Below are 44,539 nucleotides of genomic sequence, written 5' to 3'. Positions count from 1 at the left end.
AATTAGATCGCAAGATGCCGTATTCGCTTACAATTAGATCGCAAGATGCCGTATTCGCTTACAATTAGATCGCAAGATGCCGTATTCGCTTACAATTAGATCGCAAGATGCCGTATTCGCTTACAATTGGATCGCAAGATGCCGTATTCGCTTACAATTGGATCGCGAGATGCAACGTCTCTTCCATTTGCAGGATCACTTCAACGCGTTCCTCTTCTGCCTGTAAATGCAGCAGCAATAAGTCCCCTGCCTGCACAGCGTAGACTGTGCCCTGCACCAAACAGTTGCCGGGTTTGGTAAAATAGAAGCCTTCAAATGCTTCCCGCCTGGTCGGCTCAATTTCCAGGCGCTTCCGCCGCGGCAGCAATTCCATTTGACCCTGACATTTTTTCAGCATCAGATTAAAGTCGCGCGCTTTGCCGATACAGGTTGTCTGCCAGCTGCCGGAGAAACTGTCAATCTGCAGCGGCTGCAGGGTGACACTGTGATGCCCCTCATGCCGCAGGGTCAAACTGCCCTGCAGAGGCGTTATCCACCGGTCAATTCCGGGCAGTTCTGTAAAGCTGGATGTTTCCGTTTCCACAGTGGCAGAACTGATGCGGAAGAGAAAATCACGCTCGGGGTAGCTGCCTTTTGGCGGCCAGAGAAACAGCTGTGTCGTGCTGCCGCCGCTCCAGGGCAAGGTCGTATAATCCTTTGCTGTTTGATGGAATACTTGCATGGATCTGCCTCTTTTCCTGCTGAATGTGTTTTCTAGTATAGCACAAGACGGCAGGCAGCGCTATCCCAATCGCTGATTTCAAGGTTTCGGTTGAACTATAGTTTATTTTACCGTTCAGACGAGTCAAAGCAGCAGGTTTGCCGCCTTGTAAATTTAAGTCACATCACAATCCTTTTAAACAACCTTTTTTTCTATCTTTGGCTGTGCAAAGAAGGGTTCTTTCCCAATCAGGTAGAATTAGTTATAAAACAGTTTGAAGGGAGCGAATTTTATGAATTATCGCAATTTAGGAAAAACCGGCTTACGGGTCAGCGAAGTTGGTTTGGGCTGCGAATATTTCGTCAAAGCTTCACCGGAAGAAGCCAGGCAGATGATCGATTATGCCATCAGCCAGGGGATCAATCTCATCGATGTGTTTATGCCCGATCCGGATGTCCGCAGTAAAATCGGTGATGCGCTCCAAGGGCAGCGGGATAAAATGTATGTGCAGGGTCATGTTGGCGCCGTAGTGGAAAACGGACAATACAAACGCAGCCGCGATCCGGAGCAATGTCAACTCTACATCGCAGATTTTCTGCAGCGCTTGCATACCGATTACATCGACATTGCCATGCTGCATTATGTCGACGAAATGTCCGATTGGCAGACGGTACTGGAGCACGGCATTCTCGATTATATGTGCGAACAAAAAGAAAAAGGTGTCTTTCATTTTCTCGGCGTCAGTTCGCATAATGCCGAAGTGGCGCAGGAAATTGTCAGGACCGGCAAAATCGATGTGGTGTTGTTCAGTATCAGTCCGATTTTCGATCTGGTCATGCCCAATGTGGATACTTTCTTTGAGATGAAAGACGAGGATAAATTCCCCACCACCGTAACCATCGACGAAGAACGCGTTAAATTCTACAATCTCTGCGCCGAGCGGAAGGTTGGTATTACCGCCATGAAAGCGCTGGCAGCCGGTTGTCTCCTGGATCCGGCCGATTCCCCGTTTGGCAAAGCCCTCACGGTAGCGCAGTGTGTGCAGTATGCCCTGGACCGTCCCGCGGTCAGCAGCGTATTGGTTGGCTGTAAAAATCTGGAGGAAGTAAAAGTCGCCGCCGCTTTTGCCCAAAACAGCGCAGCGGAGAAAGACTATCACGCTGTTTTAGCCGCAATTAATACAGGCGGCAGCAAAACCTGTATGTATTGCAATCATTGCCTGCCCTGCCCGATGCATATCAATATTGCCGAAATAACCAGATTGCTCGACTCCGCTAAAAATCACGGCATGACCGAAGCCCTGAAGCAGGCTTATGAAAATCTGGAGGTCAAACCGTCGGAATGCCTGGCCTGCGGCGACTGCGTGAAACGCTGTCCTTTCGGTTTGAATGTGACGCTGAATATGGAGACGGCCGCCAAATTGTTTGAGGAATGCTGCTAGAAGCAGGAAAAAAGAATCGGAGTCTCAGGCAATGCCGCAAATCCGGCGCGCGTTGCTTAAGACTCCCTTCCTTTTCTTATTAAGATTGCTACCCTCTGTTCTTTGCTGTTTTATACACAGCCGGCTTTGCTCCTTTTTGTCAGTCGCTGAAAATATACGCTTGCAGCGCCTGATCTATAAAAAGATTAAACTAAAAAACTGCCTGGTTTTCCTATTGTTCAGCTTTCTTCATTGGGAAACAAGCTGATATTGAACGATTCATCAGGATATTTTTCGGCAAACTGCCCGGTTTATCAACTGCCTGTGATAACCGGGCAGCTGATTTTGGCGCTTCTGCCGGTAGTCGAAGCCTTTTTATCCACCATTCATGGTGTATAACTTGTGGATAAGCTGAAAAGGATGGGGGAAACTCTATGGATAACCCGTTTTGCTCAGCGAAAATAAATTTTTTCGGCACGGTTGCGCCCGAAATAGCCGCTGGCAATTACCATTTGCTTTTCCACCGAAAACTACAAAATAAATATATCTGTGGCGAACGTTTTATGCTATAATTCTATTTGAAATTCGCATTCAGACGGATGCGAAAATTTTTTTCTAAGAGGTTTATGATGCAAGCAAAATCGAATTGGTCCAATACGTGACGATAAGAAGGAGAACTGCAGGATGAAAGATGAGAAAGTACTGATTAGTTTGCGCAATCTGGTAATGGAATACAATGGGGAACGCGTCCTGGATGATTTCAGCCTGGATATTCATGATAAAGAAGTGGTAACCTTGCTGGGACCTTCCGGCTGCGGCAAAACAACCACCTTACGGATTATCGGCGGATTTATCCGGCCAAAACAGGGAGACGTTCTGTTCGAAGGCAAAAAAATGAATGATTTGCCTTCCCATTTAAGGCCGGTCAACACTGTATTTCAGCGATATGCCCTTTTTCCCCATTTGAATGTTTATGAAAATGTTGCTTTTGGTCTTCGCGTTAAAAAATTGGCGGAAAAAGAAATCCAGTCTCGCGTCAATGAAATGTTTGAATTGGTCAACCTGCAGGGCTTCGAGCACCGCAACATCAACCAATTATCCGGCGGGCAGCAGCAGCGTGTTGCCATTGCCCGTGCTTTGGTCAATTACCCCCGGGTTTTATTGCTGGACGAACCTTTGGGTGCGCTCGATCTGAAGTTACGCAAGGATATGCAGAAAGAATTAAAACGCATCCAGGAAAACCTGGAAATCACCTTCATCTATGTCACCCACGATCAGGAGGAAGCCTTAACGCTTTCCGACCGCATTGTGGTAATGAAAGACGGTAAAATTCAGCAGATTGATACGCCGGTCAATATTTATAATGAACCCGTCAATGCCTTTGTGGCAGATTTTATCGGGGAAAGCAATATCGTGGACGGAATTATGCATGAGGATCTGCTGGTGGAATTTGCCGGTGTCAAATTCCCTTGCGTGGATCGCGGCTGGGATCGGATGGAACCGGTTGATGTGGTGATTCGTCCCGAAGATATGGTGATTGTCGCTCCGGAAGAGGGACAATTGAGCGGAATTGTGGAAAGCGTGATTTTTAAAGGTGTCCATTACGAAACCATGCTCAGCGCCCATGGCTTGCACTGGATGATCCATACCACGAAATTCGCCGAACCTGGCAAGCACATCGGTATCCAGATTGCCCCCGAAAACATCCAAATCATGGCAAAAATGGAGGGCAACTGAAATGTTTAAGTCCAAAACGGCCGCCGCTCCTTATCTGGTTTGGATGGTCATCTTTATTGTTGTACCGCTGTTTTTGATCGGTTATTTTGCCTTTACCAATGCGGAAGGTCAATGGACCCTTGAGAACATCTCGCAGGTTGGCAAATATATGCCGGTGCTGATGCGCTCCATCATTCTGGCTGCCATTGCCACGGCAATTTGTCTGCTGATCGCTTATCCTCTGGCCTATATCATGTCACGCCAGGTGGGCAACAACCAGCGCCTTCTGCTTTTGCTCGTGATGCTGCCCATGTGGATGAATTTTTTACTGCGCACCTATGCCTGGATGACTATCTTAGAGAAAACCGGTCTGATCAACCGTTTCCTGGGCCTATTCGGCATCGCGCCGCTGAATCTGATCAATACGCCCGGCGCCGTGGTGCTCGGCATGGTCTACAATTATCTGCCTTTTATGATCCTGCCGCTCTATACCATTATGATCAAGATCAGCGATTCTTTAATTGAAGCCTCGCGCGATCTGGGCGCCGGCTTCTTCGATATTTTCCGCCGCGTCGTCCTGCCTTTGAGCATCCCCGGCATCACCGCCGGTATCACTATGGTTTTTGTGCCGGCCATCTCCACCTTTATTATTTCCCGGATGTTGGGCGGCGGCGCCAATCTGCTGATCGGCGATCTGATTGATCTGCAGTTTTACGGCAACACCTATAATCCCAATCTGGGGTCCGCCATTTCGCTTGTTCTGATGGTGATTATCCTGCTCTGCATGAGCCTCCTCAACTCTTTTGATAATGAAGAAATGGAGGATGTGCTGTTATGAGAAACTTGAAATGGCTGAAAAGTTCTTATGTGGCAATGGTGATGGTCTTTCTCTATGCTCCCATTGCCGTGCTGATCACCTACTCCTTCAACGCCAATAAAAGCCGCGGCGCCTGGACCGGGTTTACCCTTGACTGGTATGGCAAGCTTTTTCAAAATGACGCCATCATCAGCGCGTTTGGCAATACGTTGCTGGTTGCCGCCATCTCTTCCGTTGTCGCCACGCTGGTCGGCACGGCGGCCGCCATCGGCATCAATTCGCTGAATTCCAAAGCAAAACAGCTCGTTCGCACAATCACCTATCTGCCCATCATCAACCCCGATATCATCACCGGTGTCTCCCTGATGCTGCTTTTTGTTTTTGCCAGAGAAAAGATGAATATTCCCATCAACGCCGGTTATCTGACCTTGATTTTGGCTCATATCACTTTCAATATTCCTTATGTTATTTTCAATGTCATGCCAAAGCTGCGTCAGCTGGATCAATTTACTTACGAAGCTGCGCTGGACTTAGGCTGCACGCCCTGGCAGGCTTTCCGCAAGGTGATCATTCCGGAGATTTCCCCCGCCATTTTCGCCGGTTTCCTGATGGCGCTGACCATGTCCATGGACGACTTTGTGATCAGCTATTTCACAACCGGTCCCGCCTCCCAGACTTTACCCATCCGCATCTACGCCATGACCCGCCGGCGGATCAGCCCGGAAATCAACGCGCTTTCCACAATCGTTTTTGTGGTGGTGCTGACAGTGCTGCTGATTTCTTATGTTTCGGAAGGTCAGAAGGAAAGAAAACTGCTGCGGCAGGAACGCGAAACCCGTCAAGCCCTCCATATCAGGAAAGAGGAGGAAGTGTAACAGATGAAAAAGAATATTCGTTTGCTTGCGCTCTTACTGAGCTGCGCTTTGTTGGCTGCTCCGTTTACCGGCCCGGTCCGCGCGGAAGAGCCAGCAGAAACAGCGGCGGAAACGGCGGCAGAGACCGCTGCGGCAGAACCCTTTGATTTTACCATCGATTACGCTTCCCTCGATATGGACTATTACGGTCAACTGGCGGATACCAACACCACCGTCAATGTCTTCAACTGGGGTGAATACATGGCGACCAATGATTCGGATTATGTGGATATCAACAAGGAATTTGCCGAACTGACCGGTATTCGGGTCATCTACGATAATTTTTCCACCAATGAAGAACTGTATGCCAAATTAAAAAGCGGCAGCGTCAGTTACGATGTGATCATTCCATCCGATTATATGGTTTCCCGCATGATCAAAGAAGAGATGCTGCTGCCCTTGGATTACAATCAGATTCCCAATGCGTCTTACATCATGGAAGAATTCCGCAATATGGCCTTTGACCCCAACGGCACCTACAGCGTCCCCTACAGTCGCGGCACGACCGGGATAATCTACAATACCGGCATCATTCCCGATGCCCCCACCAGTTGGAACGCGCTCTGGGACGCCAATTACATGGGGGAAATCCTGATGTTCGGCAGCCCCAGAGATGCCTTTGGTCTCACGCTGAAGAAACTGGGCTATTCGATGAACAGTGAAAATGCCAATGAGCTGCAGGAAGCGGTACGGGAACTGAAAATTCAGAAACCGCTGGTGCAGGCTTATGTCATGGATGAAATTTACGACAAAATGATCGCCGGTGAGGCGGTCATGGCACCCTATTATGCCGGCGACTTTTTTCAAATGCAGAAATCAAATCCGGACCTGGCCTTTTCGTTCCCCGAAGAAGGAGTCAACATGTTTGTTGACAGCACTTGTATTCCTGTGGTGGCCAACAATAAACTGGCCGCCGAAATGTATATCAATTTTCTCAACGAACCCAGTGTGGCCGCCATAAACATGGATTACATCGGCTATTCCACCGCCAATACCGGCGCTTTCGCCCTGCTGGGTCAAGAAATCACCGGGGATCCCATCCGCTATCCCTCCAGGGAAATTCTCGCCAAAGCCGAATCTTATGTCAATCTCAGCGACGAGGCAAACTCTCTGATGGATACGTTATGGGTTGAAGTACTGACCAGCGATGAAACCTACAATGCCTGGATCATGCCGATCTTTCTGATCGCCTGTCTTGCGGCGGCTTTGGGGATTAACCTATACCGTCATCGCAAACAAAAACAGTCGCAGCAGCCGGTCACGGTCAGCAAAATTAGCTACTAGGAGGGGATTTTCATGTTACCTGCATTGGTCATCCAAACCAGCAAATTGCTCGCCGATTTACCGCTGCATTACGCTGTCTGCGGTGGTTATGCCATCGATTTGTTTTTAAACAGAAAATCGAGGCTGCATTACGACCTGGATATTTCTGTTTGGCAAAAAGACCGCAACACCCTGATTCGCTTTATGCAGGCCAAAGGCTGGACGCTGTATGAAGCCTGCGGTGAGAATTTGGTCCACCGGATCGACGATCCGGAGGATCAAAAACTGCTGAAACGCAACCTTTTCTGCATCTATCCGGGCAATCGCACTTTCAAACTGCAGCCCGGCAAAGAAGCCGGATTTTTTAGCTGTGAAATGGAACAGAAAGAGCAGACCGAGCTCAACTACATTGAATTTCTCTTTGACCAGACCAACAGCAGCGATTTCCTCTATGCCCGCAACCCGGAAATCAAACGCAAACTCAGTCAGGCCATTCTGCAAAGAGGCGGCGTGCCTTATCTGGCGCCGGAATTGATTTTGCTTTACAAATCAAGCGATCCGGGACGGGAAGGTTATCAGCAGGATTATGAGACCGTACTGCCGCTGATGTCGGAAGAACAGCAGCAGTGGCTTAGCTTCGCGCTGAAAAAAGCCTACCCGCAGGGACATGTTTGGTTGAATTCCGTCCCCCGGAGCAGCAAACCGCTTCGCTGAAGTCTGGGCCGCAGACCAGCCGGGCAGAATTTTCGTCTTGCCGTTAAAAAAAACGCCATCCGCTTCTCTGTTGAAGAGAAGCGGACGGCGCTTTTCTCTTTTTTTTTTTAAAGATCCGATTTATGCTTTGCCTTCTGCCGGTACATCTCCTGATCCGCCTTTTTAAACAGCTGCTCCAGATCGACGTCTTCTGTCTGTGCTTGCCCGGCTGCCGCAAATCCCCAGGATGACCGGATCGGATGCAAATGCGAAGCGTTATATTGCCGGATGCGGCGTTCAAATTCCAACATCAGGGTCTCCGGCATCGCTCGCTCCTGTAGCTCCAGAATCACGGCGAATTCGTCCCCGCCGATGCGATAAGCGGTGCCATAGTCCTGAAATACATTTTGTATACAGGCGGCAAAACCGCAAATCAGCTCATCTCCTGCAAGGTGACCGAAATTATCATTGCTTTGTTTGAGGTTATCCATATCAAAAACGGCCACCGCCAAGCTTTTCGAGGCATCCGGTTGCTTTTGCCTTTGACTCATGTCAATTTCAAAGGCGGCTCGATTGCCCAGGTTTGTCATAGAATCGGTAAAAGCCATTTTCCGATAAATCTCCGCTGCGGTCAGACCGCGATAAAACGCCGCACTTTTTCTGATTGCCGAGACAGCCAGCAGTATAATAAAGACGAGAATACCCAGTTTGAACACCATGGCATAATTTGCATTGTCATCCGGTCTGGCAAAGTAATACTGAACGAGGCTGATCCCGGCACTGCAGCAGAGAACAAAGATACCGAGGATGATTTCGCGCAGATCTGTGCTTCGGTCATTCCGATATTCGAGCAAACCAATCACCGCCACGTAGATCAGCGTGACGGCAATCAGGAGGTGGCTGAGCAGAATAGTCTGAGCGAGGCTGGCAATCCCCGCGGCAGCCAAGCTTAAATTCAGCAAAAATGCAAAAACGGTCAGATAGCTCAGAACGTCCAAACCCACTTTCCCGCGCTGACAAATTTGGCGGACAAACAGCAAAAAAGCCGTCGGCATCAGCATCATGCTGCAGAAGGAAAGTAAATAAGCCACTTCTTTTCTGGGAAAAAAGAGCTGCAACGGCTTAATATCCGTCAGCAGCCAGGTTGCCGCCAGCAGGCTAAAGATCCCCAGATTTCTGAAAATAGCGCGGCTGCCCGCCATGCTGGTTTTATTGAAAAAAAATGTCACCGTTAAAAAAAACAGTCCCGCCAGGTAAATGATGACGCAATAGAGCAACTCAGGCGCAATTTCTCTCAGCAGGCGGATGGTCACCGCGCTTTTATTGCCAAGGACAAGCCGACGGATCCCCACATTCTGCTCTGCCGCATTCGTGCCCGTTGTAAAGGTCAGCCAACTGCCCTGCAGGTCCCGCGGCAGTTCAACCAGATGCAGGGTAAGATAGAAAGGTTTGCCGAAGATCGTCAAGCGATTTTCATTGGAAGCGTACAGCACAGTGTCTCCCGCAGTCACCGTCAGGTATTGATAATTCGTTTCGATGCAGAGGACGGCAAAATCCGGCAGGTAGCTCGGCAGCAGGCCGGCTAAAACCAAGGGCGCCTGCCCGGTCAGACCCGCAGAGTAGGGCAGACTCAGTTTGACGCCGTCCTGCTGCTGCAGCCAGCCGTCGGAAAGATCCTGTATTTCCTCCTGGTTGAGAACATAAGGGTCGGCAGCGGAATCGTGATAAGAATAGCAGACAAAAAGCAAAGCAATGCTTAAGGCGATTGAAAACAAAACGGTTAGCCATTGCTTTTTCGCTTTCACTTCATTTACTCCTTTGCCGCTGCGTTTTGAACGCCCGCTTCGTCTGGTTCCCGTCATCCATTCAGCAAATAGAAATTAATCTGACTCGATTATTCTTTACCATTCTAAATCATTCAACCGGTTAAGTCAATCACCCTTCTTCGGCAGAATCAATAAATCCCCCGGCTCTGCCGCCGGGGGATTTTTGCTTGTGCGCAATGCTTACTTCAGTTCCGGTTCGATCAAACCATACTTGCCATCGTTACGGCGATAAACCACATTCACTTCTTCGGTCTCGGCGTTAAGGAACATATAGAAGGTATGCGCCAGCATTTCCATTTCCATAATGGCTTCTTCCGGACTGATTGGCTTTAAGGCAAATCGTTTGACACGGATGATTTCCGGATCTTCGAGTTCTCTCTCTGCCGGACTTTTCTCTTCCGGCAGCCAAGCGCCGGTGCGGATGGAATCTCCGCTCTTGCGCTTGGTATTCCAGCGTGTTTTATATTTATCCAATTGTCTTTCCAATGTGTCCACAGCAGCATCGAAGGCGGCATAAAATTCAGGCGCAATGACTTCGGCGCGCAGACGGAACCCGGCCGCTGTGATCGTGATCTCAACTCGCTCCTGATCTTTGACTCTGCTGCAGTTGACCGCGGCTTCGATTTCCCGGTTGAGCAATTTGTCAAATTTACAAAGTTTTTTGCTTGCGTAACCGATCTGGTTTTCGTTGGGAGTAAAATGTTTCGCTTTGAACTGTAGGTTCATAGTCACACCTCTTTCTTGTGATACTAACCCGACAGGAGGCTTGCTCACCTGTCTTATTGCTACAGTTCAACAGACCAATTTCACTTTCCTTCTTTTTTCGGCTGTCTCAAAGCAACATTTCCCGCTATCCCTCAGAGTGTCAGGCCGGCCGTCAGACAGAAAACCTCTTTGGCGCCGGCTTGGCGCAGCGCAGCCGCGCAAAAGTGCAGGGTCGCTCCGGTGGTGTAAACATCGTCAATCAGCAGGTAAACCTGCCCGGCGGCCTGCAGGTGGGCAATCGGCTGATAAACATCCTTCAGCACCTGCCAGCGCTCTGCACGGTTGAGACCATGCTGATCGGGAGGTTGGCTCGTTTTGACCAGGGTATTCTGCAGCGGATAACCGCTCGTAACGCTGAGCGCTTCCGCCAGGAGTAAGGCGGGATTATAACCGCGCTCACGCAGGCGGGAGCGCGTCATCGGTACCCAAGTCAGCAGAGGTGTCTGTTCAAACTGGTATTGCGGCAGACGCCGCGCCGTTAATTCGGCGGCAAAAAAATCGGCCAGTGAGGGCTGAAAGCGGTACTTATAATCCAAGATCAGATCACGGCCTTTGTCTTGATAGGCAAGTAAGGCACGGTTGGCGGTAAAAGTTGTCTGCCGCTGCCGGCAGACACCGCAAATCGCACCGCCGGGAAACGGCGTCCCGCAGATGGGACATACGGGATCCGCTAAAAAAGGCAGCCCGGCATAGCAGCTTGGGCAGACGCCATGATCACTTTCCCTTTCGATCTTAGCCTGACAGAGCGAACATTGCCGCAGCGGCGGGAAAATCAGACTACCGACAGCCTGCAGCCAAGGGTAATAGCGCCAGGGTTTTTTTATCATCGGCCCAACCTCAGGCGCTCAGCCAGAGCGGTATAGCGTACGGCAACATCATTGCGCCGGACCGCCATCTGCATGGCGCGCTTGCTGCCAACCACAACAACCAGCTTTTTGCCGCGGGTAACGGCAGTATACAGGAGGTTGCGCTGCAGCATCACGGCATGCTGCGTCAGCAGCGGCAGAATCACCACAGGGTATTCGCTGCCCTGGCTTTTATGCACGGAGATGGCATAGCTCTGCACCAATTCGTCCAGTTCGTTGTCCTCATAGGCAATCAAATGGCTGCCCTCGCCGTCGACATATTCTACAACCAGGCTTTGCGCTTCGGCATCCACCGACATGATGCGGCCGATATCGCCGTTGAACACGGCTTTATCGTAGTTATTGCGGATTTGCATGACTTTGTCACCCAAACGGTAAGCCACTCCGTTGCGCTGCAGTTCCGCTTTGCCCCGGGCGGCCGGATTCAGGCGCTGCTGTAAGGCTTGATTCAAGCTTTCCACACCAACGCTGCCGCGGCGCATCGGTGTCAGCACCTGAATTCCTTCCAGCGGGTCGAGATTCAGAAAACTGGGCAGACGAACGGCTGCCAAATCGCAGACCAGCTGCAGGGCTTCTTCGCCATTTTCTTTTTCCATAAAAAAGAAATCGCTGTTTTGTTCCCCATAGAGCGGTACCTCTCCCCGGTTGATGCGATGTGCGTTGGTTACGATACGGCTCTCGGCCGCCTGCCGGAAAACAGTCCGCAATTGCACGACCGGCACCACACCGGAGGCAATCAGATCTTTCAGCACATTGCCGGGGCCGACGGGGGGCAGCTGATCCTGGTCTCCAATCAGAATCAAACGGCAGCCGTTGGGCAACGCTTTCAGCAAATGATAAAACAAGAGGCAGTCGATCATCGAGCTTTCATCCACGATCAATAAATCACAGCCCAGAGGATTGTCTTCATTGCGGGCAAAATCAACACCGCTGCCGGCCACAAAGCTGTATTCCAACAGGCGATGCAGAGTCTTCGCTTCCCGGCCGGTGACTTCGCTCAGGCGTTTGGCCGCCCGGCCGGTGGGCGCCGCCAATAAAACTTTGGCGCCCAATTGCAGATAAAGCGCCACCAAAGCCCGCACAATCGTGGTTTTACCGGTGCCCGGTCCGCCGGTAATGATCGTCAGGCTGTTATGCAGCGCTTCCTGTAAAGCGATGCGCTGTTCCGGTGCAAAAGTAATCTGCTGCTGTGCTTGCAACTGCAGCAGTTTTAGCTGAAAATCGTCTTCTCCGGTTGTCTCCTGCAGCAAAGTCGGCAGATTCGCCGCACCCAAATTCAACAGCAGCCGCAGCCGCTGCGCCGTATTGGTTTCGGCAAGATAAAAAGGCAGCAAATAGATCCGCCGCCTGCCGCCGGCTTCCGCTTCCGCCACAAAATCGCCGCTGCTCAGCAAAGACAGCAGCGCCGTCTGCAGCAAGGCGTTTTCCACTTTCAGATATTCCGCCGCTTTTTCCAGCAGGAGCTCTTCCGGATAATAACAATGGCCGTCATTGACTTGCTCGCTCAAAACAAAACTGAGTCCGGCGCGCAGGCGTTTGGGATCAGTCTCCTGCACACCCAGTTTTTTGCCGATTTCGTCGGCCGTGCGGAAGCCGATGCCAAACACTTCATCGGCCAAACGGTAGGGGTTTTCACGGATCAAGGCAATCATATCGACGCCGCTTTGCCCCTGATAATGTTTATAAATGCGCAGCGCCAGATGCGGACTGATCTCAAAGCCCTGTAAATAGATCATAAAAGCTTCGATTTGTTGATTCGCCTGCAGGTCCCGCTGCATCTGCACGGCCATTTTGGCTGTGATGCCGCGAATCTCCTGCAACCGCTGCGGCTCTTCCCGGATCACACGCAGGATTTCTTTACCGAACTTTTGCACCATGGCTTCCGCCCGTTTATGTTTGATTCCTTTCAGCAGACCGGAACCAAGGTAGCGAATCAGACCGTTCTCGGTGGTTGGCAGCAGGATCTCGCTTTTCTCGGCCCGGAATTGACGGCCGAAGGTGGCATGAGTGATCCAATCGCCTTCCAGGCGCAATTGCTCTCCTTCTTTGACCGCAGGAAAGTGACCGACCACCGTAACCGGCAGTTGTTTGCCCGGCAGTTCCAGACGCAGCACGGTATAAAAGTTCTCTGTGTTATGAAAAGTAATTCTGCGTACCGTGCCTTCCAATAAAACCATGCCAGCCGCCGCCTTTCTCTCAAGCAAAAAAAATCGTTTTCCCTGCAAACACCGGTTTCCTGTTGATTATAGCACAGGACCGCGGCGAATCCAAGTAAAACTCCCCTGTATCGCCGCAACCTTAGGCTGCGGCGATACAGGGGAGTTGCATTGCTCCGCCGATTACACGGCTGACGCGCTGATTTTGAGTGCGGCGTTGGCCAGAATTTGAGCCATATCTGTCTTTTCCCAGCTCAGGTCCAAATCGCTGCGTCCGAAGTGACCGTAACAGGCCACCTGACGATAGATGGGACGGCGCAGGTTGAGGCGATTGATAATAGCGGCCGGACGCATGTCAAAATACTGGCGCACCAGCTTGACCAGTTGGTCTTCTCCTAACTTGCCGGTGCCGAACGTATTCAGCATCACCGAAACCGGCTGCGCGACCCCGATGGCGTAGGCAAGCTGCAGTTCGCAGCGGTCGGCCAAACCGGCTGCTACCAGATTTTTAGCGATATAACGCGCCATATAAGCGGCCGAACGATCGACTTTGGTGGGATCCTTGCCGGAAAAAGCGCCGCCGCCGTGGCTGGCCATGCCGCCGTAGGTATCGACAATGATTTTACGGCCGGTCAAGCCGGAATCGCCATGCGGACCGCCGATCACAAAACGTCCGGTCGGGTTGATCAGATAGCGGGTCTGTTCATCCAGCAAATGCGCAGGCAAAGCCGGAATAATCACCTGCTGCAGGATTTCCCGGCGAATTTCTTCCTGCGAGACATCCGGCGCATGCTGCGTGGATAAAACAACGGTAGCAATCCGCACGGGGACATTCCCCTCATATTCTACGGTCACCTGGCTTTTGCCGTCGGGCCGCAGCCAGGGCAGCAGACCTGACTTGCGCACCGCCGCCAATCTGTGGGTCAGCTGATGGGCATACTGAATCGGAGCGGGCATCAGCTCCGGCGTTTCATTGCAGGCAAAGCCAAACATCATGCCCTGGTCACCGGCGCCCAGCCAATTATCCGCCGTTTCTTTCTCGCTGCCTTCCTTCAACTCCAGGGCGGCATTGACACCCATGGCAATATCCGCCGATTGCTCGGTGATGGAAGTGAGTACAGCACAGTTTTCTGCGTCAAAACCATATTTACCGCGGGTGTAGCCAATTTCCTCGATGACCTGCCGCACGATACTGGGAATATCCACATAAGTTGTGGTGGTGATTTCCCCCATGACCAGCGCCAGTCCGGTGCAGACGATTGTCTCGCAGGCGACTCTTGCTCCTTTGTCGCTGCTTATAATCGCATCGAGGATGCCATCGGAAATCTGATCGCACATCTTATCAGGATGTCCTTCGGTAACCGATTCCGAAGTGAAATAGTGACGTTCTTTGTTCATCATCGTTTCCTCCCTACCTTAAGATCAAACCGTGTACTGACAGGTCTTCTCGGGATCTGTCGGCGCAAAAAAGGCCTCTGCCCATAGAAGCAGAGGTCTTTGCGTTTTGCATATACACTCATCTGCCACAAGCTTTTGTGCAGGATTTGGCACCGTACCGCAGCGCAGCCGGTTGCCGGGTTTCATCGGGCCTGTCCCTCCACCGCTCTTGATGAGAATTTAATTGTCAGGAAGGAATTATACACAGTTTTTGCCCGCTTGTCAAGTTCCCGACCTGCGGGATTCTGTCAAAGTTTAATTGTAACGGTTCGTTTGCTTCGTGGCGCGCGCGCTTTCCAGCCTGGCGGCTTTATCGGCCTCATCGTCCCGCTTGTCATACATTTTTTTGCCTTGGGCAATCCCCAGTTCCACCTTGACCAGGCCCTCTTTGAGATAGAAGGAAATCGGCACGAGGGTCAGGCCTTTTTCTTTGACCGCACTCTGCAGTTTGAGAATTTCACGCTTATGCAACAGCAGCCGGCGCGCCCGCAGGGGATCCACATTGAAGCGATTGCCGGCCTCATAAGGGCTGATATGCACGTTTTGCAGCCAGCACTCCCCTTTTTCCACCCGGGCATAGCTGTCTTTCAGGTTCAAGCGGCCGAGACGGATTGATTTCACTTCCGTACCCCGCAATTCGATGCCGGCTTCGAAGGTCTCCAGAATGAAATAATCATGCCGCGCTTTGCGGTTCTGCGCCAGTTGTTGATTGCCGGATTTCTTGGCCATGGGATCACCGTCTTTCTCTTGATGATTGTCTTGATTGTAACCCGCAGCACGCCGGGCAGGCAAGGCCTGCTTAACTCAGCCTGCCTTCGCGCCAGCATTTATAGCAAAGCGGTGTGTAGCGTTCGTTGCCGCCGATTTCAATTTGAGCGCCTTCATAGACAATGCCATGCTCGTTATAGCGCGCGTTGACGGTTGCTTTGGCGCCGCAGTGACAGATGGATTTGATCTCCACCACACTCTCCGCCAATTCCATTAAGCGCTCGCTGCCTTCAAACAGCCGCGTGCGAAAATCGGTGCGCAAACCGTAGCAAAGCACGGGCATATCGCGATCGACCGTGATGTTTTTCAGTTCCTCCACTTGTTTGCCGGTCAAAAACTGAGCTTCGTCAACAATGATCACCTGATGCTCCGCCTGCAGCAATTCGGCGAAGGTTTGCTCCCGGTTGAGCAGTTTGCAAGGCGCTTCCAAACCGACCCGGGAACGGATCACGGCATTCTCCTCCCGCGTATCCAGGGAAGGCTTGACCAACAGCACATGATAACCGCGCTCGCGATAATTGAACTCCACCATCAAGGCTTGCGCCGATTTGCTGCTGCCCATGGTACCGTAACGAAAATATAATTTTGCCATCTCCTCTTACCCCTTCCCTAGGCTGGTAAATTCCAATCAACCGGCGGCAGGCCGTTGCTTTGCAAAAACAAATTCGCCTGTGAAAAATGACGGCAGCCGAGAAACCCCCGCCAGGCGGATAAACCGCTGGGATGCGGCGCTTCCAGCACACGGTGGCGATTGGTATCGATCAGCGCCCGCTTGCTCTGCGCTTCCTTGCCCCAGAGCATAAAAACCAGCGGTTGCGGCCTTGCGCTGAGACTCTTGATTACCGCATCGGTAACGCTTTCCCAGCCGATGCCGCGATGACTGCCGGCGACCGCCGTGGCGGCCGCTCCCTGCCGGACTTCTTCCAAACCGGGACCGGCTACCGTCAGAATCGTATTCAGCAAAAAAACACCCTGGCACAGCCAGGCCGCCAGGCTGCCGTGCGGCGGCATGGCCAACCCTAAGTCCGCCGCCAACGCCCGATGGATATTGTGCAAACTGGAAGGAATTTTTCTATTTTTTGAAACGGAGAAGGCAAAACCTTCTGCTTCGCCGAAATGTAAATAAGGATCCTGTCCCAGAATCACGACCCGGACTTGCGCAAACGGCACCGCCTGAAAAACCCGAAATACCTGCTCCGCCGGGGGATAAACGACTCTCCGCTGATACTCCTGCTGCAGGAACAGCAGCATTTGCCGATAGTCCGGCGTATTGATCACCTGCGTCAGCTGCGCCTGCCAGTCGGCCGGCAACAAGAAAGCAGACACCGCTTCATCTCCCCCGACAGCCTTTATCAGACCGCTACTTTACCGCTATTATAGCACAAACATTTTTGAAATGGGAGGGATTTTCAATGTTATTGGTTCGCTTCGCCACCCTGGCGGATACTCTGGGGATTCACGAAGTTCACCGCAGCGATGTGAAAGTCTGGCATCATCGTCTGACCGAAGCAGACGGCAGCCAGCGGCGCGTCGAAGCCGAATGGCGTGACTGCAGTCTCCTAGATCGCTGGGAACATGGCGGCGCCTGGATGAGCCCTGAGCTCTGCGCCATCCATCTCAATCGGCTTTTGCTGCAGGGGCATATCCCGTTGGTTGCCGAACTGAACGGTAAAATTGTTGGTGAATTGGAACTGATCCTTGGCGACGACCCGCTCTATGGTTACAATGCCAATCTTTCCGTCATGTACATCCATGCCGATTACAGGGGGCAGGGCGTCGGCACGCTGATGATGCAGGACGCGCTGGAATTGCTGGGACAAATCGGCTGCACAACGCTCACCACCTATGATCCGGCTGCCGCGACTTTTTATGAGAAATTCTCCATGCAAAAAGAAATGGAATATTACCAGGTCAACGTCAACACACAGCCGCCGCAGACCTCGCCGCTGCGGGTCCGCACGGTCTCTCTGCGCAGGCTGTGGCAAACCAGAGCCGACAGCGCGCTGTTCGCGCAGAATCTGCTCTCCGGCCGCATTGTTTCGCAAACTCAACTGCTGCAGCTGCTCTCCGATGAGGAAGACCCGGGTGAGTATGCCATCGATTTTAATTTGCGCCCCAAAGAAATGAGTTTTGTGCTGCAGGAGGGGAGCGAGAAATCTCTTTGCGTTTTGCGCGACCGAACCGGACTCTATGACACCGCCGCTGTCCATCTCTGGGGGAGACGCCTTACTGCCGGCTTGATTGCCGCCGTGCTCAGACGAGCTCAGCAGCTGAGGATCAATCACCTGGCTTTTTCGGTCAGGTCAGAGGATTTGGCTCTTTTTGAACCGTTCACCGATCACATCCCAACGGCCGCGACTTCGGTTTATGTTCTGCATTTAGCGCCGCAGGAACACAACGAAGCCCTTGCATGAAGGTCGAAGGGCCAGCGTTTGCTTGCAAAAAAGGCTGCTGCCGGGCGGGCAACGGCCTTTTTTTTGATCAGCTTTTTGATCAGCTTTTTAAAATTCCCCCGTTATCGTAACGGCGGCACTGCAGCATTTTTGGCATTTCCCGCACGGATGCCGGCGCAGATTGGAACCCGGATGAGCCATGATCCATGAAAAATCCCAGCTGCAAATCGCCGAATCAAATGACAGCCTGAATCATAATCCGTACTATATGGTGGGCGATTAAACTTGCAATTTTCCAAAACTGAATTCAGCGCGGTCTGAGGCTTGACACAGCGATAATGATAGGATATAATTAAATTATCTCTTTGCACTGCATAAAATCTACAGTACAATCTGAGCAGGCGATGAATCAAATCTTTCAATTTGATTGATGGGGCTGGGTCGTTGATTCGACAACGGATGGATTTTTAAACATCTGTGGGACAGTAGCATGTTCCACAGGTGTTTTTTATCTCTGTGGAAATGAGAAATCGGAAGCTTCGGGGAGCGATAGTATGACTCAATTTCTATTAAGAAAATTCATCCCGGATTATGAGGATACCAATAGTGCCAAAGTCCGCACGGCCTATGGAACGCTGGCCAGCATGGTGGGCATTTTCTGCAATGCCTTACTGTTTATGGCTAAATTGGCCATCGGCCTTGGCATCAACAGTATCTCCATCATGGCCGATGGTTTCAATAACTTATCGGATGCCGCTTCTGCCGTCATCAGTTTGGTGGGCGTGAAATTGGCGGAAAAAACAGCGGATAAAGAGCATCCCTTCGGTCACGGCAGGTTTGAGTACATTGCCGCTTTGATCGTTTCTTTTCTGATCCTTTATATCGGCTTCAGCCTGCTCGTCAGTTCCGTCACGAAAATCCTCAATCCGGAAAAAATCGGTTTCAGCTGGCTGTTTATCTGCATTTTGACAGCCTCCGTGCTGGTGAAAATTTGGCTGTCCCGCTTTTATTCTCTCTTTGGTCACCGTATCAATTCCGTGATTTTAAAAGCCACCTCAGCCGATGCACGCAACGATGTTTTTGTCACCTCTGCGACCATCCTGTCTGTCCTGATTGAAAAATTGACCGGTTTTCCCATTGATGGCTGGACCGGCTTGGCGGTCTCCGTCGTTGTTCTGTTCTCCGGCTTTAAGATTGCCAAAGACACCCTGATGCCGCTGTTAGGCGAAGCCCTCGATAAGGACGTCTATGACACTATCACAAAGAAGGTCGAGAGTTATGACGGCATCCTGGGCAGTCATGACTTGATCGTGCACAATTATGGCCCCTCCAATATCATGGCAAGCATTCATGCCGAAGTAGCCAATAATTCCAGTGTGGAAGTCATCCATGAAACCATCGATAAAATCGAGCGTGATTTTTCCAAGGAGATGGGGATTTTTCTGGTCATCCATATGGATCCGATTGAAATCAACGATAAAAGGGTTTTGGACAGTAAAAATATGATCGAGCAGATCCTTCTGGAACTTGATCCCAAAACTGCCATTCACGATTTCCGAACCGTGAACGGGGAGCAATCGGTCAATCTGATTTTTGATCTGGTGGTACCGCATTCCTATAATGAGAAAGACAAACAAAATTTGCTGGACCGCGTTACCCAAACGGTCAGCCAGGTATCACCGCGATATCATTGCAGCATTACCATTGAAAACGGGTTTGTGGTAGAAAATTAAAAAAATAAGCAACCGGCTCCCGGCAGGATGCGCAGGACAATCAGCCTGTTTGGAGCTTTTTTCTCGCTGACGGACCGCTCCTGCCACTAACAGCTTTGTGGCTTCCTGGCTGTCGCCGGCGGCCGGCCTCACCCGGCTGCAACTTTTCGATTCTTTGTTGCGTCTAAAACAGCGATACGCAGCTCTTTGCTCCGCTCTCTCCGCAAGAGAAAAAAACCCCGGACGTTTTTCGTATCAATCGTCCCAGAAAAGGAGAGTATGATCTGATGAAAAAAACACGATTGATCCTGCTTGCCGCTTTGCTCTGTCTCTTGGCCGCCTGCAATCGGACAGCGCCGGCGCAAATTCTGGATTATTTCCCTTTGACCGGCAACGTACATTTGGTCTACCAGGGGGAAGGCAACGAATATGCCGAATTTGAGACCTATGTGGATTACCAGAACAATTCCGCCATTCAATTAAGGCAACGGAATCCCGGCACGACTTCTGTGAGCGTTTATGTCCTGGAAAACGGTATGCTGAAAAAAGTCTATAGCGCAGGAGAAACCTATTTCCGGATCAATGCAATGGCCTTGCGCGAAGAAGCGGAAATCATGCTGAAAGAACCGCTGCAGACAGGCACTTCCTGGACGCTGAGCAACGGCTCCACCCGCAGCATCACCGCCATGCAGAAAAAAGTCACGGTTCCCAGCGGTACTTTCAACGCGCTGGAAATTACGACAGTGACTGCCGATGCAACCAGCAGAGATTACTATGCTCCCGGCATCGGTTTGATTCTGCGTGAATTCATGCCCAAGACAGATCCCAACACAAAAATCAGCAGCGCTCTGCTGAAAATGGAAACCGATGTGCCCCTGGAGCAGACGGTCCGCTTTTATTACCCGGATTTTGATCGCGGGCAACTGGTTTATCTGGAACAGACGGTCAGGCTGTTCAGCAATGATGAGATCTATGAGGCCTTCACAAAACAAATGCAGCAGGTTCCGCAAGGCAGCGGTTTGCAGCCGTTGCTGTCCAAGTCTGCTTCCGTACTGGGTGTGCGCTACGACCGGGAAAGCGGCCTGCTGACGGTGGATCTTTCCGCTGAATTTGTCAGCGATATGAATGCCGGTACCACTTTGGAATCCATGCTGTTAAACAGTGTGGCTAACACCTTCGGCAATTATTTTCAAACCGATCGGGTCGCCATCACCATTGCCGGCAAACCCTATGCTTCGGGACATATCCTTTTTGAGGAAGGCGAGTATTTGACGGCGGATTGGCAGAACATCCAGGCCTGGCAAACGAAATAAGACCGACCAACCCCTTGAACTGTAAAGGACGGGTTCAAGGGGTTTTTTCTGCCCCTCTTGCCGCCGACTTTTTTTCGCCGGTTGACAGCTGCGCGGAATTGTAGTATGCTCTGAATTAGTTGATACTACAACTATTCGGAAAGAGGCGGTAGATTATGGATGCGACCAATCGTCAGATCAGCAAAATCGCCCGCGAGGCGACACGTTTTACCGGTAAAGTCTTAAAGGACAGCGGCATTGGTCTAGCGGAATATGAATTCATTCATTGTGTGCGTCATCATCCCGGCATCAGTCAGGAAGGCATCCGGGCGGAGCTGAATCTGGATAAAGCGGCGGTGGCCAGACGGGCTGTCAATTTAGAGCGGAAAGGTTTTCTCCTGCGCCAACAGGATCCCAGCGACGGCCGCAGCAAACAGCTTTATGTCACAGCAAAAGGCGATGCCGTCAAGAATGCCAGGGCTTCGGTAGAGTCTTTCTTTTACGAATGGCTGCTGGCGGATCTCACTGCTGTGGAAAAAGAGAGTTTCCTGCCGGTGTTGGATCGGCTTTACTGGAAATCAAAAAATGAACGCCGGATCGGCTTTGGCAATTTACTGGCTTTGGAGGCAAAAGAGCATGGCAGTTCTGAAGCTTAGTCCGGTTGAAAAACCAGACCAAATCAGCAGTTATTGGAAACGAGAGCGCTCCGTTTTAACCGCCGTTTTCTTTTGTGGTATCCTCTGCAATGGCGGCATGTCGGTCTGGCCCATTCTGCAGGGACGGCTGATCGATAGCATCCTCGCCAAAAGTCCGCTTCGTCTGGTCTGGCTGCAAGCCGCCCTCTTTGTAGCTGCCGTCCTGCTGATTCAGCTGATGCGTTATTTCAAACGTTATTATGTGCGTCTGTTTGCCAACCGGACCAGCGCCGCGATGCGCATGATGCTTTACAACAACATCATGCATCGCGAAATTCTTGAGCTGTCGCAGGAACAGACAGGGGATCTGATGACCAAAGCGGTCTCGGATGTGGATATTTGTGTGGAGGGAATGCGCAAAGTCACCACCGAGATCTTTGATACCGGAGTGCTGATGCTTTCCTATTTTATATCTCTTTTGGTTTACGACTGGAAACTGACGCTTGTCTCCTGCCTTTTTGTACCAGTCGCCATGTGGCTGGCAGAATCTCTGAAAAATTACATTGTAAAGTTTTCCAAAGCAGCCCGGGAACAAAGCAGCCGGGTGGCCGGCCTCACCTATGATAATATTGAGCACACCGTCTTGCTGCGGGTCAACGGTTTGGAAGGAAAGAACCGCCAGGCGTATTTTCATGAACTGGATGACCTGCAAGTGAAGTCGGTCAGGGCGAATATTCTGGAGAATTCGATGCAGCCGGTCTACAATGTGATCGCTTTACTGGGCATTGTCTTTATCCTCTATTACGGCGGCAGCAATGTGATCAGCGGGTTCTGGACGGTCGGCATGTTTTCCACCTATCTCACCATTTTTATCGCCCTGACCACCAAGGACAGCAAGGCTTCCAAATTATTCAATACATATCAAAAGGCGACGGTCTCCTGGCAGCGCATCAAACCCTATCTGACCGCCTATCGGGAAGACGAGCGCAGCGATCGGAGCGGCGCTGCCGGGGCCAGTCTGGTTGTGCGTGATCTCAGCTTCTCTTATCCGACAGAGCCGGCTTTGATTTTGGAACAGCTGAATTTCTCGGCCAAAGCAGGCGAACTGATTGGCGTCACAGGTCCGGTGGCCTGCGGTAAATCCAGCTTGGGTGTTGCTTTACAGGGGTTGTATCCTTATCTCGGCAGCATACAGCTGGCCGGCCGGGAGCTGCGCGATTACAGCAAGGTGGAACGCAGCAATCGGATTTCTTATCTGGGGCATCAGCCACAGTTGCTGTCCGATACCCTCTATCGCAATATTACGCTGGGCGCAGAGGGAGATATTAGCGCTGTTTTGCGGGATGTCTGTTTTGAGGAAGACCTGTCAGCCATGCCGGAAGGCATCCAGACTTTGGTCGGCAGCAGCGGCATCCGGCTTTCCGGCGGTCAGCAGGCGCGCATCGCTTTGGCGCGGGCGCTCTATCATCATGGCGCTCTGCTGATTCTGGATGACCCGTTTTCAGCAGTCGATATGAAAACAGAGCAAATCATTTTGAACAACCTGCGCACGCATTACACGGACTGTGTCATTCTGCTTATTTCCCATCGTCTGACGGTTTTTCCGCTGACCGATCGGATTGTTTTCCTGCACAGCGATCATACCGCCGAATACGGCACGCATCAAAGCCTGCTCGCTTCTTCCGCGCTCTATGCCTCGATTTATCAACTGCAGACGGGAGGCGACGGTCATGAAGCATAGTCTGACCACCTCAACCATACTGAAAATATTGCGGCAGAATCTCTTGCTGAGCTTTGCTTTGCTGTTTGTGATTGCGGCGGTAGTGCTTTTCAGCTTAATTCCGCCGCAACTGCTCAAAATCATCATCGATCAAAACCTGGTCTTAAAAACCAACCAGGGTCTGCTGCGGCTGGCCCTGCTCTATTTGGCTGTTTTGATTTTGATCGGCTTTTTCGACTTTCTCAAAGGCGGTTTGCTGACTGTCTTCGGTCAGAAAATTGTCAAAGATCTGCGCATAGAAATGACTCTCAAACTGGAGCGGATCAGCACCACCTATTTTTCCGCCAACCAACCCGGCAGTATTACCTCCCGCTTCAGCAATGATGTGGAAAATGTCAATTCTCTGTTTGCCGACGGCGTCATCAGCATGATGATTGACTGCTTTAAAATCATTGGCATTGTGGTTTCGATCTGGTATTTTTCGCTTAAGCTGGGTATTCTGGCGCTCTGCCTGGTGCCTTTGATTTATTTCGTGACCCGCGCCTTTCAACAGCGCATGCTGGCGGCGCAAATTAAAAACCTGGAGCAGATCGGCCGCGTCAATTCGCATATTTCGGAAAGCTTGAAAAACGTTCGGATGATCAAATCGTTCAGCAAGGAAGCTTATATGGAGGAACTCTATCGCGGCCGCCTGGAGGATAATTTCCGCACGCTGGAACGGGTCAATTTCTACGATTCCTGTTACTCTCCCATCATCCAGGTCATGCGTGCGTTGATTATTGCGCTGATTGTGCTGCTTTCGACCGATCAGGTCCAATTTCTTGGTATCTCCGTTGGCATGGTGGCAGCCTCCATTGAATTATTCACCAATCTGTTTGCGCCGATCGAGACGCTGGGCAGCGAGCTGCAGAATGTGCAGAAAGGAATTTCCGGCGTAGAACGGATCAATCGCTTTGTCCTGGAACCGGAAGAACCGGCCAAGGATGCTTCTCTCACAGCGGATCTGATTCTGCCAGGTATCCGGACTGCCGGCATGCGCTTTGAGCACGTCTCGTTTGCGTATGCCGCCGATCAACCGGTTCTGCAGGATCTGAATCTAACCATTCCTTACGGTGCTAATGTGACATTTACCGGTCGCACCGGCGTTGGGAAAACGACGCTCTTCCGCCTGATCATGGGTTTGCTGCAACCAACGGGCGGCAAAATTGAATTAGGCGGTGCGGATGTCTATCGGATCCCCAATTCGGAGAAGCGCAGGATCTTTGGCTATGTGGAGCAGCAGTTCAGTTTCATTCAGGGAACGGTGGCGGAACAAATCAGTTTGGCCGATGAGACAATCCGGGCGGAACAGGTGGAAAAAGCCCTGCGTTTTGTCGGACTGCATGATTACGTGATGAAGATGGCCAAAGGTTACGCTACGGTGGTTGATGCCGGGGGCGGAGATTTTTCCCAGGGGCAAAAACAACTGCTCTCGATTGCCAGAGCCATTGTGGCGGATCCCGTGATTCTGCTCCTGGACGAGGTTACCGCCAATCTTGATTCCGCTACGGAGGCGAAGATCGTGACCGTGCTGCAAAAAGCGGAAGAAGGGCGCATGGTACTCTCCATTTCACATCGGATCACCTCCATGTTGCACAGCGACCTGATTGTTTTACTGGAGGACGGCCGTATTCTCACCACCGGCGCCCCGGATGAGGTGATGAACGGCAGCAACTGGCTGGCCAAACAATTACGATTGGAAAAAAACCAATGGAAAGATCAATGAGAGGTGCCGGATGCCGAACTTAAAAGAACGCGCTGCAAGATTAAAAACCGATCTCCCCGCTGTTTTTTTGGCTTTACAAAAAAAAGAGACGCCTTTGGCGGCGAAAGCGGCTGCCGCCGCTGCTCTTGTCTATGCTTTGTCTCCCATCGATTTGATTCCCGATTTCATCCCGATTCTGGGTTATCTGGATGACCTGATTCTTTTGCCGCTGCTGGTTGCTTTGACAATCCGCTTGATCCCGGCAGAGCTGTTTGCGCAATGCCGGCAGGAAGCGCAGGGCTTATGGCCGGGCGGCAGGCCAAATCACTGGTATTATGCTGTTCCGATTGTGGCGGTCTGGCTGTTGCTGCTTTTTTTACTGGTCAAGGCCATATGGTATTAAACGGCAAAAACAGGTTCGGAGCCTTTTTTAGAAGGCTCCGAACCTGTTTTTTATCGTTTCATTCACCGCAGGAGCAGAGAAAATGGAATTCTAGACGTTTCCCGGCCGATGCAGATCATGCTTGATGGCATGATAGCCATCTTTAATTTCTTCGCCGACGTCTTCGGCTGTCTCGGCGGCTTCTTTGACAAAGTGTTCCGTTTTCGCCGCGGCCTGCGCCGCGGCATCGCTCAGGTCATCCGATTTTTCTTCAGCCACATTCTTGACCGTTTCGATGGTTTCGTCCAGCTTATCCTGCCATTTCTTTTCCATGGTTTTGCCTTGTTTTGTATCGGAAGCGACCGCTTGATTGACATCGTGTTTGATTTTATTGTAGCCCTGCGTCAGATCTTCCTGCAGAGTATCAGCCTTTGCATCCACATTCCGAATGACTTGATTGGCCTTCTTGGCGGCATGGGCGGCCGTCGCGTTCCATTCTTTGGAGCCATCCTGAACGTGTTCTTCCAAATCATCAATCGAGTCGATTGCTTTTTCCTTTAAGGTTTTCCGCATCGTTCTGCCCTCTTTCGTAGCAAATAGGATTCCGGCCGCGATACCAACCGCAGCGCCAAGGCAAACGCCAAAGCCAATTTTCTTGAGTGTATTCATTCTGATCTTCCTTTCCTTCTGCTTGCAGAGCAAGCGATTCTGATTTTCTTTTCATGGAAATTATTTTCCAAGCATCCTAGGGATCGATGCTTAAATCAGCCGAGACAATGTAACGTTCGGGGTAATAACCCGGGGTATTGAAAGGATAACAGGTGGACATCGTTAAAACAGCATGATCGGTCGGCATGATCACAGTCAGGTCATCAGCAGCGACAACCCGCGTACCTGTGACTTCGTAAGTAAAAGTACCGGCGGAAGTCCGGATGATCACCAAATCACCGATTTTCAGCTCGCCCAAACGGCGAAAGACCGTATCACGGTGCCCGGCCAGGACGCAGTTGTCCGTTTCACCGGGCAGCACACTCTGCAGATAATGACCGATTCCTTTTTCCAAATCCGGAACAGCGGTACCCTGAATGATCGGTATGACCGCATCCAAGGTGGGGAAAGCCAGACTGCCGATTTCTTCCCCTGTTTTGGGATAAATCGGATAATACGCTGCCGCCGGCTCTTTGGCAGGGCAGATGGACTCTGCCCCGGCTGCCAGCGCTGTGATTCCGGCCGGATTTTGATTCTCTGCCAGCGCAAAAGATTCTGCATTGTAGGCACTGATCAACCTGCGGTTCTGCACAATGAGATTGCCCAGTGCCACAGAAGTAAACAGGAACCCAACCATCAGAAGCAGCGCAGCCATGCGGCGAACGGTTTGCCGGCGTTTCTTCGCGGCTTTTTGTCTATTCATATCTTCTGATAAAAATCCAGCTGACTGCACCCAGCATCAGCATGGCAAAACCAATCAGCATCAAAGTTGACCAGGGAGACGCCGTTACCGGCAAGGTTCCGCCGGTTTCAGTCGTAATCACCGGCGCTACGGTAACCGGCACTGTGACAGCCGCTTGATCCGTTGCGGTGAGCCCATTGGCACTGCCTTGGGCAATCGCTGTATTGGTTGTGCTGGCTTGCAGGGTTGCCGCAGCGGTGAAAATCCAGGCTTCGTCTGTCTGCAGCAGGTAATCATGATTGAGATCCCCGGACGTATAGTAAACGGTAGCAATTTTATCATCTCTGACAAAAACATCACTCATCGTGACGGTACCGGGATTCGTGACCGTATAGGTATAGGTGACCGTTCCCGCACCGCCGGTCAAGGCCGCCGGCGAAGCAGTCTTCTCAAGGCGAATGATCGGAGCGACGATCGGTACCACACTCACGGTAACAGAGTCGCTGTCCGTAGCGATCATACCGTTGGCTGCACCCTGTACGGTGACTTGATTGGTCGTCGTGGCGCTCAGAGAAGCAATGCCGGTATAGATCCAGGTTTCACCAGCCTGCAGTAAATTATCCGCATTGAGATCGCCGGAATCATAATAGATCATCTGGATTTTGTCATCAAAGAGACTGATATTGCTCAGCGCCACCAGGCCGGGATTCGTGACCTGATAGGTGTAGGTGACCAAACCGGGTGAGACAAGGGAGAGCGGAGAAGCCGTTTTCACAACCCGAATCAAGGGGATTGTCAGAGGAGTGACCGTTACGGTCGCAAAAGCGAGATCCGTGGCAGTCATGCCATTGGCCATACCCGTGACAGTGACGGCGTTGGCGGTGGTTTCACTAAGTGATGCAAGCCCGCTGTAGGTCCAGGTTTCGTCTGTCTGCAGTAAACCATCCGCATTGAGATCGCCGGAATCATAATAGATCATCTGGATTTTATCATCGCTGATACTGACATTGCTGAGCGCCACCAGGCCGGGATTTGTGATCTGATAGGTATAAGTAACCGGACCGGGCCCGTAGAGCAAGGCTTGCGGAGACGCGGTTTTCACGACATTGATCAGCGGAGGATTGGCTGGTTCCGTTTCCTCCGGCGTCACAATCACCGTTGCATAGGCAAGATCGATTGCCTGCAGACCATTGCCGGTGCCTTTGGCTGTGACTGTATTGGTTGTGGTCGCACTGAGCACTGCGGTAGCGCTGTAGATCCAGGTCTCAGAAACCTGCAGGATATGATCTGAATTCAAGTCGCCTGAGATAAGTTTGACGGTATTGATTTTATCATCGCTCACAATCACACCGCTCAGTTCGACGGAACCCGGATTGGTTACCGTGTAGGTATAGGTAACCGAACCGGTCCCGGCAGGCAGGGCGGCCGGCGACGGTTTTTTGATAACGTTAATCAACGGTGCAATCACAGGAACAGCAATATCGTCGTTAATCAACGTCACCATTCTGTTTTCTCCCGCGGCAAGGCTGACATTGCCCAGAGCATCGGCGCCGAGGAAGCTTGCGCTATAGCCGGCAGCGGGATTTTCACTCACGGTGTAATTGCCCGGGAGTAGGGTATAAACGTGACCCAGAGCCGAACCCGGCGCAGGACTGCCGCTGACCTCAGTGCCAAAAGCGCCGGCAGTTTTCACATGCAGCGTAAAATCGGCCGGCAGCGCTGTTCCGGTGTTATCGTTGATGACTTTTTTGATCACCGTCAAGGCAGCTGTGCTGCAAACTCCATTAAAAATCGTATTCGATTCCAGCATGACGGCGCCATTGCGGGCTAACAGCTGACCTTCTACCGATGCGCCGGTCGCAGCCGTGATGGAAAGCATCGCCAAAATATGACCGACAAATTTGGAATTGGTTCCTAAGGTGGCGGAACTCCCGACCTGCCAGAAAACACGGCAATAGCGAGCGCCGTTGATCAATTTGATTTCACTGCCAGCGGCTGTTATCAAAGTGGAGCCTGCCTGGAAAATAAACACCGCTTCGGGATCACCCTGACCATCCAGGGTCAGCGTACCGGTGATACTGATGCTGCTCGGCGACGTATATACTCCTGAGGTTAAAGTTGTCCCACCAAGATCGGCTGTGATGGTTGCAGTGGAGGCACTGCCGGCCGCTTGATTATAGGCGGCTGCCAGATCGGTTTTGGCCAGACTTGCCACCCCACCGGCATCCGCGATATAGGCGGTGCCTGTCGTTGTCACGCCGGCAGCGACATAAGCGGAACCAGGGTATAAACCAATATTGCCGCCGGCATCACCACTGATGCTGGTTGATCCGGTGTTTGTTATTGTCGACCCCGCCAGGATAGCAAAACCGGAGGCTGTGCCCAATTCGATCTTGGCTGGCGGTGCCGCCAAGACGGGAAATGATGTCGTCACGATAAGGAAGAGGAGCGTAAACAAAGCGGTCATTCTTCTCGTCTTCAGAGCTCTCATTCCGATTCCCTGCCTTTCTAAACCAGCAATCCTTGTGGGAAGCTTTGGTGGCCGCCAACGGCGGCAGCACATCTAAAATTGATTGAAATCTACTTTTGTGATGGCAAACGGATATACTTTCGTGTAGTCCTGGTCCGGAATGGATTCGACAAATTTCTCAAAATCAGCCGTCTGCAATTTTTCCAGATATTCAATTGGGACCGAGAACTTTTCGTAGGCGGCAATGGAAAAGAGGACTGCGTCGGGTTGATTGTTTCTTAAAATAAATATCTTACCCAGCCGCTCCGCTTTCGCTCTGCAGTCTTTGTATTTTTTGATCATTTCCGAGTTCGACACAATCGCTTCTGTCAAGATCTTCATTTTAACAATCACCACCTTTATTACCGGAATCTGCTTTCATCTTAACACGGTTTGCATGTTTTGTCAAATAATATTAAGAATAATTATTATATTGTTTATATGTTACTTTATTTGTTTTTTTATTATCATTATTTATCGATGTATTCTTCGTGTGTCGGCGGTTGTATTTTCGATATAAAAAAGCGGCAACGTTTCTAAAAACGTTGCCGCTTTTTGCGCGAACCTTATCTTTTGCGCGAACCTTATCTTTGCTGTTTTTCGTCGATATCGCTTCTTAAATGTTTTAAGGAATAATTAATGCGAACACCTTTTTTCGGCAGGGTCTCCATCACTTCGGCAAACTCGGCCGGTTCCAGGCTTTCGAGATATTCGATAAAGTCAGACATTCGTTCGTATTCCGTAATGGAAAATAAGACGGCATCGGGTTGATTGTTCTTTAAAACGAAAATCTTTCCTAATTCTTCCGCTTTCTCTCTGCAGGTCTTATAATTCTTGATCATCTCAGAATTCGAAACGATCGCCTTCGTAAAAATATTCATTTCATTTCTCCTATTGTTTCATCCGCCGGCAAAGTTCGTTTTGCTCGGCTTTCTCTGCTAATTCTTGCCGGTATGATAAAACTCCTTTATTTATTGATAGAAAAATTTTTCATCCTATTGATCGTATGATCATGCCAAAGAAAATACGGTGCTTCTCACGGCTCAATCCGCTATGAAAAAGATCCTGTTATGAAAAAGCCCGGCCCTCTTCATGAGCCGAGCGCTTCGTATGCTTGTTGAAATTCGGGATTTCACCTCTTTGCCAATCGGTTAATTCACTCGTGTCTTGTGCCACACCGCATAGATAAAAACGACACCGATCAGGAGAGCCGGCAGGAACACAAGCAGCCGTGTCAGCAAATAAGCGGTTTCCGACTGAGACTGCCGATGGCTGAGGATACTGAAAGCCATGAAACCCAAGCCGTAAATCAACAGGAGAAAACCGGTCCGCAGAGGTGAATTCCAAGTCAGAAAGAGGATTGCAAACAGCAGCAAAGAAGGTACAGAATGAATTAAAAACCCGCCCAATTGCGCCGGTAAATTGCCGCCTTGCTGAAAAACGTCCAGAGAAAAGAGCATCAAAAACAGAGCATAGAAAATACAAAATGCTCTGCCGAACCAGATGAGTTTTTTATCTTTCTTTCTGCTTTTCATCCGCCCGCCGCCTCCCCCGGAGTTCCATTCCTGAAAAAACTATTCTGGATGGTCGGCAGGAAACCCTTTCTACTTGGGTAAATAATGGTAATTTCTTTTCTCCCGCCTGCGGCAAGACCCCTGGCCCGGTTTTGCAGCCGGGCAGCGACTGAAAAAGCCACGTTTATTTCAGCCAATAAGCACTGCCGTCATTGACCCGATCCATAAAACCATATTCGATTAAATAGCGCCGGATGCTGACAAAATCAGCATAAATGCCGGCCAGGATGCCGTTCACTTCTTTTTCGGTATATTTCTTATTTTTTTCAAACTGTTGCGCAATCAGGCGCAGAATGACCAGTTTCTTTTTCTGCTTGACCGGAAATACTTTTAATTGCAGCGGCTCTAAACTGGCGAAAGCGGCATGAATGATTTTTTTCGCTTCCGCTTCGCTGATCTCGTAGCGTTCGTCAACCATGGTTGCTCCTTTATGAACAGGCAGCAACTGACTGCCGTCCCCCTTTTTTTCTTTGCTCATTTCATTTGAGACCATTTGCCAGACTGCCAGATAGATTTTGGCAGCCTTGGCTTTTTCGCGAAAGACAAAGCGCTGATGCCGTACGGTGGAGGGAGACACCTGCAGCTGCTTTGCCACCTCATGGTCCGTATAGCCCTGGCCGAATTGCTGCAGCAAGATTCTTTGATTTTCGGTCAGAGACAAATATTTGCTGTCTGACTCTAAAAATTCCGCCAGCCTGTTTTGATGCCTGGTTTTCTGATGCATCTGCACTGCCTGTTCGGCTTGAAAATACCTTTCCGCCAGGCAATAGACCTCGCCTATGGCAAAAGAACTGCCGCAGTCTGTGCAAAAATAAGCCTTTTGATCCGCGTCAAAAAAATAGCCCTGCACGATTTCCTGCATGGATAAGCTTTCCAGGTCCGTCAAGGTTTCACCCTCCTATTGTTTACTAATATTATAAACATATTATAATCTTGTTTGTGTTTCTTGTCAAGGGTAAGGAAATTCAGCTGTTATGCGATCATTCTGCGTTTTTTCTCGGCCGCAGCGAAAAAAAAACTTGACTGCAACCTTACTTTTGTGTAGAGTACAATGGATTGATAAACCTTATGGGGAAAGCCTGCATGACGGGGAGGGTGAAGCGAATGAAACCAGAAAATCTGCAGCGCGTGATACAATTACGGCACGAGCTGCACCAACATCCCGAAGTATCTTTACAAGAAAGCTGGACAAAGCAGCATTTGATCGATTTTTTGCGGCAAAATACAAAATTAGAGATCGTCGACAGAGGCTTCTGGTTTTATGCGGTTTATCACGCCGGACCGGACAGGAGAAATATCGCCTTTCGGGCTGATTTTGATGCCCTGCCGATGCCGGAAGGAATTGATTTACCCTATGCTTCCCGCTGTCCCGGCACAGCTCATAAGTGCGGCCATGATGGGCATGCGGCAGCGCTGGCCGGTTTTGCCTTGGAAATTGACCAACAGGGAGCCGAACAAAATATCTTCTTGCTTTTTCAGCCGGCCGAGGAAATCGGAGCCGGCGGCGAACCCTGTTCCGCCCTGATTCGCGAGCATAAAATCGAGGAGATTTTCGCTTTCCACAATATGAGCGGCATGCCTTTTGGTTCGGTAAATGTGATTGACAACACGGCGCACTGCGCTTCGCGAGGCATGACCATTCATCTGCAGGGGGTTCTCTCCCATGCCAGCCAGCCGGAAGCGGGCCGCAATCCGGCGGCCGCCATCGCAGAAATCATCCTGGCGATCCCCGGCCTGATCGCTCCGGATCAGCAGCGGGGCTTAGTCTTATGCACCGTCATTCAGGTTGAGCTTGGCGAAAAAGCCTTTGGCATCTCCGCGAGCCTCGGAGATTTGCGTCTGACCCTTCGGGCGGAACGGGAAACCGAACTGGCGCGTCTGCAGCAAAAGCTGGAGGAGCTTGCCGCCGTGCTGGCACTGCGGGACGGCTTAGCCGTTAGCATCTCCTACCAGGATATTTTTCCGGAAACCTTTAACCACAAAGAAAGCGTGGATAAGATTCGCAGCGCTGCCAAGAAAAACGGACTGCAACTCAGAGAATTAAGCCAAGCGCAGCGGGGTTCGGAAGATTTTGGTTACTATACGAAGCTGACCAAAGGAGCTATCTGCTATTTGGGCAATGGGGAAGATTATCCCCCGCTGCACACCTTTGCCTATGATTTCCGGGATGAACTGCTGGAAATTGCCGTTACGCTCTTCCTCGGCTTAGCGAAATAGCCAAAAAAAGAGTGCGCGTTTTCAAAAAAACGTACACTCTTTTGTTTTATTCCAGGTTCGCTTCCGCCGCTTTGATCATGATGGCGCATTCGATACGCTTGCGGAACAGTTCACAACCGTAGGCATAAATGCCGGTGATACTGCCCGTAGCATGGCAGGCATTGGCGGCACAGCCGCCGGAACAATAGAGTCTGGCCCAGCAGTCGCTGCATTCCGGGTGAGCATAGACATTACATAGTTTAAATTCAGCCTGTAATTCCAAATTGGTAACCCCGTCCCGAAGATTGCCCAGACTGAATTTGGGGTCACCCACAAATTGATGGCAGGGAAAGAGTTCTCCCCAGGGTGTGACGGCCAGATATTCCGTCCCGGCGCCGCAGCCGGAAATCCGTTTGTAAATACAGGGACCATTGCGCAGATCGAGCATATAATGGTAGAAGGTAATGGCCTTGCCTTCTTTTTTGCGCCGGATCATTGTCTTGGCCAGGATTTCATATTGTTCAAAAAGCACCGGCAGATCTGCTTCGGTCAGGGCAAAAGGATCGTTTGGCGCACAGACGACCGGTTCCATGCTGAGCTGGGTAAAGCCTAAGTCCGCCATGTGCAGCAAATCATTGCTGAAATCGATATTGTGATGAGTAAAGGTCCCCCGGATATAATAACCTTGCTGACCGCGTTTTTCTACCAGACGTTGGAATTTCGGTACAATCGTCTCGTAGCTGCCCTCACCGGCATAATTCTTACGCAAAGAGTCGTGTACTTCTTTTCTGCCATCCAGACTGAGAACCACATTGTACATTTCGCGATTGCAGAAATCAATCACTTCGTCGTCGAGCAGCATGCCGTTGGTGGTCAGAGTGAAGCGGAATTTTTTATGACAGACCTGCTCCCGGCTGCGTCCGTAGGCCACCAGCTGTTTGACAACCTGCCAATTCATCAGCGGTTCGCCGCCAAAGAAATCCACTTCCAAATTGCCGCGCGTTCCCGAATGAGCGATCAAAAAATCGAGAGCCTGTTTACCGACTTCCAGGCTCATCAGGGCGCGTTCGCCCTGATACTTGCCCTGACTGGCAAAACAATATTGGCAATTCAGATTACAAGTATGAGCCACATGCAGACAAAGCGCCTTGATCACCGTGCTGCGTTTCTTTAAATCGAGCGCTTTCTCGGCATAGACATCTTCGCTGAACAGTTTCCCCGCCGCTTTCAGCGCTTCGAGATCTTCATAACACTGCCGCAGGTCCTGCTCGCTGACCTGGGCGCCGTATTTTTGCTGCATCTGAGCGATGATTTGTTCTTTTTCCGTCTTCTCGTAGAGACGGATCATCTCATAAGCAACTTCATCAACGACATGCACCGATCCGCTGTAAACATCCAGCACGATGGAATAGCCGTTCAATTGATACTGATGGATCATAACATGAGTTTCCTTCCTCATAAGATAAAAAATACCGCTTGCCCGCACGCTCGTGCAAACAGGCGGCAATTTTTTAGTTGAACTTATTTGTCTTTATTCTCACATGGCTGATTGGCGATACCGCAGGAAGTCTTGCAGGCAGACTGGCAGGACGTTTGGCATTCGCCGCAGCCGCCGTCTTTGGCACTGGCAGTCAAATCGCGGGTATCCAAAGTTTGAATTCTTTTCATCTAAATTGCCTCCGTTTTAAAAAACTTATCCTGTTTAATTTACCTCATTTTCTGGCGCCAGTCAAGAGGCTTTACAATATCACTGACATTTAATAACAATTCTTTACAAGGTTACCGATTGCCGCAGAGCTGATTCGAATTGAGCAAGCGTTTGGGCGGAGGATTTTTGCAGGAATTGACAATCCTGTCCTTTCCGCGGTAGAATTGAAACGATCGGAAAAAATCGAAAGGAGAGGACGCTATGAGAGAGATCGATGAGACAGCCCTGCAAGCGGCGAAAGACGACGATGTCCTCTCCGATTTCATCATCAGTCAAAAATGGTTTATCTTAGGCTGCGCCTTTCGTGCCAGCAAACGCTTCATTACGACCTCGGACGATGAATGGTCGATTGCCATCATTGCTTTCTCCGATGCGGTCAATACTTATGACTTCAGCAAAGGCAGCTTTTTAAACTATGCCGAAACCTGCATTCGCTGGCGCCTGATCGATTACCATCGGGCGGAGGAGAAGCACAATCAGGAAGAAGCCATGGATCCCCTCCTCTACGGAACAAAAGCAGGCGAGGAGACAGGCGACTACCGCGACCGGAGCAAAGTGGTAAGCAAGCTGGCGGCAAGCCAGGATCAGGCTGTCAAAGATGAAATTGCAGCCGCCGCTGCCGAATTTGCAAAATTTGGTTTTTCCTTCTACGATTTGACGGAATGCTCGCCGAAATCAGGCAAAACCAAAACCGCCTGCCGCCAGGCGGTGCGCTGTATCCTGGTTCATCCTGCCCTGCGGGATGAGCTCTATGCTAAAAAAATGCTGCCGCAAAAAAAAATCCACATTTTTACGGGTCTACCCCTAAAATTATTGGAACATCATCGTAATTATATTATAGCGGCAGTGGAACTCCTTTCCGGTGAGTATCCCTGTTTGGCGGAATATGTATCCTTCATACGAAAGGGAGAGTGAAATGATGAAAGCGATCATCGTAGAAATACGCAAAGACAAGGCAGCCCTGCTTTCTGACGACGGATGCATCGTTCGCGTGAAAAACCGGAACTATACAATCGGGCAGGAGGTAGAAATGAAGATGAGAAACAATATGAGTTTCAGCAAAATTACTGCTTTCGTGGCAGCATGCATGATGGTATTCCTGGGGGGCAGCGCCTATGCTTATTACACCCCAACGGCTTATGTCAGTTTGGACGTCAATCCGGCGATTGAATTTTCAGTCAACCGCTTTGACAGAGTGCTTTCCGCCAAAGGCGTCAATGGCGAAGGCAATGAGATTTTATCAGAAGATGCGCTTGCTCACCTCAAGAACAAAAATATCGAAGAAGCCGTTACGCTCACCGTCAACGAAATCGCCCAAGCCGGTTATTTGAATGGCAGCGGCAACGGTATTGTGATTGCCACCGCAGCCAAGAACCAGGAAAAAGCGGCTGAATTGGCTGCGGATCTGGAAACGGCAGCCAATACCGTCTGCGAAAAGCACAACGTTGAAAGAGTTGCCAATGCCGAAGCCGTCGGTCTGGAACGTGTCACCGAAGCAAAAGAGCTAGGCGTCACACCCGGCAAATTGAATCTGGTAGAAAAATTAATCGCCAGTGCAGAAGAACCGGCCACGATTGACCAAACCGAATGGTTAACAAAACCGGTGAAAGAAATCATGGCGCAGACCAATCAAAACAAAGAACTCGAACGCAAGCAGGCGGCGGAACAAACCGAAAACAACACCGCTGCTGATCCGGCGGAAGAAGCAACCTTAGGAGCAGAAAACAAACCAGAAGGAGTCGGCAACGGTAAAGTTACCGCCGGTTCGCTTCCGATCAAAGAGGGAACGACAGGCTCCGGAACGGAGAACAAACCCGAAGGAACCGGCAGCGAGAAACCCAACAAAGTCAAAGGAAATTAACCGAATCGCGTTAAAAAGCCGAAACAGTGAGATCACTGCTTCGGCTTTTTGTTATGCATTTCATCTTAGAGCATAGATAACGCGCTGGCTGCAGGAATGTTGTTGACCTCTCAAAGCAGCCTTTAGAGAATGGTTCCCGCTTTGGCATCCAGCAGCACGCCGTCCCGCAGCGCGATCCGACCGGCTACCACCACCAGTTCAATGCCGCTGCCGTAGCGGTGCGGGTTGTCGTAGGTGGCGTTATCCCGGACGGTATTGCCGTCAAACAGCGTCAGATCCGCTTGCAGGCCGGGACGCAGCAAGCCTCTGTCCCATAAATGCAAACGGGCGGCCGGAGCGGATGTCATTCGGCGCACCGCCTCTGCCAGCGTAATGACCCCCTCCTGCAGGGCGTAATAGCCCAAGACGCGCGGAAACGTGCCGTAATAACGGGGATGCGGCACGTCTTTGCCAAATTTCACAATACTGCCGTCAGACCCGATCATGCCCAGCGGATGCCGCATGATTTTGCGCAGATCCGCTTCCTGCATATTAAAGGAAACAATCTGAACCGGACCCTTTTCTATCATGGCGAAAGCCGCATCGACCGGTTCCAGCTGCAGAATCTCTGCGGCTTCCTTCAAACTGGCACCGCCAAAGGAAGGAACCGCCGGACAAGCGGCGATCAGCAAACTGTCCGGTCCGCCCCGGCGCTCCAGATTGGCCAACATTTCCCGCCGCAGCTGTGCGCGCAGAGCGGGATCCTGCAGACGCTGCCGCATGGCCTCTGTTCCGCCGGCCTGGGCCCAACCCGGCACCAAAGCGCCGACCAAAGAGGTTCCGGAAGCAAGATATGGATATTGGTCAAAACTGATTTCCAACCCTTCCGCTCTGGCCGCGTCCAAGAGAGCCAGCACCTGTTCTGCCCTGCCCCAAACCGATTTGCCCAGGCATTTCAGATGCGATATTTGCAGCGGCACCTCCGCCTGACGGGCAATATCAATCGCTTCCTCCACCGAAGCCAGCAAACCGATGTTATAATCGCTCTCATCCCGCATATGGATGCTGATAAAGCCATGATGCTTCGCAACTGCTTTGGCTAAACCCACTACTTCCTGTTTTTGAGCATAACTGCCCGGCGTATAATAGAGACCGAAGGACATGCCCAGCGCTCCCTGTGCCATGGCTGCTTCCGTCAGGGCTTCCATTCTCGCCTGCTCGCCGGCTGTGGGATAACGCATTTCCATTCCCATCACATCTTCACGAATGCTGCCGTGCCCAACCAAAAGCCCATAATGCAAAGACGTACCGATTTGCGCGACTGCCGCGCGATGGATGCCGATAGGATAGCAGGAACCGCCGCAATTCCCGCCGATCAGGGTGGTAACTCCCTGGCGGAGATAATTCTCCGCTGCGGGAAATTGCAAAATTCCCCGGTCTCCATGCGTATGAATATCAATAAAACCAGGCGTCAGATAACCATCCTGACCGTCAATTTCCTGCTCTGCTGTGACATCTAAGGCTCCCATCGCGGCGATTTTACCATTTTGCACCAACAGACTGCCTCGCTGCCAGGGTGCGCCGCTGCCATCCAGCAAACGAACATTGCGAATAAGAAGTTCTGACATCTCGTCCTCTCCTTTTAGAGTTTTTCTCTGACTGCGATCCTGCTGCAGCGAACCGAAGGCAGCCACACGGGAAACCTGGAGTCATTGATACCATTTTACAAGAGAACGCGGCAATAGTCAAATAAGAAATCAGCATCCCGCTGAAAATGATGGCAGGGTTTCCCTCTGTCTGAATCGAAAAGAGAAGAGCCTGCTGCAGGCGAGACAAAAACGTACCATTTTCAGGGGCGGATTATCCGCATGCCGATTACTCAGGGAAGCCGGGCTGCTCAGCCGCGTGAGGGCAGCGCAGGTTTTTGAGCAGAGAACGCAGAGATTGTGAGGTGAGCTCCCCCGTGTTGGATTCCAAAACCATCGGCGCGCTGGGAGAAGCGGCAGCCGCTGCTTATCTGCAAAAATCAGGGTACCAGATTCTGCAAAGGAATTACCGTACTCCCATCGGAGAACTGGATCTCGTTTGTTCTCTCGGCAGGTCATTGATTTTTGTGGAAGTGAAATCCCGTACGAGCACCGCCTTCGGCGAGGCATATTTAGCAGTGAATGCCAAAAAGCAGCAAAAGCTGCGGAATTTAGCCCTCTACTATATCATGCTGGAATCTAAAACAGAACCGGAATATCAATTTGACATCGTTTCCATCTGGCTAAATAAGCAAAGCGGGATGGTTCTGGATCTGCAGCATTATAAAAATGCCTTTACTTAAGCAAATAGTCCAGCGAATCGTGGCTATCCCTGTTATTTCCTGCCAATCTGCCGTAATCCCTGTTTATCCCTGTTTCCCGCCTGACTCCGCTCGCTTCCGCTGACTTCCGCACGACTTGGCAATTTGACAAATTTAATTTCTACCTTTACAATATGAAGTATCGTATACGATATATAACATTTATGAAAGGGTTTGACATCATGTTTTCATCAAAACGCTTAAGCAGACTCAGCTTAATCCTGCTGGGCGCGGCGACTACATCATTTGGAATTTATAATATCCATGCCAGATGCGGCATTGCGGAAGGTGGCAGTGTGGGGCTTGCGCTCCTGACTTATCAGTGAGCTGAAATACCAATCTCTGTGACCTGCTTCGTGCTGGACATGCTGGGTATTCTGCTCGGCATTGTTATTTTTGGCAAAAAATTCGCCGGCGTCTCTATTGTGGCTTCGGTTGCCTTTGCCGCCTTTTATGGACTTTACGGATACTTTCCTCCGCTGCTGCCGGATTTATCCCAAGTGCCGATTACAGCAGCTGTTCTGGGCGGACTTTTTGTTGGTCTCGGGGAGGGACTCCTGCTGAAAGCCGGAGCCGCATCCGGCTGGGACGCCTCCATCGCCCTGATTATGCGGGAAAAATTTCATATAAAAATCTCTCTTTGGTATACTGTGACGGATGTAGCGATTCTTTTACTTTCACTGGTTTACCTGCCGGCGGAAAAATTGATTTATTCATTGATCACAGTCGTCGTATCCAACAGTGTGATAGCCTTGGCTCAGCTGGAATTAAGCCGGCAGGCCCAACACAGTCCAGGATACCGCCGGGGGTCTGATGCGGTCTTTTTGCGTCGGCAAACACTGCCGGGAAAACTCCGCCTGCCTCGGCTGAATCCCGCTCAATGGCAGCTGGATTATATGCATGATACGTAGTAACCGTCTGCAAGAAAAACAAAGTCGGGACAAATCTTGTATTTTCAGCGGAACGATGGGATGAAAAAGTCGCGGACATTCCAAAAACAACAGATAATGACAACCAGCGGAACATCGGCATTGTTTGGCCTGCAAAACCAATCATTCCGGTGTTTTTTATTTTCAGCCGGCTGTCTTCCGCAATTGTTTTGGCACCAAATGCAATTTGCAGTAGGCGGTTTCCTCCGCAATCACACCTGGACCGCTACTGCCGTTGGCTAAAAAAGCCGAGCCTGCCATTGTGGAAAAGCCCCTGCTTCGTCCGTGACGGTGATGATCTGGCGGAATTCTACGTAGAAATAAGTCACCAGGGCCCGAAAAGGCGCTGCTTTCTCATCAAATTGTTCCAAAGCTGTCTAGGTGCAGGTTAAGAAGGCGGCATCGGACCGGTGCAAAATTGCCTAAGCAACCTGCAGCAAAGAAAGATAGCTTTTTTGCCGCCGCGCCGGGGCAAAATTATCAGTCACAGCCTGCGGAGAGACGGCGAAGACATCCTGATATGGCTGCGGCAGCCCGATCATTTCCGGATTGAACGGATATTGACAGTCCCGGTAATAAAAACCCGTTCTCATCCTGTCAGACCAGCCTTTCACTGGCAAAGCCACCCGGTCAAACCCGGAAAAACTATTGCGGATATTTCTTATTATATCAAAAATTACCGTTAAAAATTCTTGTCAAAGCGAATAATCTGTGTTACATTTCTTCTGTTATAGAAGGAATGATTCCGGCTGCTGGGCAGCTCTATTTTTTGTCAGAGTCTCGAGACCTCAGGAGGTTTTTTGCTTGAAAGAAAAAATACAGGTTACCCGCCGTTTGGTGGCACAAGGCCAATTGCTGGCAAAACCCGGCCAGCGCGTGCGGCATGATGATGTGATCGGAAAACTCGACTACATTCCCGGTCAGATGGTGCGCTGCAATGTCGCGGCTGCGCTGGGCATTGATTCTTTGCATATCCAGAAAAAAATGGCTAAAAATCTAAATGACTGGATCAATCAGGGGGATATCTTGGCTGAAAACCGCGAATTTTATACGCATACCTATCTGGTCAGTCCGACTTCAGGTTATATAGCCCTGATCTCCCGTTTTTTGGGTAATGTTTTCATCCGGGAGCCTCTGCCGGCCGGGCCCAAAGAACCAATCTGGTATCGGGCGGAAGAATTGGGAATGTCCAAGCTGGCCTTTGCCGCCGGACTGACGGTCAAACAAGGCTCTGTCGTCGATCGGGGCAGAGTTTTGATCAGCAATCGGAAACCGCCCATCGTGGCGCCTGCCGTCGGTAAAATCCGGGAAATCTCTACCACGGAAGGCTACCTGATTCTGGCTCCGCTTTATCAGCCAACCGAATTGCTGGCCCATCTGGACGGGGTAATCAAAGAGACCTCGGAGAACGGCGCTTTGGTCGTAGAAAGCTACGGCTACCGTTATCAGGGTGTGATGGGGTTTGGCGGCGAACAGGTTGGTCAGTTGCTGCCGCTTTTAGCGGAAGACCGCGACTTGGATGTCGATGACCTGCCCGAACAAATCAGGGGGTCTATTGTGCTGGCCCGCGGCGGCGTCACGTTGGCCGCCTTGCGCCGCTTGGAGCAACTGGAAATCAGCGGTTTGATCGTCGGCAGTCTGGACCAGGAGGTCCTGGGGAAATTCAGTCATGAAGAACCCTTAATGGTCATGGGCCAGCGCATGGAACTGCCCTTTACTGTGATCATGATGCAGGGCTTCGGCAGCGCCATGCCGCAGCAAACCTATCGGCAAATAGCGGAGCACGCCGGCTTGCTTGCAGCCATCGATGGCAGCACTCAGCTGCGCGCCGGGGTGATTCGGCCGGAAATTCTCATCCCCTTAGCCGAAGAGATCCCGCTCGATACCAAAGAAACGATCCCAACCGCCTTGAATCTGCAAGTGAATGACGCAGTAATTCTTATCCGTGAACCGCATTTCGGTTCAATCGGCAGAGTCGCTGCCATCAGCGCAGACTTACAGGCAACCGCTGCCGGGACCAATGCCTCGCTTGCTCTGATTCAATTGGATCAGGGCGAGTGCCTGGCGGTACCGGTGCAAAACTGCCAGAAATTATGGGGTGATCAGGATGGTCTTGGATAAAGAATCGCCGGCTGCTGTCCTGGCTGAACTCTGGACACCGGCGCTGCTGAAAATAAAACAAGAGAAATTCCCTAACGATGCCGCCCTCTTCAGCGGTTTGGTAGGATTCGCCGGGATTCAAATGCAGCTCTGGCCGCTCTGGCTGCAGGCTTGCGCGGCAGCCGGCTGTCCGATTCCGGAAGCTCTGCAGACAACCGATCTGAAAGATGCAGCCAACCACAAAGCGCCCTGGCTTTGCCTGAGCTTACCTTATGGCGGCAAGGTGACTTTGATTCATATTCAGGCGCCCGGTCTCGTGCAAAATCAGAAACTGCTGGCAGAACTGAGGCAGCCTGCCTTTATGCAGATGCTGCGGACGATGGATGAAGCGGGAAAATTACTGGTCTACAGCAAAGGCAACGACATTCTATATCATTTTGGTTATACCGCCAGTAATGATGTCGCTGTGGCAATCCCCCGCATCAGCACAGAGCAACTGGCGGCGCAATGGTTTGCCTGGGCCGCCGCCGCCGAATTGCTGCGGGAAAAAATCAGCCAAACTGTCCGACAGGCAGCGGAGCAAAGCTTCACGGCACAGCAATTGGTTTTTCTCTTTCAGGAAATCGCCGCAGCCCTTTGGCAAAAACTGCAGGAAAATCAATTGCTGGTGCTGGAGCAACAACAAAGCAGCTTCTTCGGTCGCTTCGGTTTTGCTAAAAAAAGCAGCCGGTTCAAAGGCAGTCTGGTCTTGTATGGGGATCATGAGGCTTTTTGGGAACAGCATCAATATTCCGACCGGCAGAGCGCGAAAGGAGTGACTGTGGCATGTCCGGGCATGAAACCATAATTATCACTGATGTTGGCAGCACCACAACCAAAGCGCTGCTGTTTGAAAAAATAGAAAACAAATGGCATCTGCTCAGCCGGGGAGAATCGGCTACCACCGTGGAAGCGCCTTATGCCGATGTGATGATCGGGGTCCTGCGGGCGATCCAAATGCTGGAAGACCGCAGCGGCCGAAAACTGCTGCAGGATGCCGGTCAGGGGCTGACGCCAACCACCGATCAGTATCTTTCCACCAGCTCTGCCGGCGGCGGTCTGCAAATGGTCGTCTGCGGAAATGTCAGCCGTATTTCGGCGGAAAGCGCTCAGCGAGCCGCTTTGGGCGGCGGCGCCGTGCTTCTGGATGTCTTTGCCGCGGATGACGGGCGCACGCTTTTTCAGCGCATGGAACGCCTGCGCACGCTGCGACCGGACATGATTTTATTGTCCGGCGGTGTGGAAGGCGCCGAACCGGGTTCTTTTTTAATTGAAATGTGCGATTTTATCCGTTCGGCTCAGCCAAAACCAAAATTCGGCTATCAATACACCTTGCCAATCATCTACGCCGGTACCTCGAAAGCCGTTGATTTGGTGGAGGATCTTTTGGGTGAGCAATTTACCTTAAAAGTAGTTGATAATCTGCGGCCTTCTTTTCAGGAAGAAAACCTGACTCCTACCCGAGAAGCGATTCATGAACTATTCATCGAGCATGTCATGTCTCATGCTCCCGGTTATGCCCGCCTCAAAGAAATCACAACGACACCCTTAATGCCGACTCCCACCGCGGTTGGTGAAATCCTGATGCGCTACGCCGGTCATCGGCGCAAGAATATCCTTTGCGTCGATATCGGCGGCGCCACCACCGATGTTTTTTCCGTCGTCAATGGATTTTATGTCCGCACGGTCAGCGCCAATTACGGTATGAGTTACAGCATCGGCAATGTTGCTACAACCGCCGGTGTTGAAAATCTGATGCGCTGGCTGCCCAATCAAAATCTGACGGCAGCGACGATGATGAACCGGATCGGCAATAAACTGATTTATCCCACTACCATTCCCGCCACGCCGGAAGATTTGCAGGTAGAACAGGCCGTCGGACGCGAAGCGCTGCGGCTCTCTTTTGAAGATCACCGGGCTATTGCCAAGATTCAGAAACCTAAGGGTCTCTTCTCCAACGGTCTGACGGATGCCAGCCAGGAACTCTCCATTGATATTTTCGATACCATCATCGGCTCCGGCGGTGTCCTCTCCAATGCGCCGGAGCGCGGTCAGGCGGCAGCGATGCTGCTGGATGCCTTTCAGCCGGAAGGTGTGACCGAACTGATGGTCGATTCGGTCTTTATGCTGCCGCACCTGGGAATTTTCTCACAAAATGATGAAAACGGCGCGCTGGATATTTTAGATCGGGACTGCCTGATCCCGCTCGGCTGCGCTTTGGCACCGGCAGGCAGCGGAGTGCTCGGTCAAACCGCCCTGACCGTGCAGGGCAGGACGGACAGCGGCCGCGAAATCAAAGTGGAAGGGCATTGGGGCGAACTGCTGGCTGTTCCTCTCGGCAAAGAAGAAACGGCTCAACTGCAAATCTCCGCCCATAACGGCGCCAGATGGCCATCGGACAAACTGCGCGTCACCGTTCGCGGCGGTTTAAGCGGTCTGATGCTGGATCTGCGCGGCCGTCCCTTAGCGCGGCAAAGCTGGCCGCAGCAGATGTATGAACAAGCCTGGCTTGATGTGCTCTGCCGCCGGGATCAACGCTGAAGATTTTTCCGGACAAAAAAAGAAGATCAGCCTGCGGGAAACCGCCTGCGGGAAACCGCCTGCGGGAAACCGCCTGCGGGAAACCGCCTGCGGGAAACCGCCTGCGGGAAACCGCCTGCGGGAAACCGCCTGCGGGAAACCGCCTGC

The 44,539-nt window shown here is 51.2% G+C and carries 43 protein-coding genes and 1 riboswitch; of the genes, 22 read left to right on the top strand and 21 right to left on the bottom strand.

What is annotated here, in order from left to right:
- Nucleotides 1-151: 151 nt before the first annotated feature.
- Nucleotides 152-721, bottom strand: coding sequence for a HutD family protein (locus LLG09_04460; GenBank protein MCE5196367.1), 570 nt, complete (start codon nucleotides 719-721; stop codon nucleotides 152-154).
- A gap of 271 nt (nucleotides 722-992) precedes the next feature.
- On the opposite strand from LLG09_04460, the gene LLG09_04455 reads away from it, so the two are divergent.
- Entirely contained in the window at nucleotides 993-2,141 is a 1,149-nt protein-coding gene (locus LLG09_04455; protein MCE5196366.1) for an aldo/keto reductase, read from the top strand.
- Between the two features lie 211 nt (nucleotides 2,142-2,352).
- Here the strand turns inward: LLG09_04455 and LLG09_04450 are convergent, their stop codons facing one another.
- Nucleotides 2,353-2,625: a hypothetical protein gene (locus LLG09_04450; GenBank protein ID MCE5196365.1), complete on the bottom strand. Its 273-nt coding sequence runs from the start codon at nucleotides 2,623-2,625 to the stop codon at nucleotides 2,353-2,355.
- 221 nt (nucleotides 2,626-2,846) lie between these two features.
- Here LLG09_04450 and LLG09_04445 point away from each other — a divergent pair, with 221 nt between their 5' ends.
- The 5 genes from LLG09_04445 to LLG09_04425 are packed head-to-tail and all read left to right on the top strand — an operon-like array spanning nucleotide 2,847 to nucleotide 7,544.
- A complete protein-coding gene (locus LLG09_04445) occupies nucleotides 2,847-3,857 on the top strand; it encodes an ABC transporter ATP-binding protein (protein MCE5196364.1) in 1,011 nt (336 codons plus the stop codon).
- 1 nt (nucleotide 3,858) lies between these two features.
- A complete protein-coding gene (locus LLG09_04440) occupies nucleotides 3,859-4,674 on the top strand; it encodes an ABC transporter permease (GenBank protein ID MCE5196363.1) in 816 nt (271 codons plus the stop codon).
- The gene (locus tag LLG09_04435; protein ID MCE5196362.1) at nucleotides 4,671-5,528 is read left to right on the top strand and encodes an ABC transporter permease; all 858 of its coding nucleotides are present in this window, start codon (nucleotides 4,671-4,673) and stop codon (nucleotides 5,526-5,528) included. Before LLG09_04440 ends, LLG09_04435 begins: the two co-directional genes overlap by 4 nt.
- A 3-nt stretch (nucleotides 5,529-5,531) precedes the next feature.
- Nucleotides 5,532-6,851, top strand: a complete 1,320-nt coding sequence (locus LLG09_04430) for a spermidine/putrescine ABC transporter substrate-binding protein (protein ID MCE5196361.1) — start codon at nucleotides 5,532-5,534, stop codon at nucleotides 6,849-6,851.
- A 12-nt stretch (nucleotides 6,852-6,863) separates the two neighbouring features.
- Entirely contained in the window at nucleotides 6,864-7,544 is a 681-nt protein-coding gene (locus LLG09_04425; protein MCE5196360.1) for a hypothetical protein, read from the top strand.
- Nucleotides 7,545-7,651: 107 nt separating this feature from the next.
- Here the strand turns inward: LLG09_04425 and LLG09_04420 are convergent, their stop codons facing one another.
- From LLG09_04420 to ung, 8 genes are all read right to left on the bottom strand, one after another.
- Nucleotides 7,652-9,328, bottom strand: coding sequence for a GGDEF domain-containing protein (locus LLG09_04420; protein ID MCE5196359.1), 1,677 nt, complete (start codon nucleotides 9,326-9,328; stop codon nucleotides 7,652-7,654).
- A gap of 201 nt (nucleotides 9,329-9,529) precedes the next feature.
- Nucleotides 9,530-10,075, bottom strand: a complete 546-nt coding sequence (gene raiA / locus LLG09_04415) for a ribosome-associated translation inhibitor RaiA (GenBank protein ID MCE5196358.1) — start codon at nucleotides 10,073-10,075, stop codon at nucleotides 9,530-9,532.
- 131 nt (nucleotides 10,076-10,206) lie between these two features.
- Nucleotides 10,207-10,941, bottom strand: coding sequence for a ComF family protein (locus tag LLG09_04410; protein MCE5196357.1), 735 nt, complete (start codon nucleotides 10,939-10,941; stop codon nucleotides 10,207-10,209).
- Nucleotides 10,938-13,157, bottom strand: a complete 2,220-nt coding sequence (locus LLG09_04405; protein ID MCE5196356.1) for an ATP-dependent RecD-like DNA helicase — start codon at nucleotides 13,155-13,157, stop codon at nucleotides 10,938-10,940. The genes LLG09_04410 and LLG09_04405 overlap by 4 nt, the downstream gene beginning before the upstream one ends.
- 162 nt (nucleotides 13,158-13,319) lie before the next feature.
- Nucleotides 13,320-14,534, bottom strand: a complete 1,215-nt coding sequence (gene metK, locus LLG09_04400; GenBank protein ID MCE5196355.1) for a methionine adenosyltransferase — start codon at nucleotides 14,532-14,534, stop codon at nucleotides 13,320-13,322.
- 115 nt (nucleotides 14,535-14,649) lie between these two features.
- Nucleotides 14,650-14,752, bottom strand: a riboswitch (SAM riboswitch).
- 76 nt (nucleotides 14,753-14,828) lie between these two features.
- A complete protein-coding gene (gene smpB / locus LLG09_04395; protein MCE5196354.1) occupies nucleotides 14,829-15,302 on the bottom strand; it encodes an SsrA-binding protein SmpB in 474 nt (157 codons plus the stop codon).
- A 70-nt stretch (nucleotides 15,303-15,372) separates the two neighbouring features.
- Nucleotides 15,373-15,933, bottom strand: coding sequence for a thymidine kinase (locus LLG09_04390; protein ID MCE5196353.1), 561 nt, complete (start codon nucleotides 15,931-15,933; stop codon nucleotides 15,373-15,375).
- Nucleotides 15,934-15,950: 17 nt separating this feature from the next.
- Nucleotides 15,951-16,667 carry a uracil-DNA glycosylase gene (gene ung / locus LLG09_04385; protein MCE5196352.1) on the bottom strand — a complete coding sequence of 239 codons (717 nt, stop codon included), beginning with the start codon at nucleotides 16,665-16,667 and terminating at the stop codon, nucleotides 15,951-15,953.
- 86 nt (nucleotides 16,668-16,753) lie between these two features.
- Here ung and LLG09_04380 point away from each other — a divergent pair, with 86 nt between their 5' ends.
- The 7 genes from LLG09_04380 to LLG09_04350 all read left to right on the top strand — a co-directional run bounded on the left by LLG09_04380 (nucleotide 16,754) and on the right by LLG09_04350 (nucleotide 25,240).
- Nucleotides 16,754-17,755, top strand: coding sequence for a GNAT family N-acetyltransferase (locus LLG09_04380; GenBank protein MCE5196351.1), 1,002 nt, complete (start codon nucleotides 16,754-16,756; stop codon nucleotides 17,753-17,755).
- A 533-nt stretch (nucleotides 17,756-18,288) separates the two neighbouring features.
- Entirely contained in the window at nucleotides 18,289-19,467 is a 1,179-nt protein-coding gene (locus LLG09_04375) for a cation diffusion facilitator family transporter (GenBank protein MCE5196350.1), read from the top strand.
- A 266-nt stretch (nucleotides 19,468-19,733) separates the two neighbouring features.
- Nucleotides 19,734-20,759 carry a GerMN domain-containing protein gene (locus tag LLG09_04370; GenBank protein MCE5196349.1) on the top strand — a complete coding sequence of 342 codons (1,026 nt, stop codon included), beginning with the start codon at nucleotides 19,734-19,736 and terminating at the stop codon, nucleotides 20,757-20,759.
- 155 nt (nucleotides 20,760-20,914) lie between these two features.
- Nucleotides 20,915-21,394, top strand: coding sequence for a MarR family transcriptional regulator (locus LLG09_04365; GenBank protein ID MCE5196348.1), 480 nt, complete (start codon nucleotides 20,915-20,917; stop codon nucleotides 21,392-21,394).
- A complete protein-coding gene (locus LLG09_04360) occupies nucleotides 21,375-23,114 on the top strand; it encodes an ABC transporter ATP-binding protein/permease (GenBank protein ID MCE5196347.1) in 1,740 nt (579 codons plus the stop codon). Before LLG09_04365 ends, LLG09_04360 begins: the two co-directional genes overlap by 20 nt.
- Nucleotides 23,104-24,858, top strand: a complete 1,755-nt coding sequence (locus tag LLG09_04355; protein ID MCE5196346.1) for an ABC transporter ATP-binding protein/permease — start codon at nucleotides 23,104-23,106, stop codon at nucleotides 24,856-24,858. Before LLG09_04360 ends, LLG09_04355 begins: the two co-directional genes overlap by 11 nt.
- Nucleotides 24,859-24,868: 10 nt before the next feature.
- A complete protein-coding gene (locus LLG09_04350; GenBank protein ID MCE5196345.1) occupies nucleotides 24,869-25,240 on the top strand; it encodes a DUF1232 domain-containing protein in 372 nt (123 codons plus the stop codon).
- A gap of 90 nt (nucleotides 25,241-25,330) precedes the next feature.
- Here the strand turns inward: LLG09_04350 and LLG09_04345 are convergent, their stop codons facing one another.
- The 7 genes from LLG09_04345 to LLG09_04315 all read right to left on the bottom strand — a co-directional run bounded on the left by LLG09_04345 (nucleotide 25,331) and on the right by LLG09_04315 (nucleotide 31,578).
- Nucleotides 25,331-25,888: a YtxH domain-containing protein gene (locus LLG09_04345; GenBank protein MCE5196344.1), complete on the bottom strand. Its 558-nt coding sequence runs from the start codon at nucleotides 25,886-25,888 to the stop codon at nucleotides 25,331-25,333.
- A 76-nt stretch (nucleotides 25,889-25,964) separates the two neighbouring features.
- On the bottom strand, nucleotides 25,965-26,630 hold the full coding sequence (locus LLG09_04340) for a class D sortase (GenBank protein ID MCE5196343.1): 666 nt from the start codon (nucleotides 26,628-26,630) through the stop codon (nucleotides 25,965-25,967).
- Nucleotides 26,623-29,100 (bottom strand): DUF3494 domain-containing protein, encoded by a 2,478-nt coding sequence (locus tag LLG09_04335; GenBank protein ID MCE5196342.1) that lies wholly within the window; start codon nucleotides 29,098-29,100, stop codon nucleotides 26,623-26,625. The genes LLG09_04340 and LLG09_04335 overlap by 8 nt, the downstream gene beginning before the upstream one ends.
- Before the next feature lie 72 nt (nucleotides 29,101-29,172).
- On the bottom strand, nucleotides 29,173-29,460 hold the full coding sequence (locus tag LLG09_04330; GenBank protein MCE5196341.1) for a hypothetical protein: 288 nt from the start codon (nucleotides 29,458-29,460) through the stop codon (nucleotides 29,173-29,175).
- Nucleotides 29,461-29,702: 242 nt separating this feature from the next.
- A complete protein-coding gene (locus tag LLG09_04325) occupies nucleotides 29,703-29,999 on the bottom strand; it encodes a hypothetical protein (GenBank protein MCE5196340.1) in 297 nt (98 codons plus the stop codon).
- Between the two features lie 270 nt (nucleotides 30,000-30,269).
- Nucleotides 30,270-30,653 carry a hypothetical protein gene (locus tag LLG09_04320; protein MCE5196339.1) on the bottom strand — a complete coding sequence of 128 codons (384 nt, stop codon included), beginning with the start codon at nucleotides 30,651-30,653 and terminating at the stop codon, nucleotides 30,270-30,272.
- Between the two features lie 163 nt (nucleotides 30,654-30,816).
- On the bottom strand, nucleotides 30,817-31,578 hold the full coding sequence (locus LLG09_04315) for a DUF2087 domain-containing protein (GenBank protein ID MCE5196338.1): 762 nt from the start codon (nucleotides 31,576-31,578) through the stop codon (nucleotides 30,817-30,819).
- Nucleotides 31,579-31,796: 218 nt separating this feature from the next.
- On the opposite strand from LLG09_04315, the gene LLG09_04310 reads away from it, so the two are divergent.
- Nucleotides 31,797-32,909 carry an amidohydrolase gene (locus tag LLG09_04310; protein MCE5196337.1) on the top strand — a complete coding sequence of 371 codons (1,113 nt, stop codon included), beginning with the start codon at nucleotides 31,797-31,799 and terminating at the stop codon, nucleotides 32,907-32,909.
- A 46-nt stretch (nucleotides 32,910-32,955) separates the two neighbouring features.
- Here LLG09_04310 and scfB read toward each other — a convergent pair whose 3' ends face one another.
- Both scfB and scfA read right to left on the bottom strand, forming a co-directional pair.
- Nucleotides 32,956-34,326, bottom strand: a complete 1,371-nt coding sequence (gene scfB / locus LLG09_04305) for a thioether cross-link-forming SCIFF peptide maturase (GenBank protein ID MCE5196336.1) — start codon at nucleotides 34,324-34,326, stop codon at nucleotides 32,956-32,958.
- A gap of 83 nt (nucleotides 34,327-34,409) precedes the next feature.
- The gene (gene scfA / locus LLG09_04300) at nucleotides 34,410-34,556 is read right to left on the bottom strand and encodes a six-cysteine ranthipeptide SCIFF (GenBank protein MCE5196335.1); all 147 of its coding nucleotides are present in this window, start codon (nucleotides 34,554-34,556) and stop codon (nucleotides 34,410-34,412) included.
- Nucleotides 34,557-34,797: 241 nt separating this feature from the next.
- Between scfA and LLG09_04295 the strand changes: the two genes are divergently transcribed.
- Both LLG09_04295 and LLG09_04290 read left to right on the top strand, forming a co-directional pair.
- The gene (locus tag LLG09_04295; protein MCE5196334.1) at nucleotides 34,798-35,511 is read left to right on the top strand and encodes an RNA polymerase subunit sigma; all 714 of its coding nucleotides are present in this window, start codon (nucleotides 34,798-34,800) and stop codon (nucleotides 35,509-35,511) included.
- Nucleotides 35,512-35,515: 4 nt separating this feature from the next.
- Nucleotides 35,516-36,457: an anti-sigma factor domain-containing protein gene (locus LLG09_04290; protein MCE5196333.1), complete on the top strand. Its 942-nt coding sequence runs from the start codon at nucleotides 35,516-35,518 to the stop codon at nucleotides 36,455-36,457.
- A gap of 122 nt (nucleotides 36,458-36,579) precedes the next feature.
- Here LLG09_04290 and LLG09_04285 read toward each other — a convergent pair whose 3' ends face one another.
- Nucleotides 36,580-38,064 (bottom strand): amidohydrolase family protein, encoded by a 1,485-nt coding sequence (locus tag LLG09_04285; protein ID MCE5196332.1) that lies wholly within the window; start codon nucleotides 38,062-38,064, stop codon nucleotides 36,580-36,582.
- 335 nt (nucleotides 38,065-38,399) lie between these two features.
- On the opposite strand from LLG09_04285, the gene LLG09_04280 reads away from it, so the two are divergent.
- From LLG09_04280 to LLG09_04270, 3 genes are all read left to right on the top strand, one after another.
- A complete protein-coding gene (locus tag LLG09_04280; protein ID MCE5196331.1) occupies nucleotides 38,400-38,765 on the top strand; it encodes a YraN family protein in 366 nt (121 codons plus the stop codon).
- A gap of 200 nt (nucleotides 38,766-38,965) precedes the next feature.
- Nucleotides 38,966-39,109 carry a hypothetical protein gene (locus tag LLG09_04275; GenBank protein MCE5196330.1) on the top strand — a complete coding sequence of 48 codons (144 nt, stop codon included), beginning with the start codon at nucleotides 38,966-38,968 and terminating at the stop codon, nucleotides 39,107-39,109.
- A gap of 18 nt (nucleotides 39,110-39,127) precedes the next feature.
- Nucleotides 39,128-39,694, top strand: coding sequence for a YitT family protein (locus LLG09_04270; GenBank protein MCE5196329.1), 567 nt, complete (start codon nucleotides 39,128-39,130; stop codon nucleotides 39,692-39,694).
- Between the two features lie 440 nt (nucleotides 39,695-40,134).
- Here LLG09_04270 and LLG09_04265 read toward each other — a convergent pair whose 3' ends face one another.
- Nucleotides 40,135-40,326 (bottom strand): hypothetical protein, encoded by a 192-nt coding sequence (locus LLG09_04265; protein ID MCE5196328.1) that lies wholly within the window; start codon nucleotides 40,324-40,326, stop codon nucleotides 40,135-40,137.
- Nucleotides 40,327-40,516: 190 nt separating this feature from the next.
- On the opposite strand from LLG09_04265, the gene LLG09_04260 reads away from it, so the two are divergent.
- From LLG09_04260 to LLG09_04250, 3 genes are read left to right on the top strand one after another with little or no spacing between them, the layout of a single operon-like run.
- Nucleotides 40,517-41,833: a hypothetical protein gene (locus tag LLG09_04260; protein MCE5196327.1), complete on the top strand. Its 1,317-nt coding sequence runs from the start codon at nucleotides 40,517-40,519 to the stop codon at nucleotides 41,831-41,833.
- Nucleotides 41,820-42,659, top strand: coding sequence for a hypothetical protein (locus tag LLG09_04255; protein MCE5196326.1), 840 nt, complete (start codon nucleotides 41,820-41,822; stop codon nucleotides 42,657-42,659). Before LLG09_04260 ends, LLG09_04255 begins: the two co-directional genes overlap by 14 nt.
- Nucleotides 42,638-44,392: a glutamate mutase L gene (locus LLG09_04250; GenBank protein ID MCE5196325.1), complete on the top strand. Its 1,755-nt coding sequence runs from the start codon at nucleotides 42,638-42,640 to the stop codon at nucleotides 44,390-44,392. Before LLG09_04255 ends, LLG09_04250 begins: the two co-directional genes overlap by 22 nt.
- The last annotated feature ends 147 nt before the right edge of the window (nucleotides 44,393-44,539 follow it).

The organism is Negativicutes bacterium (assembly GCA_021372785.1).
Lineage (GTDB): Bacteria > Bacillota > JAAYKD01 > JAAYKD01 > JAAYKD01 > JAJFTT01.
The sequence above is the reverse complement of the archived record's forward strand: the minus strand, read 5'-3'. Positions and strand labels throughout refer to the sequence as shown.

What these genes read in the sequence shown, in the direction of transcription:
- LLG09_04455 (MCE5196366.1), top strand. Translation starts at nt 993, where the DNA reads ATGAATTATCGCAATTTAGGAAAAACCGGCTTACGGGTCAGCGAAGTT.
- LLG09_04435 (MCE5196362.1), top strand. Translation starts at nt 4,671, where the DNA reads ATGAGAAACTTGAAATGGCTGAAAAGTTCTTATGTGGCAATGGTGATG.
- raiA (MCE5196358.1), bottom strand. Translation starts at nt 10,075, where the DNA reads ATGAACCTACAGTTCAAAGCGAAACATTTTACTCCCAACGAAAACCAG.
- LLG09_04405 (MCE5196356.1), bottom strand. Translation starts at nt 13,157, where the DNA reads ATGGTTTTATTGGAAGGCACGGTACGCAGAATTACTTTTCATAACACA.
- smpB (MCE5196354.1), bottom strand. Translation starts at nt 15,302, where the DNA reads ATGGCCAAGAAATCCGGCAATCAACAACTGGCGCAGAACCGCAAAGCG.
- LLG09_04430 (MCE5196361.1), top strand. Translation starts at nt 5,532, where the DNA reads ATGAAAAAGAATATTCGTTTGCTTGCGCTCTTACTGAGCTGCGCTTTG.
- LLG09_04390 (MCE5196353.1), bottom strand. Translation starts at nt 15,933, where the DNA reads ATGGCAAAATTATATTTTCGTTACGGTACCATGGGCAGCAGCAAATCG.
- LLG09_04380 (MCE5196351.1), top strand. Translation starts at nt 16,754, where the DNA reads ATGTTATTGGTTCGCTTCGCCACCCTGGCGGATACTCTGGGGATTCAC.
- LLG09_04325 (MCE5196340.1), bottom strand. Translation starts at nt 29,999, where the DNA reads ATGAATATTTTTACGAAGGCGATCGTTTCGAATTCTGAGATGATCAAG.
- LLG09_04290 (MCE5196333.1), top strand. Translation starts at nt 35,516, where the DNA reads ATGAAAGCGATCATCGTAGAAATACGCAAAGACAAGGCAGCCCTGCTT.
- LLG09_04250 (MCE5196325.1), top strand. Translation starts at nt 42,638, where the DNA reads ATGTCCGGGCATGAAACCATAATTATCACTGATGTTGGCAGCACCACA.
- LLG09_04330 (MCE5196341.1), bottom strand. Translation starts at nt 29,460, where the DNA reads ATGAAGATCTTGACAGAAGCGATTGTGTCGAACTCGGAAATGATCAAA.
- scfB (MCE5196336.1), bottom strand. Translation starts at nt 34,326, where the DNA reads ATGATCCATCAGTATCAATTGAACGGCTATTCCATCGTGCTGGATGTT.
- LLG09_04355 (MCE5196346.1), top strand. Translation starts at nt 23,104, where the DNA reads ATGAAGCATAGTCTGACCACCTCAACCATACTGAAAATATTGCGGCAG.
- LLG09_04350 (MCE5196345.1), top strand. Translation starts at nt 24,869, where the DNA reads ATGCCGAACTTAAAAGAACGCGCTGCAAGATTAAAAACCGATCTCCCC.
- LLG09_04370 (MCE5196349.1), top strand. Translation starts at nt 19,734, where the DNA reads ATGAAAAAAACACGATTGATCCTGCTTGCCGCTTTGCTCTGTCTCTTG.
- LLG09_04345 (MCE5196344.1), bottom strand. Translation starts at nt 25,888, where the DNA reads ATGAATACACTCAAGAAAATTGGCTTTGGCGTTTGCCTTGGCGCTGCG.
- LLG09_04360 (MCE5196347.1), top strand. Translation starts at nt 21,375, where the DNA reads ATGGCAGTTCTGAAGCTTAGTCCGGTTGAAAAACCAGACCAAATCAGC.
- LLG09_04445 (MCE5196364.1), top strand. Translation starts at nt 2,847, where the DNA reads ATGGAATACAATGGGGAACGCGTCCTGGATGATTTCAGCCTGGATATT.
- scfA (MCE5196335.1), bottom strand. Translation starts at nt 34,556, where the DNA reads ATGAAAAGAATTCAAACTTTGGATACCCGCGATTTGACTGCCAGTGCC.
- LLG09_04285 (MCE5196332.1), bottom strand. Translation starts at nt 38,064, where the DNA reads ATGTCAGAACTTCTTATTCGCAATGTTCGTTTGCTGGATGGCAGCGGC.
- LLG09_04425 (MCE5196360.1), top strand. Translation starts at nt 6,864, where the DNA reads ATGTTACCTGCATTGGTCATCCAAACCAGCAAATTGCTCGCCGATTTA.
- LLG09_04365 (MCE5196348.1), top strand. Translation starts at nt 20,915, where the DNA reads ATGGATGCGACCAATCGTCAGATCAGCAAAATCGCCCGCGAGGCGACA.
- LLG09_04440 (MCE5196363.1), top strand. Translation starts at nt 3,859, where the DNA reads ATGTTTAAGTCCAAAACGGCCGCCGCTCCTTATCTGGTTTGGATGGTC.
- LLG09_04340 (MCE5196343.1), bottom strand. Translation starts at nt 26,630, where the DNA reads ATGAATAGACAAAAAGCCGCGAAGAAACGCCGGCAAACCGTTCGCCGC.
- LLG09_04255 (MCE5196326.1), top strand. Translation starts at nt 41,820, where the DNA reads ATGGTCTTGGATAAAGAATCGCCGGCTGCTGTCCTGGCTGAACTCTGG.
- LLG09_04320 (MCE5196339.1), bottom strand. Translation starts at nt 30,653, where the DNA reads ATGAAAAGCAGAAAGAAAGATAAAAAACTCATCTGGTTCGGCAGAGCA.
- LLG09_04275 (MCE5196330.1), top strand. Translation starts at nt 38,966, where the DNA reads ATGTTTTCATCAAAACGCTTAAGCAGACTCAGCTTAATCCTGCTGGGC.
- LLG09_04335 (MCE5196342.1), bottom strand. Translation starts at nt 29,100, where the DNA reads ATGAGAGCTCTGAAGACGAGAAGAATGACCGCTTTGTTTACGCTCCTC.
- metK (MCE5196355.1), bottom strand. Translation starts at nt 14,534, where the DNA reads ATGAACAAAGAACGTCACTATTTCACTTCGGAATCGGTTACCGAAGGA.
- LLG09_04460 (MCE5196367.1), bottom strand. Translation starts at nt 721, where the DNA reads ATGCAAGTATTCCATCAAACAGCAAAGGATTATACGACCTTGCCCTGG.
- LLG09_04295 (MCE5196334.1), top strand. Translation starts at nt 34,798, where the DNA reads ATGAGAGAGATCGATGAGACAGCCCTGCAAGCGGCGAAAGACGACGAT.
- LLG09_04375 (MCE5196350.1), top strand. Translation starts at nt 18,289, where the DNA reads ATGACTCAATTTCTATTAAGAAAATTCATCCCGGATTATGAGGATACC.
- LLG09_04410 (MCE5196357.1), bottom strand. Translation starts at nt 10,941, where the DNA reads ATGATAAAAAAACCCTGGCGCTATTACCCTTGGCTGCAGGCTGTCGGT.
- LLG09_04310 (MCE5196337.1), top strand. Translation starts at nt 31,797, where the DNA reads ATGAAACCAGAAAATCTGCAGCGCGTGATACAATTACGGCACGAGCTG.